The sequence below is a fragment of the Ezakiella coagulans genome, assembly GCF_003096635.1.
Taxonomy (GTDB): domain Bacteria; phylum Bacillota; class Clostridia; order Tissierellales; family Peptoniphilaceae; genus Ezakiella; species Ezakiella coagulans.
Genome location: NZ_QEKV01000008.1, coordinates 1 through 57671 on the forward strand (window position 1 = coordinate 1; position 57671 = coordinate 57671).

General features: G+C 36.0%; 49 protein-coding genes (1 of these 49 running past the window's edge). 8 read left to right on the forward strand and 41 right to left on the reverse strand.

The features are described 5' to 3' along the window. Positions 1-10 precede the first annotated feature (10 nt). Positions 11-91: a hypothetical protein gene (locus C7381_RS08865; RefSeq protein WP_425433148.1), complete on the forward strand. Its 81-nt coding sequence runs from the start codon at positions 11-13 to the stop codon at positions 89-91. 231 nt (positions 92-322) lie between these two features. Here the strand turns inward: C7381_RS08865 and pcp are convergent, their stop codons facing one another. The 6 genes from pcp to tig all read right to left on the reverse strand — a co-directional run bounded on the left by pcp (position 323) and on the right by tig (position 6211). Further along, positions 323-964 (reverse strand): pyroglutamyl-peptidase I, encoded by a 642-nt coding sequence (gene pcp, locus C7381_RS06545; protein ID WP_116480350.1) that lies wholly within the window; start codon positions 962-964, stop codon positions 323-325. Positions 965-993: 29 nt separating this feature from the next. Then, positions 994-1992, reverse strand: a complete 999-nt coding sequence (locus C7381_RS06550) for a DUF979 domain-containing protein (protein ID WP_116480351.1) — start codon at positions 1990-1992, stop codon at positions 994-996. Beyond that, complete coding sequence (locus C7381_RS06555) at positions 1985-2656, reverse strand: DUF969 domain-containing protein (protein ID WP_034545509.1); 672 nt, start codon at positions 2654-2656, stop codon at positions 1985-1987. Before C7381_RS06555 ends, C7381_RS06550 begins: the two co-directional genes overlap by 8 nt. A 128-nt stretch (positions 2657-2784) precedes the next feature. After that, entirely contained in the window at positions 2785-4014 is a 1230-nt protein-coding gene (clpX, locus tag C7381_RS06560) for an ATP-dependent Clp protease ATP-binding subunit ClpX (protein WP_116480352.1), read from the reverse strand. After that, positions 4014-4601 (reverse strand): ATP-dependent Clp endopeptidase proteolytic subunit ClpP, encoded by a 588-nt coding sequence (gene clpP, locus C7381_RS06565; protein ID WP_034545513.1) that lies wholly within the window; start codon positions 4599-4601, stop codon positions 4014-4016. The genes clpX and clpP overlap by 1 nt, the downstream gene beginning before the upstream one ends. A 53-nt stretch (positions 4602-4654) precedes the next feature. Beyond that, positions 4655-6211, reverse strand: a complete 1557-nt coding sequence (gene tig / locus C7381_RS06570) for a trigger factor (RefSeq protein ID WP_116480353.1) — start codon at positions 6209-6211, stop codon at positions 4655-4657. 402 nt (positions 6212-6613) lie between these two features. Here tig and C7381_RS06575 point away from each other — a divergent pair, with 402 nt between their 5' ends. Further along, the gene (locus C7381_RS06575; protein ID WP_185117045.1) at positions 6614-7954 is read left to right on the forward strand and encodes an MATE family efflux transporter; all 1341 of its coding nucleotides are present in this window, start codon (positions 6614-6616) and stop codon (positions 7952-7954) included. A 40-nt stretch (positions 7955-7994) separates the two neighbouring features. Here the strand turns inward: C7381_RS06575 and C7381_RS06580 are convergent, their stop codons facing one another. From C7381_RS06580 to alr, 12 genes are all read right to left on the reverse strand, one after another. Continuing rightward, on the reverse strand, positions 7995-8462 hold the full coding sequence (locus C7381_RS06580) for a GNAT family N-acetyltransferase (RefSeq protein ID WP_245893787.1): 468 nt from the start codon (positions 8460-8462) through the stop codon (positions 7995-7997). Between the two features lie 190 nt (positions 8463-8652). After that, complete coding sequence (locus C7381_RS06585) at positions 8653-8991, reverse strand: LURP-one-related family protein (RefSeq protein ID WP_116480355.1); 339 nt, start codon at positions 8989-8991, stop codon at positions 8653-8655. 18 nt (positions 8992-9009) lie between these two features. After that, positions 9010-10044, reverse strand: coding sequence for a PTS sugar transporter subunit IIC (locus C7381_RS06590; protein WP_116480356.1), 1035 nt, complete (start codon positions 10042-10044; stop codon positions 9010-9012). A 276-nt stretch (positions 10045-10320) separates the two neighbouring features. Further along, complete coding sequence (gene nifJ, locus C7381_RS06595) at positions 10321-13926, reverse strand: pyruvate:ferredoxin (flavodoxin) oxidoreductase (protein ID WP_116480357.1); 3606 nt, start codon at positions 13924-13926, stop codon at positions 10321-10323. 206 nt (positions 13927-14132) lie between these two features. Continuing rightward, the gene (uvrC, locus tag C7381_RS06600) at positions 14133-15953 is read right to left on the reverse strand and encodes an excinuclease ABC subunit UvrC (protein WP_116480358.1); all 1821 of its coding nucleotides are present in this window, start codon (positions 15951-15953) and stop codon (positions 14133-14135) included. Positions 15954-16040: 87 nt separating this feature from the next. Further along, positions 16041-17825: an aminopeptidase P family protein gene (locus C7381_RS06605; RefSeq protein WP_165803622.1), complete on the reverse strand. Its 1785-nt coding sequence runs from the start codon at positions 17823-17825 to the stop codon at positions 16041-16043. 26 nt (positions 17826-17851) lie between these two features. Beyond that, complete coding sequence (gene tkt, locus C7381_RS06610) at positions 17852-19813, reverse strand: transketolase (RefSeq protein WP_116480360.1); 1962 nt, start codon at positions 19811-19813, stop codon at positions 17852-17854. Beyond that, positions 19806-20552, reverse strand: a complete 747-nt coding sequence (locus C7381_RS06615; protein WP_165803623.1) for a WecB/TagA/CpsF family glycosyltransferase — start codon at positions 20550-20552, stop codon at positions 19806-19808. Before C7381_RS06615 ends, tkt begins: the two co-directional genes overlap by 8 nt. Continuing rightward, positions 20545-22737, reverse strand: a complete 2193-nt coding sequence (gene csaB / locus C7381_RS06620; RefSeq protein WP_116480362.1) for a polysaccharide pyruvyl transferase CsaB — start codon at positions 22735-22737, stop codon at positions 20545-20547. Before csaB ends, C7381_RS06615 begins: the two co-directional genes overlap by 8 nt. Then, on the reverse strand, positions 22737-23687 hold the full coding sequence (locus C7381_RS06625; RefSeq protein ID WP_116480363.1) for a hypothetical protein: 951 nt from the start codon (positions 23685-23687) through the stop codon (positions 22737-22739). Before C7381_RS06625 ends, csaB begins: the two co-directional genes overlap by 1 nt. Beyond that, positions 23684-24028, reverse strand: coding sequence for a type II toxin-antitoxin system PemK/MazF family toxin (locus C7381_RS06630; RefSeq protein ID WP_034545695.1), 345 nt, complete (start codon positions 24026-24028; stop codon positions 23684-23686). Before C7381_RS06630 ends, C7381_RS06625 begins: the two co-directional genes overlap by 4 nt. Positions 24029-24225: 197 nt before the next feature. After that, the gene (gene alr / locus C7381_RS06635) at positions 24226-25389 is read right to left on the reverse strand and encodes an alanine racemase (RefSeq protein WP_116480364.1); all 1164 of its coding nucleotides are present in this window, start codon (positions 25387-25389) and stop codon (positions 24226-24228) included. Positions 25390-25490: 101 nt separating this feature from the next. On the opposite strand from alr, the gene C7381_RS06640 reads away from it, so the two are divergent. From C7381_RS06640 to C7381_RS06650, 3 genes are all read left to right on the forward strand, one after another. After that, complete coding sequence (locus C7381_RS06640) at positions 25491-26300, forward strand: GNAT family N-acetyltransferase (RefSeq protein ID WP_165803624.1); 810 nt, start codon at positions 25491-25493, stop codon at positions 26298-26300. Beyond that, complete coding sequence (locus tag C7381_RS06645; protein WP_185117046.1) at positions 26300-26923, forward strand: DUF3841 domain-containing protein; 624 nt, start codon at positions 26300-26302, stop codon at positions 26921-26923. Before C7381_RS06640 ends, C7381_RS06645 begins: the two co-directional genes overlap by 1 nt. A 221-nt stretch (positions 26924-27144) precedes the next feature. Further along, entirely contained in the window at positions 27145-27822 is a 678-nt protein-coding gene (locus tag C7381_RS06650) for a trimeric intracellular cation channel family protein (protein WP_116480366.1), read from the forward strand. Positions 27823-28032: 210 nt separating this feature from the next. On the opposite strand, the gene uvrA is transcribed toward C7381_RS06650, so the two are convergent. Further along, positions 28033-30855, reverse strand: a complete 2823-nt coding sequence (gene uvrA / locus C7381_RS06655) for an excinuclease ABC subunit UvrA (protein WP_116480367.1) — start codon at positions 30853-30855, stop codon at positions 28033-28035. A gap of 10 nt (positions 30856-30865) precedes the next feature. Continuing rightward, complete coding sequence (uvrB, locus tag C7381_RS06660) at positions 30866-32842, reverse strand: excinuclease ABC subunit UvrB (RefSeq protein WP_116480368.1); 1977 nt, start codon at positions 32840-32842, stop codon at positions 30866-30868. A gap of 63 nt (positions 32843-32905) precedes the next feature. On the opposite strand from uvrB, the gene C7381_RS06665 reads away from it, so the two are divergent. Continuing rightward, on the forward strand, positions 32906-34354 hold the full coding sequence (locus C7381_RS06665; protein WP_116480369.1) for a hypothetical protein: 1449 nt from the start codon (positions 32906-32908) through the stop codon (positions 34352-34354). Between the two features lie 25 nt (positions 34355-34379). Here the strand turns inward: C7381_RS06665 and C7381_RS06670 are convergent, their stop codons facing one another. The 10 genes from C7381_RS06670 to C7381_RS06715 all read right to left on the reverse strand — a co-directional run bounded on the left by C7381_RS06670 (position 34380) and on the right by C7381_RS06715 (position 44310). Beyond that, on the reverse strand, positions 34380-35891 hold the full coding sequence (locus tag C7381_RS06670; RefSeq protein WP_116480370.1) for a VanW family protein: 1512 nt from the start codon (positions 35889-35891) through the stop codon (positions 34380-34382). 55 nt (positions 35892-35946) lie between these two features. Then, complete coding sequence (locus C7381_RS06675) at positions 35947-37077, reverse strand: type II secretion system F family protein (RefSeq protein WP_116480371.1); 1131 nt, start codon at positions 37075-37077, stop codon at positions 35947-35949. Continuing rightward, on the reverse strand, positions 37067-38374 hold the full coding sequence (locus C7381_RS06680) for a GspE/PulE family protein (RefSeq protein WP_116480372.1): 1308 nt from the start codon (positions 38372-38374) through the stop codon (positions 37067-37069). The genes C7381_RS06675 and C7381_RS06680 overlap by 11 nt, the downstream gene beginning before the upstream one ends. After that, positions 38371-38994 (reverse strand): uridine kinase, encoded by a 624-nt coding sequence (udk, locus tag C7381_RS06685; RefSeq protein ID WP_116480373.1) that lies wholly within the window; start codon positions 38992-38994, stop codon positions 38371-38373. Before udk ends, C7381_RS06680 begins: the two co-directional genes overlap by 4 nt. Further along, complete coding sequence (locus C7381_RS06690) at positions 38994-40202, reverse strand: peptidase U32 family protein (RefSeq protein ID WP_116480374.1); 1209 nt, start codon at positions 40200-40202, stop codon at positions 38994-38996. The genes udk and C7381_RS06690 overlap by 1 nt, the downstream gene beginning before the upstream one ends. Then, positions 40202-41236, reverse strand: coding sequence for an endolytic transglycosylase MltG (gene mltG / locus C7381_RS06695; RefSeq protein ID WP_116480375.1), 1035 nt, complete (start codon positions 41234-41236; stop codon positions 40202-40204). The genes C7381_RS06690 and mltG overlap by 1 nt, the downstream gene beginning before the upstream one ends. An 8-nt stretch (positions 41237-41244) precedes the next feature. Beyond that, the gene (locus tag C7381_RS06700) at positions 41245-41745 is read right to left on the reverse strand and encodes a QueT transporter family protein (RefSeq protein ID WP_116480376.1); all 501 of its coding nucleotides are present in this window, start codon (positions 41743-41745) and stop codon (positions 41245-41247) included. 136 nt (positions 41746-41881) lie between these two features. Then, positions 41882-43543 (reverse strand): ribonuclease J, encoded by a 1662-nt coding sequence (locus C7381_RS06705; protein WP_116480377.1) that lies wholly within the window; start codon positions 43541-43543, stop codon positions 41882-41884. Positions 43544-43661: 118 nt separating this feature from the next. Further along, a complete protein-coding gene (gene ruvX / locus C7381_RS06710) occupies positions 43662-44081 on the reverse strand; it encodes a Holliday junction resolvase RuvX (RefSeq protein WP_034545564.1) in 420 nt (139 codons plus the stop codon). Continuing rightward, positions 44071-44310, reverse strand: coding sequence for an IreB family regulatory phosphoprotein (locus C7381_RS06715; RefSeq protein ID WP_375712737.1), 240 nt, complete (start codon positions 44308-44310; stop codon positions 44071-44073). Before C7381_RS06715 ends, ruvX begins: the two co-directional genes overlap by 11 nt. 249 nt (positions 44311-44559) lie before the next feature. Here C7381_RS06715 and C7381_RS06720 point away from each other — a divergent pair, with 249 nt between their 5' ends. Next, entirely contained in the window at positions 44560-47559 is a 3000-nt protein-coding gene (locus C7381_RS06720) for a transglycosylase domain-containing protein (RefSeq protein ID WP_116480378.1), read from the forward strand. 91 nt (positions 47560-47650) lie between these two features. Next, positions 47651-48898 carry a D-serine ammonia-lyase gene (locus C7381_RS06725; protein ID WP_116480379.1) on the forward strand — a complete coding sequence of 416 codons (1248 nt, stop codon included), beginning with the start codon at positions 47651-47653 and terminating at the stop codon, positions 48896-48898. Positions 48899-48940: 42 nt separating this feature from the next. On the opposite strand, the gene C7381_RS06730 is transcribed toward C7381_RS06725, so the two are convergent. The 11 genes in view from C7381_RS06730 to murB are tightly spaced (at most 50 nt apart) and all read right to left on the reverse strand, a layout consistent with a single transcriptional unit that may run on beyond the window. Next, a complete protein-coding gene (locus C7381_RS06730; RefSeq protein WP_116480380.1) occupies positions 48941-49984 on the reverse strand; it encodes a M42 family metallopeptidase in 1044 nt (347 codons plus the stop codon). 50 nt (positions 49985-50034) lie between these two features. Beyond that, a complete protein-coding gene (locus C7381_RS06735) occupies positions 50035-50448 on the reverse strand; it encodes a type II 3-dehydroquinate dehydratase (protein WP_034545572.1) in 414 nt (137 codons plus the stop codon). Continuing rightward, complete coding sequence (locus C7381_RS06740; protein ID WP_052085360.1) at positions 50445-50954, reverse strand: shikimate kinase; 510 nt, start codon at positions 50952-50954, stop codon at positions 50445-50447. The genes C7381_RS06735 and C7381_RS06740 overlap by 4 nt, the downstream gene beginning before the upstream one ends. Continuing rightward, on the reverse strand, positions 50951-51889 hold the full coding sequence (locus tag C7381_RS06745; RefSeq protein WP_116480381.1) for a chorismate synthase: 939 nt from the start codon (positions 51887-51889) through the stop codon (positions 50951-50953). The genes C7381_RS06740 and C7381_RS06745 overlap by 4 nt, the downstream gene beginning before the upstream one ends. Then, positions 51886-53049: a hypothetical protein gene (locus C7381_RS06750; RefSeq protein WP_116480382.1), complete on the reverse strand. Its 1164-nt coding sequence runs from the start codon at positions 53047-53049 to the stop codon at positions 51886-51888. Before C7381_RS06750 ends, C7381_RS06745 begins: the two co-directional genes overlap by 4 nt. Continuing rightward, a complete protein-coding gene (locus tag C7381_RS06755; protein WP_116480383.1) occupies positions 53007-53987 on the reverse strand; it encodes a 3-dehydroquinate synthase in 981 nt (326 codons plus the stop codon). Before C7381_RS06755 ends, C7381_RS06750 begins: the two co-directional genes overlap by 43 nt. Then, entirely contained in the window at positions 53975-54682 is a 708-nt protein-coding gene (aroF, locus tag C7381_RS06760) for a 3-deoxy-7-phosphoheptulonate synthase (RefSeq protein WP_165803625.1), read from the reverse strand. The genes C7381_RS06755 and aroF overlap by 13 nt, the downstream gene beginning before the upstream one ends. Further along, positions 54675-55412, reverse strand: coding sequence for a shikimate dehydrogenase family protein (locus C7381_RS06765; RefSeq protein ID WP_116480385.1), 738 nt, complete (start codon positions 55410-55412; stop codon positions 54675-54677). The genes aroF and C7381_RS06765 overlap by 8 nt, the downstream gene beginning before the upstream one ends. Further along, on the reverse strand, positions 55405-56343 hold the full coding sequence (locus C7381_RS06770; RefSeq protein WP_052085364.1) for a gluconeogenesis factor YvcK family protein: 939 nt from the start codon (positions 56341-56343) through the stop codon (positions 55405-55407). The genes C7381_RS06765 and C7381_RS06770 overlap by 8 nt, the downstream gene beginning before the upstream one ends. Next, positions 56336-57187 carry an RNase adapter RapZ gene (gene rapZ, locus C7381_RS06775; RefSeq protein ID WP_116480387.1) on the reverse strand — a complete coding sequence of 284 codons (852 nt, stop codon included), beginning with the start codon at positions 57185-57187 and terminating at the stop codon, positions 56336-56338. The genes C7381_RS06770 and rapZ overlap by 8 nt, the downstream gene beginning before the upstream one ends. Before the next feature lie 4 nt (positions 57188-57191). Continuing rightward, positions 57192-57671: the 3' portion of a UDP-N-acetylmuramate dehydrogenase gene (gene murB / locus C7381_RS06780; protein WP_165803626.1), read on the reverse strand. It continues 366 nt past the right edge of the window; 480 of the gene's 846 nt are visible here — the last part of the coding sequence; its start codon lies off the right edge, out of view; it ends in the stop codon at positions 57192-57194.

The following is a 57671-nucleotide window of genomic DNA, read 5'->3' on the forward strand; positions in this document are numbered from 1 at the left end:
ACATACAAAAATAAAAACATTAAAAAGAATAAGCTACGGCTTTAGAAACTTCGATAGTTTTAGGAATAGAATATTTTTGATGTGTAAATAGAAAAGAATATGTAACAGCGGCGGCGAAAACCCCTAGGGTTTTGTTTGCCATGCAAAAAATCCGAGAAATTGAACAGAGTTATTTTTAGTAGTTATGTTTTACTGATAATGTGTATTTTTAAATGAAAGAGAGACTTGTTTTTATGCAAGCCTCCCCCATTGTTGACAAAGAGCCGTTTTTAATTATTGATAAGAAAATCATATAACTTAAAAGAGGGCTTGCGCCCTCATTTTAATGTGTCTTACCTCCGGTAACCACAATGTCTTCTTTGTTTGTAATAATAGCTTCAATTGCCAGTTCCAATCCTTTTACAATTGTCTCAAGAGCCATTGAAGGCATATTCTTTTTATCTGTAACTTGTTCAGGTAAGAACGGAATGTGAATAAAGCCAGTTCTCATATTCGGATATTCAGTAGCCTTTATATGACAAACTCCATATAGTACATGGTTACAAATGAATGTACCGGCTGTATTTGAAACACTTGCAGGAATCTTTCCTTCCTTTATGTGTTCAACCATAGCTTTTATAGGAACCGTTGCAAAATATGCAGCAGGTCCATCTTCTACAACCTTTTCATCAATAGGCTGATTTCCTTCATTGTCCTTTATCCTGCAGTCATCGCAGTTAATTCCAACTCTTTCAACAGTAATGTCAGGTCTTCCTCCTGCTTGCCCGATTGAAAGAACAACGTCAGGATTAACTTCTTTAATTTTTTCTCTTATTTTATCAACGGATTTTCCAATTACTGTTGGAATCTCAAGTTTTATAATTTCCGCATCCAAAATCTTATCCGGTAATTTTTTTACCGACTCAATTGCAGGATTTATTTTTTCTCCTCCAAACGGGTCAAATCCCGTCACCAATATTTTCAATTAAAATCCTCCTTTAAATTTAATATTCTCTAAAATCCAAATGCCAACATTAAGATGACATGCACCACTACCAATGCCAAAGCAACCGGTGCTTGAGTCTTCATAATTGTGTATTTACTCTTTGTTTCAAGAATTGCAGCCGGAACAATATTAAAGTTTGCAGCCATAGGTGTCATAAGAGTTCCGCAGTAACCGCATGTCATACCTAATGCACCAATTACTGCAGGGTTTCCACCATTTGCAATAACAAACGGAATGCCGACACCGAGCGTGATAACTGTGAATGCTGCAAATGCATTACCCATAATCATTGTAAATACTACCATTCCTAAACAATATGCAATAACACCCAAAACTTTTGCTTCCTGTGGAACAATAGCTGAAACGCCTTGTCCAATAACTTGTCCAACTCCTGCCGATGCAAAAACTGCTCCGAGAGCACCTAGTAATTGCGGAAGAAGTGATGAACTTCCAATTTGCATAAGCATCTTTGAAGTATCTTCTTTTGTTTCTTTATAATTTGCTTTTGTTATAATTAAAGCGATTATAATTGCTATAATTGATGAGAATCCCAGAGTTTGAGCGGATGTGAATCCGAAAAATACCGGAGCTCCGTCTTTTGCTGTGTCGACAACGATTTTAAAGCTCTTGAATTGAGCCATAATCATAGCAATCACACCAATTGAGAGTGCAGGAATAAATATTTTGTTTCCCACTCTCTTTCCGTATTGTTCTCTTTGTTCTTGTTTTTGATTTTCAAATTCTCCGATTTGAACTTGTTTTGTAAGTGTGAGTGCACCAAGCACCATTAAAAGTGCTCCTATAACCGCTCCGCCGTGTTCATAGCTGTTGATAAGAAACTTTCCTCCGGCGAAAAGAATTCCAAGTAATGTCCAGAAAACAAATGTTCCTAAAGGAGCTTTTTTATTTTTCAGTCCTCTAACACCTACTATAATGCAAACCAAACCACAAAGAATGTAAATCAGTTCGTCTATCATGGCAGTGTTTTTATATATAAAACTAAACATTAGCTTGCTCCTTTCTCAGTTTTCTTTCAAACAAATAACATTGAATGAGAGCCAAAATAACCATTGCAACTCCTGCCAAAATCGAGCCTTGAGCAATCTCTGCATTGGTTACATTGTATCCTGCTTCAGAAAGTGTCGATTGAATCAATAATACACCTCCTGCAACAGGGAAAATGTTTTGTCCGAAAAAGTTTCCGTAGTTTTCAGCAGCTCCTGCTAATCCTTTAAGTTCTTCCAATCTCTTTTCTGAAAGATCCACTTTCTTTGTAGCGGCTCCTTCAGCCATAGGAAGAATTAAAGGTCTAACAAATTGAATGTGTCCGCCCAATCTGAGTGAGAAGATTGCTGCAACCCATCTAATAAGGATATACATCCCAACAACTGCTCCTGCGCTTGCAGATTTGATTTTTTGTATCGCTTCTGCAGCTCTGTCCTTTAAACCATATCTTTCCATAATTGCAATTAGTGGTAAACTCAAGAAGAAAAGAGACATGTATCTGTTTGTTACGAATCCCTTACCTATTAAGTCCAACACATCGATTAATGGCATGCCGGAAACGAGACCTGTCACAAGTCCTGAAATCAGAACTACTGCAACTACATCCAATTTGCAGGCAAACCCGACGACTATTAATAAGACGCCGATTAAAACAAAATAGTTCATAAGCACCTCCTATTAACCTTATACCCCTTTTTTGTATTAATAAACTAAATTAAACTGTTCTTATTAAATAATTTTTTTATAAATACATACTGACAAATAAAAAAGGATGCGTAAATCGCATCCTTATTCTAATCATCATTTCTTTTTATCTTAGCTGTAAAAACTTCTTTTCTTTTATCGTAACTTATAGTTATTGCTGTTATGCTTTGGTCGCTTGGAAGTTCGTACATATAATCAAGCATTACGCCCTCAACAATTGACCTCAAACCTCTTGCTCCCGTCTTTCTTTTAATTGCTCTGTTTGCAATTTCAGTAAGTGCGGCTTCTGTAAATTTCAAATCACAATCTTCAAGCTTCATAAGTTCCTGATATTGTTTAATTATCGCATTTTTTGGCTCTGTCAAAATTCTTATAAGGCTGTTTACATCCAAATCATCAAGTGCAACATGAACCGGAATTCTTCCAACAAGTTCAGGAATTAATCCGTACTTGACAAGGTCGTGTGCTTCCATTTTTTGAAATAACTGGCCAACACTCAATTCTTCTTTCTTGATCGGGTCATTTGTAAATCCAAAAGAACTTTTTCCGAGTCTTTTTTCAATAATGCTTTCAAGTCCATCAAAAGCACCACCAACAATAAATAGAATATTTTTCGTGTCAACGGTTAGCATTGTGCCTTGAGGATGTTTTCTTCCGCCTTGAGCCGGAACACTTGCAACAGTACCTTCAATGAGTTTTAAAAGTGCTTGTTGCACACCTTCACCACTCACATCTCTTGTTATTGAAACATTTTCGCTCTTTCTTGCAATCTTATCAATCTCATCGATATATATAATTCCCTTTTCCGCAGCCGCAATATCCATATCCGCTGCTTGTACAAGTTTTAAAATAACATTTTCAACATCTTCTCCAACATAACCCGCTTCAGTTAAAGTTGTAGCATCTGTAATCGCAAAAGGAACATCCAGTATCTTTGCAATCGCTTGTGCAAGAAGTGTCTTACCTGAACCTGTCGGTCCCAAGAGAAGCACATTGCTCTTGTCAATCATAACATCGCTTTCAGGCTCGACATAAACTCTCTTGTAATGGTTATACATTGCTACAGATAAAACTTTTTTTGCTTCATCTTGACCTATAACATATTCATCAAGCTTTTCTTTTATTTCTTTTGGTGTCAAAAGTTCATTAAGATCTTTTGAGAACTTTGTTTCAATTTGGCTCTTTACAATTTCTTCGCAATATTTAACGCAATCATCACAAATATAGGCATCCCCACCGCCACTAATCAATATATTTACATCGTCTTGAGATCTGCCGCAAAATGAGCAACGATTCTTATCATCCGGTGTTCTTGGCACTATTTTGACCTCGATTCTAAGACTTTGTCGATAAGGCCATATTCTACAGCTTTTTCAGCACTCATAAAGAAATCCCTATCTGTATCTTTTTCAATTTTTTCAAGCGGTTGTCCCGTTCTTTCAGCTAATATTTTATTGAGTCTTTCTCTTGTTTCCAAAATCTTTTCAGCTTGAATTCTAATATCTTCAGCCTGACCTTGAGAACCACCGAGCGGTTGATGAATCATAATATCAGCATTTGGCAGTGCAAATCTCTTTCCTTTTTTACCGGCTGTAAGAAGAATTGCTCCCATACTTGCTGCAAGTCCAACACAAATAGTCGAAACATCAGGTTTAATATGATTCATAGTATCAAAAATTGCAAATCCACTTGTAACATTACCTCCCGGACTATTTATATACATTTGTATATCTTTTTCAGGATCTTCAGCTTCCAAAAATAGAAGTTGTGCTACAACTAAATCTGCCATAGTATCGTTTACTTCCCCTGAAACAAAAATAATTCTTTCTTTTAAAAGTCTCGAAAAAATATCGTAGCTTCTCTCTCCTCTGCCGGTTTGTTCTATAACCATTGGCACTAATGCCATAAAATCACTCCTTTTTAAATAATAAACAAGGCCCTTTTGGGCCTTATTTCATTTTATTTTTCTTCTATATCTTCTTTTTCTTCTTTGACCTTTTTATCTATCTTTTTCTTGGTCGTCTTTTTTTCTTTCTTGCCTTCAACATCAAAGTCTGCTTCTTCGACTAACTTTTCTGTCTTTTTCTTTGAAGCTTTTTTAGGAGTCTTCTTTTCTTTTTCTTCAGTTGCTTCCTTTACTTCTTCAGCTTCTTTGTCTGCTTTCTTTGTAGTCTTTTTTGTGGTTTTCTTTGCAGGCTTCTTTTCTTCCTTAGGCTCTTCTTCTTTTACTTCAACTCTCTTAACCGTTTTCATGAGCTCTTCAACAACTTTTTTATTTAAAATTCCTGTGTCCATGAAAGTGATGTCTTGATTTTTTGCCATTTCAAAGAATTTATCAGGATCCATTCCGTATCCTGTCGCTGCAGATTTAATAGCTTCTTCTCTATCTGCATCAGTTACTTCTATTCCTAATTCTTTTGCAGCTGTATCAAGAACAATATTTGCTCTTGTTTTCTTTTCTGCTATAGGTCTGAGTTCGTTTTTAATTCCTTCTTCGTTTTGACCTGTGTACTTAATGAAATCTTCATATTCCATGCCTTGTTGTCTAAGTCTGAATTTAAAATCTTCAAACTCTTGATTTGTTTGCGATTCAATAAGAGCTTTCGGCACTTCGAAATCAGTTTTTGCTACAAGAGCATCTACTGTATTATTTTCATCTCTAATTGCAATCGATTCTTGAAGTCTTTCTTCAAGCTTTTTTCTAATGTCTGCTTCAAGTTCTTTAATAGTTTCAAATTCACTTACTTCTGACGCAAAATCATCATCTAATTCAGGCAATTCATATTTTGATATAGAATTCAATTTTGTTTTAAAAACCGCTTCTTTTCCTGCATATTCTTTTGCATGATAGTCTTCAGGGAATGTAACGGTTATATCAAATTCATCATTAATATTTTTGCCGATAATTTGGTCTTCAAATCCAGGAATAAATTTGCCTGCACCGATTTCCAAAGTAGTTCCCTCAGCTTTTCCACCTTCAAATGCAACACCATCAATAAAACCTTCAAAATCAATGTCTACTGTGTCACCTTTTTCTGCAGCTCTGTCATCTATAATAATTTCTCTTTGATTATTTCTTCTTTGATTTTCAAGTTCAGCTTGAACAGCCTCGTCAGTTATTTCTTCTTCGATTTTAGGAATTTCAAGATTCTTCATATCCTTAATTACAATTTCAGGAACAACTTCTGTAGTAAATTCCATAACTACATCTTTGCCACTTTCGAGTTCTTTAACGTCAACACTTGGCATTCCTACAGCTGTTTTCGGTAATTCTTCAGCTAACTTTTCATAATTTTCATCGATAGCAATATTTAGAGCGTCTTCATAAAATACACCCTTGCCATAGAAATTTTCAATAATATGCCTCGGTGCTTTGCCTTTTCTGAAACCATCAATTCTAAAGTGACCTCTCGTCCTCTTATATGCGGTTTCTATATACTTTTCAAATTCATTCCAAGGCAATGTCCAATCAAATTTTAATTCATTGTCCTTTGATTCAACTACTTTAACGTTCATAAATATCTCCTTTCAATATTCTCAGATTATTATAGCACAAACTAATTATAAAATCAATAACTATTCGTCTTATTATACCCTAAAATAGGACACTTAAACAAAACTAATTCATATTTAAATTTCAAGCATTAATTCATAGTTGAATAATTCCCTTGACATTTTGTCACCTATCTGTTATAATTATCGTGTCGCTTAAGCGAGACTTAAATTGACTATTTTATTCATTTTTTAGTCAGTTTTTCGAGTTTATGAATCTCGCAACTTAGACTCGATGTACAATGGAACAAATTTTGTTTCAGTTCATTTAAAGTAGTGCGGTCTACCTCCTATGACAATACTACTTTAAAAGGACACTAAAGACCCAATCAAGGGTCTTTTTTATATTAATTATGGAGGTTTTTTATGATTGATAATGACAAATTAGGTACTATGCCTGTAAAAAAACTTTTATTTGAACTCTCAGTACCAGCTATTTTTGCACAAATAGTGAATGTTTTATATAATCTTATTGATAGAATATACATTGGACATATAGACAAAATCGGAAGCCTTGCTTTGACAGGTGTAGGTGTTGCAATGCCTTTAATAATGATAATTTCTGCATTTGCTGCACTTGCTGCAATGGGCGGTGCACCTCGTGCGTCAATATACTTAGGAAAAGATGACTTAAAAACTGCCGAAAAGATTTTAGGTAATTCCTTTTCACTCTTACTTATCATTTCATTAATACTTAGCATATCTATTTATGCCTTACTAGATAAAATATTAATACTTTTCGGAGCAAGCGAAAATACTCTAGCCTATGCTATGGATTATATGAAAATATACGTTCTCGGAACAGTATTTGTTCAACTTTCAATCGGTTTAAATTCATTCATAACCGCACAAGGCTTTGCAAAAACAAGTATGTATACAGTTTGTATAGGTGCGGTACTTAATATTGTGCTTGATCCTATATTTATTTTTGCATTTAAAATGGGCGTAAAAGGTGCTGCACTTGCTACTATAATATCTCAAGCTGTATCGGCAATTTGGGTTTTAATGTTTTTAAGAGGCGAAAGTACAATTTTAAAAATTAAAAAGAAAAATATGAAACTTGACAAAGATATAATTCTCCCTTCAATCGCTCTAGGCGCATCCCCTTTCATAATGCAAATGACAGAGGGACTGATTGGAATCACTTTCAACCGTTCTGCCCTTAAATATGGCGGAGATATTGCTGTAGGAACAATGACAATACTTCTCTCTATAATGAACTTTTCGATGCTACCGTTAATCGGACTCACACAAGGTGCACAACCAATAATAAGTTATAGCTACGGTAAAAATGATATAAATCGTTTAAAAACAACATTTTTATATTTATTGAAATCATCTCTGATTTATTCTTTTACGCTGTGGATTCTGCTAATGTTTATTCCAAATATTTTCGCATCTCTATTTACAAGCGACACATCTCTCATAGACTACTCGACCCCTGCAATAAGAATGTTTTTCTTTGTAAATGTTTTGCTTGGCATTCAAATCGCATGTCAAAATACATTTATAGCTATCGGAAATGCAAAAACTAGCTTGTTTCTTGCAATACTTCGAAAAATAATTCTTCTTATTCCACTTATCATCATACTACCAAACTTTATAGAACCTAAAATAACCGGTGTGTTTATAGCTGAACCGATTTCAGATTTTATTGCAGTCTTAACTACAGTAATTATGTTCAGAAAAGCTTATAAAAAGCTATAAAAAACTCTCATACTAGCACTATGCTAATATGAGAGTTTTTTTATAGATATATCCAAAATCTTTTCATGAAAATGTCTCCATCTTCTACTATATTTTCCAAAATGCCTCCTGCGGATTCAATTGTTTTTTGAGATGCAATATTATTTTTGTTGCAAGTTATGAGAACTTTTTCATAGCCTTCGTCTTTATAAAACTCGAGTGCACAAGAAAGCATCGCTTTTGCATACCCCTTTCTCCTTTCATCCGGACTGACCGAATAACCGATATGGCCTCCAAATTTTAAAAGCATATCATTAAGCTCAAATCTCATATTTATCATTCCATAGACTTTTGTTTCATCGTCATCTACATAAATCATTTCATATGCGGGAACAATTCCTTCAGGACATGTTTCTTTTTTTGACACCGCTAAAAGATATTTAAGCCATTCGCCATAGTCCATTCTCTCAAGGCCGCTAACTCCGCAGAACGTTTCATTTGCATCTATAATCTTTTGTTTAAAATCCATAACGATTTTTTCGTGTTTTGCTTCTGGCTGTATTAATTTCATATTATCCATGATTCCTTTCAATGTCTTTCTGACTGTCTATTGCAATAACAATTCCCAAAACCTCTGATGCGTATTTTTCATCGTATATGTCAATTTCGTAGGTGTCGCCCCAACTTAACCATTTCTTAGAAATAGTTGCTATTACCTCTTATTCTTTAAGAACATCAAAGTCTAAATCCCAATAATTACCTCTAACAAATAAATTTCCAAAAGTGGTTTCTACATCAATCTTTCTTTGAAGCAAAGAAAATCTGAAATTCAAAATAATTTGCTCTCCATCTTCAAAAGTTAAAATGTATTTCGGAAGAAATCTAAAAACTTCTTTGTCTATTTCAAAACTGCTAAATCCTTCCTTAGCAATAACATCCGCATGAAAACCTAAAAATCTAAATTTTTGATTTACAGTAAAAATTACATTCTGTTCTTCATCATAGACATCATAGTGGTCTAAAAATTTGAACACTTTTTGTTTTAAATATAGTTTCACTCCTATTCCTCCTTATTTCTATAAGTTAAGTTTCAAATCTCCGTCTTTTATCCAACCTATTTTCTTTAAAACAATATAAAATAAATATGATAAAACCGCCGGCAACAAAATATGAACAAGTAAAATACTTGTGTAAATCACGGCCATTCCTCTTCCATCGGCACTCATCGATGTTATTGTTCCAATTTGTCCGACAAGTCCACTTGTTCCCATACCTGAGCCGATTGGAATATTTGTCATCTTAAATACTACAGTTGAAATTGGTCCGGTTATTGCGGATGCAAGTGTTGCTGGAATCCAAATTTTCCAATTTTTTACAATATTTGGAATTTGAAGCATCGACGTTCCAATTCCTTGACTTACAAGTCCGCCGAGCCCATTTTCTTTATAGCTTATAACTGCAAAACCTACCATTTGTGCCGAACATCCTGCCGTTGCTGCACCGCCTGCGAGCCCTGAAAGACCAATCATCATACAAAGTGCAGCGGATGATATTGGAAGAGTTAAAACCATTCCCACAACTACAGACACTACAATTCCCATAAAGAAAGGTCTCAGCTCCGTTGCCTTTATAACAAATTCTCCGATTGAATTCATTCCACTCGAAAGCACAGGACCTAAAACAGTAGCAATTAATGAACCCACAATAATTGTGGTTGCAGGGGTTACAATTATGTCAAGCTTAGTTTCTTTTGAAACAATTTTCCCAAGCTCGACGCTCACGCAAGTCGCTAAAAGAGAGCCTACGGGCCCACCCGCAATATTTCCTATATATCCCACGACAACAGCAGAATAAAGAACTAGTGCCGGAGCATTTAGACTGTGTGCAATTGCAACACCGATAGCAGCACCCGTCATATCTCTTGCTGCAGGCCATATTGTCTCAGTTAAATAAGTAATTCCTAATTTTGTTCCAATAGTATTTAAAATAGTCCCTACAAGTAATGTTGCAAAGAGTCCAAGTGCCATTGAACCCAGTACATCGATTCCATATTTTCTCAAAGAAATTTCTACACCTTTTCTCTTTAAAAATTTGTTAACATTATTTTTCATAATAACCTCCTAAATAATAAAAACAATAAATTAAAATTTATTGTTTTTTTGTTATTCATTATTTAATAATCTTTTAAGGTAATCGTATTCCTCTACTAAGTCAATTTTCATCCCCTGCGGAGCGGAAGACATTTTTTTTAGGACATCATTAAGCATTTCATAAACTCGGTCCTTAGAAAAATAGTGTTCATTTACTAGTTTGTAGTACATAATTTATCCTTTCTAATTATTAAAAAATATATGTATAAGGGTCGCTTAAGCGACCCTTAGTTATATTTATATTGTTTTCTTTTCGTGATTTTCGTCATCAAGTTCAGGTACATCTTCTCCTGATTGAATTACGATTGGTTTTTGTTCAGCTAGTTGTTTGTATGTCAAATATTTTCTCTTTGCCATTTCTTCAGCTTGATCAAATAAGTCTTGAGCTTGTTCAGGGAATGCTCTCATAAGGGAAGTGTATCTTACTTCGCCCTTAATGAAATCTTGGAATGATTCCTTAGGTTCACGGCTATCCAATTGGAACGGATTCTTGCCTTGATCTTCAAGACGTGGATCGTATCTGTATAGGTGCCAATAACCTGCTTCAACAGCACGTTTTTCTTGGTGAATTGTTCTTCCCATACCTTCTCTGATTCCGTGGTTAATACATGGAGCATAAGCAATGATGAGTGATGGTCCTGGATAGCTTTCAGCTTCCTTGATAGCTTTTATAGCTTGGTTCATGTTTGCACCAAGTGCGATTTGAGCAACATATACATAACCGTAGCTTGTCATCATTAGACCGAGATCCTTCTTTCTGATTCTCTTACCTGATGCAGCGAATTTTGCAATTGCAGCAAGCGGTGTAGCCTTTGATGATTGTCCACCTGTATTTGAGTAAACTTCAGTATCGAATACAAATACGTTGATGTCTTCACCGGAAGCAAGTACGTGGTCAAGTCCACCGAATCCGATGTCGTATGCCCATCCGTCTCCACCGAATACCCAAACGCTCTTCTTTACAAGGAAGTCTTTCTTTTCAAGAATTTCTTCAAGAATTTCTTTTGTGCGACCGCTAGCTTTTTCAGCATATCCTTCAGTTGTAAGTCTTCCGTAAACGTCTCTTGTTTTTTCAGGATCATCTATGTTTTCTTTGAATTCTGTGAAGATTTCTGACACTGTTTTATCTGCATCATCAAGAGCCATATATTCATCCATTAAATCTTGGATTTTTTCTCTGATGTGACGGATTGCAAGTGCCATACCGTAACCATATTCAGCATTGTCTTCGAACAATGAGTTAGCCCATGCCGGACCTCTTCCGCATGAATCCTTGCAGTAAACTGTTGAAGGAGCTGAACCTCCCCAAATTGATGAACATCCTGTTGCGTTAGCAATAAGCATTCTATCTCCGTAAAGTTGTGTTACGAGTTTTGCATAAGGAGTTTCTCCGCAGCCTGCGCATGCTCCTGAGAATTCAAGATATGGTTTGTTATATTGTGAACCCTTAACTGAGTATTTGTCCATAACATTGTTCTTTTCAGAAAGTGTTGTTGCAAATTCCCAATTTTCTTTTTGTGGGTGGAATTCTTCTTCAAATGGAACCATTGTAAGAGCTTTAACTTTTGCAGGACATGTGTCAGCACAGTTGCCGCATCCTGTACAGTCAAGAACTGAAACTTGGATTCTGTATTGATAAATATCTAAACCCTTACCATTTGCTTTGATTGTTTCAAATGTTTCAGGCATGTTCTTTTGTTCTTCTTCGCTAACGAGCATCGGTCTGATACATGCGTGCGGACATACATATGAACATTGGTTACATTGGATACAGTTTTCTTTGTTCCAGTGTGGAACATTAACTGCGATTGCACGTTTTTCATATGCTGAAGTTCCGTTTTCGAAAGTACCGTCTGCATATTTTCCTGTGAAAGCTGAAACAGGGAGTGTATCACCTTTCATCTTGTTCATAACGTCAGCTATCTTTCTTACGAATTCAGGACGTGATTCATCAACCTTTTCTTCTTCAACTTTGAGGCTCTTCCAGCTTTCAGGTATTTCAATCTTATGAAGTGCGTTAACACCTTGGTCAACAGCTTCATAGTTCATGTTAACAACCTTTTCACCTTTTCTGCCATAGTTCTTTACGATTTGATCTTTCAAGTCTTTGATAGCTTCATCGAGTGGTAGAACTTGTGACAATTTGAAGAATGCAGCTTGCATAATCATATTTGTTCTTCCGCCCAATCCGATTTCTGCAGCAATCTTTGTTGCATTGATTGTATAGAAGTCAATGTTGTGATCAGCGATATATTTCTTCAAGCTGTTTGGTAGGTTTTCTTCCAATTCATCGTCATCCCATAGACAGTTGAGAAGGAATGTGCCGCCGTCTTTTAATCCTTCGAGCAAGTCATAGTTGTGAACATATGCTTGTTTTGAACATGATACAAAGTCAGGGTGTGTAATCAAGTAAGTTGATTTGATAGGTTTTTTACCAAATCTCAAGTGTGATGTTGTTACACCACCTGATTTCTTTGAGTCGTATGCGAAATAACCTTGTGCATATAAACCACTATCATCTCCGATAATCTTGATAGCTGATTTGTTAGCACCGACTGTACCGTCTGAGCCGAATCCCCAGAATTTACATCTGATTGTTCCTTCAGGTTCTGTGTTGATTATTTCACCCAATTCAAGTGAGTGATGTGTAACGTCGTCAACAATACCTACTGTGAACATGTCTTTCGGCTCATCTTGTTTCAAGTTGTCGAATACAGCCTTAATCATTGTAGGAGTTGTATCTTTTGATGATAATCCGTAACGTCCGCCAACGATAATAGGTTGATGTTCATTTCTATAGAAAACTTGTAGAACGTCTAAGTGTAAAGGTTCTGCAGTTGCGCCCTTTTCCTTTGTTCTGTCGAGAACAGCAATTTTCTTAACAGTCTTTGGAAGAACGTTAAAGAAATATTCTTTTGAGAACGGTCTGTAAAGTCTAACTTTGATAACACCGACTTTTTCACCCTTATCTCTCAAGTAGTCAACTGTTTCTTCGATTGTATCTGTAACTGATCCCATTGCAACGATAATTCTTTCTGCTTCAGGATCTCCATAGTAATCGAATGGTTTATATTCACGACCGGTGATTCTTGAAATTTCTTTCATGTAATCTGCAACGATTCCAACGATATCTTCATAGTATTTATTTGAAGCTTCTGCAGCTTGGAAGTAGATATCTCCGTTTTCTGCAGTACCGCGTGTTACAGGTCTTTCAGGATTTAATGATCTCATTCTGAATTCATTTAATGCTTTGTAGTCAATGAGAGATCTTAATTCTTCATAATCCATAACTTCGACTCTTTGAATTTCGTGTGAAGTTCTGAATCCGTCGAAGAAATGTACAAATGGTACACGGCCCTTGATTGTTGCTAAGTGAGCAACACTTGCCAAGTCCATAACTTCTTGAACTGAACCACTTGCTAGCATTGCAAATCCTGTGTTTCTAGCAGCCATAACATCTGAATGGTCGCCGAAGATTGATAATGCGTGGCTTGCTAAAGATCTAGCTGATACGTGGAATACAGCCGGTAGAAGTTCACCTGCGATTTTGTACATATTTGGAATCATGAGCAATAAACCCTGACTAGCCGTATATGTAGTAGTAAGAGCGCCAGCTTGAAGTGAACCGTGAACTGCACCTGAAGCACCGCCTTCAGATTGAAGTTCTTTAACTAATACTTTTTGACCGAATAAATTCAGTCTTCCTTCTGAAGCCCATTGGTCTACAGCTTCAGCCATGTTTGAAGATGGAGTAATAGGATAAATTGCAGCAACTTCTGTAAATGCATAACTTACGTGAGCTGCGGCGGTATTACCGTCCATCGTCTTAAATACTTTTGACATAATTACCTCCTAAAAAGTTGTCATCATGTGGTTAAAATTATTTTCCACATACTATTATATAACAACTAAAAACTAATGTCAAAGTTTTTAGCTATTATTGGCTAAGAATCTTTAATAGATTTTTTTAATACCAAACCCCGTGCCTATAGAATTTATCTATAAACAAAAACAAGATTCGGTATTACATAAAAATATTTTAAAATATGTTAATCTATTTCGTACTTTGTCAATTCTTCTTTCACGGACTCTGCAGATTTTCGAGTCATCCCCGGAACTTTCACAAGATCATCTATCGAAGCCTGCTTTATCTTTTCAATCGAACCGTATTCTTTCATAAGTGCTTCTTTTCTTTTCGGTCCGATTCCCTTTATGCCGTCAAGTCTGCTTTTTATCATAGTCTTTCCTCTAAGACTCTTATGATAACTTATAGCAAATCTGTGAACTTCGTTTTGAACATTGCTTATGAATGTGAAAAGTTCCCTACTCTCTTTGAGTGCATAAAATTCATTGTTGTATAAAAGTTTGTTTGTTGTATGAGAATCGTCTTTAACCATTCCCATCACAGGAATATCAATCCCCAAATCTTCTAAAACTTTTATAGCAATGCCAACTTGAGTCTTGCCTCCATCCATCAAAATCAAATTCGGTGCTTTAGAAAAACCCTTTGAACCATCAAGCATTCTCTTATATCTTCTGGTCAAAACTTCCTTCATACATTCCAAATCATTTCTTGTGTCCGCTTCTTTTATTTTAAACCTTCTATAATCATTTCTGTTATGATTCCCATCACTAAATACTACCATTCCTCCAACAGCATCCGTCCCTTGAATATGTGAAATATCAAAAGATTCAATCCTTTCAGGGTATTCTCCGGTACCAATAATCTGTGCAAGTTCTGTAAGCGCAATAACATTTGTCTTTGTCTTTTGAAGAATCCTTGCCCTGTGTTTTGCCAAATCTTCGAGTGCATTTTTCTTAACCATCATAATCGTGTCACGCTTTTCGCCACGTTTTGGCACATTTATAGTTGTGTTTAAAATTCCTTTTTGTCGTATCGCTTTTTGTAAACTTTCAAGATTTGTCGGTTCAACCTCAAGTACAAGCTCCGAAGGTGGATTTGATATTCCAAGATAATACTGCTTAATAAACTCTTCCATCATCTCGTGTTCATCTTCATCATCATTTGAAAGCACAAAGCTGTCTCTACCGATTGTTTTTCCATCGCGTTTAAAAAACACTTCAACAAGAAAAATATCCTCGCTCTTTGCATATGCGACATAATCGATCGAATCGCCGAGCGGCTTTGTAATCTTTTGATCCTCTTTTAGAGAATTTAAATCCTCAATCAGGCTTTTCATTGCAGCAGCTTTTTCGTACTCCATATTTTCAGCATAAAAAAGCATCTTATCACGAACTCTTTCAACTGTAAGCTCATTTTTCCCCTTCAAGAAATCTATCGGCTCAACGAGTTTTTTCATATAATCTTCTTCACTCATATTTCCCATGCAAGGTGCATCGCATTTGTCGATATAAAAGTTTAGACACGGCTTATAAACTCTGTCCAAATATCTCTTTGTAGTCCTAAGTCGATACTCGTCTTCCCAAAAAGTAAGAACATTATTAACAGCCAAAACATTCGGAAAAGGTCCGAAATAACTTCCGCCGTCTTTCTTTAACTCCCTCGATTTTATAAGTCTTGGAAACGGTTCGTTCGTAAGTTTTATATATGGATATTGCTTGTCATCTCTAAGTAAAATGTTGTACTTCGGGGCGTAGCTCTTTATTAAATTACTTTCAAGTACCAAACTTTCTACTTCATTGTCGACGATAATATATTCAAAGCTCTTTATATGACTTACCATCGCAGAAACTTTCGGTGACTTTTGAGTTTTATTGAAATATGATCGGACACGATTTTTTAAAATCTTTGCCTTTCCAACATAGATAACATTGTCTTTATCATCTTTCATTATGTAAACTCCCGGTTTTGCTGGTAGTTTTTGTAGCTCTTCTCTTATATTAAACACTCTAACACCTCTAATACATTATACCACATATTGTGTTTTGATTCCATAAATGTACTCATATACAAAAAAAGAGAGCTTACGCTCCCTTTATCTTTTAATTTCAGCAGTTGCTTTTTTAAGCCATGCTTTTTCTTCTTCAGTTTTCATATGACTTTGTGTGTTTTCAAAAACTTTTTTGTGATATTCATTTATATATTCAAGCTCTTCATCGCTCAAAAGTGAAACATCAATCAGTTCTCTTTCATACGGACAAAGTGTAAGATTCATAAATCCGAAGAATTGACCGAATTGTGTGGTCTTATATTCTGTAACCGTTACAAGATTTTCAATTCTAATTCCGTGTTTTCCTTCTTTATAAATTCCAGGTTCATTTGAAATAACCATTCCAGGTTGAAGTGGAACATTTATAATAGCTTTCGAAATCGACATCGGTCCTTCGTGAACGCCAAGACAATAACCTACGCCATGACCCGTGCCATGTTTAAAATCGATTCCTTCTTTCCACATTGCACTTCTTGCCATTACATCAAGATGACATCCGCAAGTTCCATTCAAGAACTTTGTCAAAAATAAATTAATATGTCCTTTTAATGTCAAAGTATAATCTCTGATTTCTTCCGCGGTTGGGTTTCCAAGCGTCACAGTTCTTGTGATATCGGTTGTACCTTCATAATATTGTCCACCTGAGTCTACAAGATAAAGTCCTTCCGCCTTTATTTCAGAGTTGTTTTCATTTGATGCACTATAGTGTGCCATAGCTGCATTTGACTTGTATGCGGAAATAGTCTTAAATGATTCACTTATAAAACTTTCGTGTTCTGCTCTTATTTCGTGGAGTTTTTCTTCCGCTTCAAATTCATTCAATTCTATCTTTCCCGCATTTGCCTTTATCCAACAAAGATAACGGCTGACAGCAGCTCCATCAATGATATGTGCAAGTCTTTCATTTTCAACTTCAGTATCGTTTTTGATAGCCTTCATCATTGTTGTAGGAAGCATTTCATCAATTACTTTCGTATTTTCAGATATAAGCTTGTATTGAAGTGCATTAATTTTGTCACCAGAAATATAACATGCATCATTTTTATCAAGAGCAACAAGTTCGTCATTAACACTTTCGTACGGTGCGATTTTTACACCATTCTTTTGAAGATATCCCTTAACGCTCACGTCAATTTTATTTTCATCCACAAAAAGTGTGACATTGTGAGAATCAATCAAAAGATAGCTTACAACAATCGGAGTATAAAGGTCATCTCTACCTCTTATATTAAGAGTGTACGCGATATCATCAAGAGTTGCCAAGAATAAATGAGTTGCACCCTTTTCTTCCATTTTTTCACGAATAATCCCGAGTCTTTTTGTTGGATTTTCACCGGTATATTCTTCATCCAAAATAAATGCTTTACCTGATGGAAGTGGCGGTCTATCTTCCCAAAACTCACCTATCAAATCTTTCTCAAATTTAAAATTTGTTTTATCTCCCAACTTTTTAACAAGTTTTTGATACATTGAATATGGTGTTATTTCACCATTAAAGCCAACTGTCTCTCCCGGCTTTACATTCTTTTTCAACCATTCGTCATAGAAATCAACACCTTCAAGTCCCCATTTCATAAGTTTGAAATCAGAACCTTCTATTTGTTTTTCCGCTTGAACATGATATCTTCCATCCGCCCAAAGTAGTGCCTCATTCTGAGTAACAACAACAAATCCTGCACTTCCTGTAAAACCCGTCATATATACTCTGGACTTATATCTGTCCAAAACATATTCGCTCATATGCGGATCTGACGTAGGTATTACAAAATAATCAATACCTTCTCTCTCCATAAGACTTCTTAACTTTTCAAGTCGTTCTCTTCTATTCATTTTAACCTCCATAATCCCTTATTAAATTAATTTTCTTTTATGAATGACTCCAATTTGTCTGCAATTTTTTCAGGAGTAAATCCGAAATGCTCAAAAAGTTCTGAGCCCGGTGCACTTGCTCCAAATCTGTCGAGGCCTATCTTGAGTCCACCTTTTGTATATTTGTCCCATCCGAATGTTGAAAGAGCTTCAACTGAAGCTGTCTTTACGCCACACGGTAAAACACTTTCTCTATATTCTTCGTCCTGTTCATCAAACAAATCCCATGAAGGCATTGATACAACACGAACTCCATATCCTTTGTCTTCAAGAATCTTAGAAGCTTCCATTGTAACTCCAACTTCCGAGCCGGTTGCGACTACAACAAGATCAAGTTTATCTTTTTCTGTTTTAGCAATATATGCACCATATTTTAAGTTTTCGCTTTCTATTTTTAAAGTTTCCAACTTTTGTCTCGATAAAATAAGAGCTGTCGGCTTTGTTGCCTTTTGTGCAACTTCCCATGCATATACAGTTTCATTAAAATCCGCAGGCCTTATAACCGAAAAATTCGGCAAACTTCTAAGCATTGCCAAGTGTTCTATCGGTTCATGTGTAGGACCGTCTTCTCCAACCCCTATTGAGTCGTGTGTCAAAATATATGTGACCGGAAGGTTCATCAGTGCTGCAAGCCTCATTGCCGGCTTCATATAATCGCTGAAAACAAAGAACGTTGCACAGAACGGTTTAAGGCCTCCATGAAGAGCAATTCCGTTTGAGATTGCAGCCATCGCAAACTCTCTTACGCCGAAGTGTATATTTCTTTCATTGTAATCGCTGGAACTTATAAATCCGCTATCTTTTATTTGACTGTTGTTCGACGGACCCAAGTCTGCCGAACCTCCTATCATATTTGGAATAGCTTTTGCAACCTCTTGTAAAGCTGCACCGCTCGCACTTCTTGTTGCATCTTTTTCCTTAGAATCTAGTAGTTTTGACAAATCCGCTTCATGTTTGAAGTGAATCCAATCAATATATTCTCTATATTTGTCAGGATTTTTACTTTCATATTCTTGAAGCTTTTTCTTATATTCATCGTAGACTTTTTTCTTTTCTTCTACGATTTTTGCTGCATTCTCTTTGACGTCTTCCGGAACTGTAAACTCTTCTGTTTCATTCCATTTAATTTTTTCAACCAACGCTTTTCTATTATCTTCGCCTATTGGTGCTCCATGAGACTTTTCAGAGCCTTCCACGCTTCCTGCACCGAATCCGATAACAGTTTTAACTTCAATAATTGATGGACGTTCGTCTTTCTTTGCATTTTCAATCGCTTCTTTTATTTTCTCTGTATCATTTCCATCTTCGACTCTTTGAGTGTGCCATCCATAAGCTTCAAATCTCTTCAATGTGTCATCGTGGAATGTGATTTCCGTATTTCCTTCGATTGAAATATTATTTGAATCGTATAAAACTATAAGACGACCTAATTTATGACTACCCGCAAAACTTGCAGCTTCGTGTGAAATGCCCTCCATGAGACATCCGTCTCCTACAAGAGCATAAGTGTAGTGATCCACCGGTGACCAGCCGTCAACAGTGAAATGTGATCTCATGTGTGCCTCAGCGAGTGCCATTCCAACAGCCATTGTAATCCCTTGTCCTAAAGGTCCTGTTGTTGCATCAACCCCATCAGTGTCTCCATACTCAGGATGTCCTGGAGTTTTTGATCCCCATTGTCTGAAATTCTTAATATCGTCAATGCTTACATCAAATCCGAACAAATTTAATAAACTGTAAAGTATAGCACTTCCATGACCTGCACTAAGTACAAATCTGTCTCTGTTAATCCACTTCGGCTTTTCAGGATTAAAATTCAAAAAATCCTTATAAAGTGTGTAGAGCATTGGTGCTGAACCGAGCGGTAAACCCGGGTGCCCCGACTTTGCCTTCTCAATCATATCAACCGATAGCATTCTTAGTGAACTAATAGTTTTGTTATCAATCATTATTTTCCTCCATAAAACAACTATTTTTAGTAAAAACTATTTTCCATAAAAACACAGGTATAACAACTTGTCTTTTAATTCTACCCGGGTCTTTTACCAACCTATAAAACCATTCAAGCCCCACCTTTTGCATCCAACGCGGTGCTCTTTTAACCTCTCCGCTCATGACGTCAAGACTGCCGCCACAAGCAATTGAAACCTTCGGCACTTGAGTTTTTGTAAGGAATATTTCCTGCTTTGGAAAACCCATTGCCGCAATCAATAAATCCGGTTTTGTTTCTTCAATATCTTTTAAGATCTGCCCCTCTTCAGAAAACCCATCTTTAAAATACCCATTATGTTGACCTTTTACAACAATATTCGGAAATTTCTCCTTAATATTGATAATTGCCTTTTGAAGAATCTCATCCTTAGCGCCGACAAAATAAACTGAATAACAATTGTCGTCAGCTATTTTAAGAAGTCTTTCAAGCGTTTCAATTCCAGTTTGTCGCTTTTCTCCATTCACGCCCTTAAGTTTCTCGGCAATTTTTATTCCGATTCCATCTTTCAAAACAAGTGAGGAATTATTTATCATATTCCTCAAACTGTCACTTTTGTTCGCCGCCATTACTATTTCCGGATTTGGTGTCACAATTCTCAGATTCGACTCACTCATAAATGCATTTTCCAGAATATTTAAAAGTTCATCGTCAGATATATTTGAAAACTTTATATTTAAAACATTCACTTTATTCATCAAAATCACCCAAAATTTCCAAAACTTCCTCCGCATTTTGCCTTGCAAGCGACTGTCTCTTTCTCTCGTCTTTGCTTATATTTTCAAGATATTCGTCATCTTTTTCAAATGCATCAATTCTTTCATATAAATCATCTACTGTGAAATTATTTATATCGACAATATACTTCGAACCTATATCTTTCATAAACCCATCAACTTTTGGGTCATAGCTTAATGCAAACGGTTTTGTTTCAACCGCAACCGAATATATAAGTCCATGTAATCTCATCGAAACAACTTCCTTTGCCGCCGAAATAATTCCCATAAGTGTTCTAACACTCATCTCATCGTAGTATGCGTAAAGATTTTCGTGGCTAAGCTTTGACTCGAGTTTCTTTAAAACATCCGTGTCTTTTGAGAGGTGCATTGGGAGAAGTAGAACTTTATGTCCGTCGTCCATAAACCGCTTCATTGCCACCGAAATCTTTTCGATAAATTCATCTTCCTTAGCCCAAGGTCTAAGATTTAAAACCATAAAGTCGCCTTCAAGCCCGATTTTATTTAAAATAACTCTCGCTTCATCCATATCCGGTTTCAATAAAAATACCGGATCAGAACGAAGTTTCATATCTTCTTCTTTTAATCCTATATTCACAAGGTATTTAAACGAATCTTCATCACGAAGCGAAATATAATCCACATTTTTCAATGTCTTCTTCGTCAAATACCTATTGAACTTTTTATTTATCGGCCCCACTCCGTTTGCATAAATAACTGTCTTCTTTTTAAAACGCTTGCTGAGTGCAATCACAAAAAGATAATACCACAAGCTTCTCGAACTTGTTATATCCTGCAAAAGGCTGCCACCTCCGCTCACAAGCATTTCTGAGGATTTCATCGCCTTTATAAGTTTTGGAAGGCTAAATCTGTAGACGCTTAAAAGATCGTAAACCTCACTTGTCTTTATCGGATTATTGCTCAAAACCTTCAGTTTCAAATAAGGATTTATTGATTTTATCTCGGATGTGATAGCTTCCAAAATTGCATCGTCACCTTGATTGTCGAAACCGTAAAAGCCCGAAAATAAAATTGTCTTGTCAAGAATCGCACGTTTATATATTCTTATATGCGTTTTCGCCATACTTATGGCGCTGTATTTTTCTTTTATAAGCTCATTAAGATTTTCCCCCATTTTTATTCGAAGAGCTTCATCTTGTTTGAGCTTGATTAATTTTTTTGCAAAATCTTTATAGTCGCCGCTTTTAAAAGTGTATCCCGAAAAATCATCTTTTATAATGCTCGGAATGCCGCCAACCGCACTTGCAACCATCGGTTTCTTAAGCTTTCCACCCTCCAAAATTACGTATGGAAAGCTTTCCGATAGCGATGTAAGTGTATTTATTTTAATGGCATTTAAAAATGAAAAAGGATCTTTTATTTCGCCCAAGAAATGTACATTCTTTTCAATCCCCAGTTCTTTTGTAAGTACTACAAGTTCCTCTTTATGTCCGCCGTCGCCACCTATAAGAAAATCTGCATTTTCAACTTTTAAAAATTCCGCAGCACCTCTCAAAAAAGTCTTGTGGTCCTTCACTTCGTCAAGACGAGCTAAAATTCCAATTTTAAAACTATTCGAGTCAAGATTGTATCTTTTACAAAATTCTTCATTTGAAACACAATTCTCTTCCTTATTCAAATCGATTCCATTGTAAACAACGTCAATATTCTTGTCTGTAAATCCTCTCTCAAGGAGCATATTCTTAAAATTATCCGATACGGCAATAAAGTTTTTAAATTTTTTCAGTGCTAAATAGTTCAGATTCTTAAAGATAAGTTGTTTATAAAACACACCTTTAAAATCGAGTCTATAGTCCGAATGCACAGTCGTAATAAATGGAACGTCAACTTTTTTTCTCAAAAAAAACGCAATAAAATTAGCCCTTGCTCCATGGCAATGGACTAATTCAATGTTTTGTTCCTTAATAAATTCCGCCAATTTATCGATAACTGATAAATCAAATCTGGATTTTTGTAAAAAAAGTTTGGTAGGAATTCCCAAAGATTTGGCTTCATCCAAAAAAACATCATCAATAAATACACCTAAAGTCACATCGATTTCTTCTTTAAGTGCACTTAAAAGAGCCATAATATGAGTTTTTGCACCACCGGTATCGCCACCGCTGATGAGATGAAACACCTTCATTAATAGATTTCCCCCTCTATAGGTTGTAAGTACCAATTGTTTATATTCTTTATGTCAAAGTCGACATTTCTTTTCTTTGCAACAAACGGTATTGAGCTTCTTGCAAAACTGAATCCCAATCTTTTTAGAGATGTACTATATACCGAGTTTTGCCAAATGCCTACAAGCGAAACTTCTCTTTCCCTGCCAATTTCGACGAGTTTTGAAATTAACGCCTCAAATGAAACTTCGTCTTTTGCAAAAATATCCATTGTCATATAATATTTTATATCGTTTCGTTCAATGAATCTATATATTAAATATCCGGAAAACTCGCCACTCGTTTTTGCGACCAAAATTTCACAATCGCCCCAATGTTTGAGTCTTTTTGAAAGAAAATCTGTCGTCCTTTTTGTATAAATTTTTCCGCTAGAGATTGTTTCGTCTCCTAAATTTTCTATGTCCCCTAAATTTTTTGTCTCAGATACTTCCACTCCTGATATGTCAAGTGTCTTCGAACGTTTATCACGAATTTTATTAATAAAAGAAACAATTGTGCCAAGTATGGAATGCCCCTGCATTATGTCGGAAGAATTTAAAATCTTTGCAAACACTTGTACTTCGCCTACGATTGAGTAATCTTGTTTATCGACCAAATTCAAAAGTTCATATTGAAGCGGAAAGCCGTAGAACAAATCAATGTCCCCGTTTTCCTTTTCAAACTCCTTATAAAGTGCCGTAAAAATTCCTTGCTTTCTTTTTTCTTCGGCAACTGCATTGTCGAGCATAAAACCGCCATTAATTTCACCCACCGGTGACAGAAGAACTCTCTTGTCGCATCCAAGATGAGCAATCGCCTTTCCATCCTCTTCTACATATTTATGAACCGGATTTGTATATCTCGACTCAAATTCATCCACGCTTTCAAACTTCAACGTTTCTTTAATTAAGTCAATTGCGTTTTCGTTCATTTTGCCTCCAAACTCAAACTTATTCTTAGAGCTTCGTCAATCTTTTTCAATAAATCGTCCGGAAGTCGCCCTATTTTATCCTTAAGCCTCTTTTTATCTATAGTTCTTACCTGCTCCAACAGAATCACCGATTCTTTCGGCAATCCGCAATTCTTGTCTCCGACTTTCACATGTGTCGGTAGATTCGTCTTGTTTTTTACAGACGTTATCGCTGCAACAATTGTAGTCGGCGAAAACTTGTTTCCAACGTCATTTTGAACGATAAGAACAGGTCTAACTCCACCCTGTTCGCTTCCTATTACCGGAGATAAATCCGCATAAAGAAGATCGCCTCTTGAAATAGACTTATCATCCTTTTGATTTTCCTTTTTGGAAAACGGACTCTTGTTATCACTCTGACCGTCGGTGTTTTTCTTAAACTTTATAGACGGATTCGAGTGCATACCGACTGAAGAATTAGAATTTTTATTTGTATTCTCCGCACGGTTGACATCTTCAAAAGATTCTTTTTTATTTGCTAAATCATTGTTTTTATTCATTATAAATAGTTGATTATTTGAGAGATTTCGCCGTCTTTGATATATACTCGAGGTATTCTGCGAGAAATCGAGCACATAACTTCGTAGTGAATTGTTCCCATCATCTTTGCCATGTCAGTTAAATCGGTGTCATTTTTACCGTGACCGAAAATAACAACTTCATCACCAATCTTTACATCGTCGATATCCGTAACATCAACCATAAATTGATCCATACAAATCGAACCTATCGATGGTGCTTTTATATCGTTCACCGTAACCATGAGTTTATTCGACAAAAGCCTTGAAATGCCATCTGCATATCCGAGTGGAATTGTTGCAACCTTTGTAATTCTTCTCGTCACATAAGAATGACCATAACTTATGCCACTTCCTTCAGGAAGAACTTTCAAGTTACTTATTAGAGCTTTCAAAGTCATAAGCGGTCTCAAATCCATCTTGTGCGGAATGTCCGGGTCAGGCAAATAGCCGTACATAATGATGCCAGGTCTCACATAATCCAAATCATATTCCGGATAGTCGATAATAGCTCCCGAATTTGAAATGTGCCTTTTTAACTTTTTACCGCTTGCAGATTCAATGCTATTTACAAATGAATCAAAAATTTCGTACTGCTTTCTCGTGTTTCCTTGGTCATTTGGAACGTCTGCAGTTGCAAAATGGCTGAAAATACCTTCGCAAATGATGTTCTTCATTTCAAGAATTTTTAAAATTCTTTCAAATGCAACCGTTCCCGGTAAAAAACCGATTCTGCTCATTCCTGTATCAACTTTAATGTGAATTTTCGCTTTTTTATTTAATTCTGCCGCACATTCATCTATAAGCTTTGCCTGTTCATAATCATATACAGTCATGTCCAAATTGTTTTCAATAGCACCTTTAATTTCCGAATCCCTGATATAATTTAAAAGAAGTATTGGATCTGTGATTCCGGCTTTCCTTAGCTCAAGTCCTTCTGATAAAATTGAAACACAAAATCTATGAACTCCAAGTGTATTTAATTCTCGAGCAACTGTGACTGCATCGTGGTTATAAGCATTTGCCTTAATAACCGCCATAATTTCGCTACCCGGTTTTACACTTTCCTTAATAGTATGTATGTTGTGTTTAAGATTATCCAAATTTATCTCAAGCCAACATGGGCGTATCTCATCAAAATTCATCTTGCTCCTCCTTTCTTAATCACTAACTTGAATTATACCACATTTTGTAATTTAATACAATTATGGGTATAAAATAAATATCGAATAAATTGGAGGTAAATATGAGCACTTTAAACGAAAAAATTAACTTCACTGTATTGATAGATAAAATGAAACAAATTGACAGGCGAACGAAAATAATCGGTGTCGACAGACGTGAAACCGATGCGGAACATTCTTTCTCAATCGCTCTAATGGCGTATATATTCAGAGATTATGCAAAAAATATAAACTTGGAAAAGACAATGCTCATGCTCCTTGTCCACGACCTTGTTGAAATTTATGCGGGCGACACTTTTGCATATGACGTCGAAGGAAACAAGACAAAGAAAGATCGCGAAGAACAAGCTTCCATAAAAGTTTTCTCCGAACTTGGCGAAGACGGCGAATATCTAAGAGAGCTTTGGCACGAGTTTGATGCAATCGAAACTCCGGAAGCAAAATTTGCAAATGCAATGGATCGCTCGCAACCAATTATAAATAATATTTTTAACAACGGCGGTACTTGGAATGAATTCCATGTAAAATGGTCGCAGCTCATGAAAAGAATGAGCCCTATAAAAGAGTTTAGCCCAGAAATATTTGATTACTTAGTCGAAAATGCAAAACCTTATTTCAGCAGAAACGGAATGCTCATCGACGACAACGACGAAATGTTTTTTATTGGCGACGAAAAAAATCCAATTGCAAAACTCGTTTTTAAAGAAGACGCCGACAGTTTTTCGATTTTGGAAGTTTTTGTCGAAGAGTCGCACAGAAATCGTGGCATCGCAAAAGAGCTTGTGGTTGAAGCAAAGTCTTACGCAGATTTTCATAAAAAGAAAATAATACCTGTTTGTCCATATGCGAAAAAAGTATTGGATAAAGAATAATGACCGAATATGTAAACTTGTACACAAGGCAACACGAAAACAGTCTGTACGAGCTTGAGCGCGAAGGCATAGTAAGAAATAAAAAGCTTTATGTTGAACTTCACATGCGAGATATTTCGGATTTCTTTTTGGAAAAATACGATTTATTTGTTGAAATGGCCGAGAAAAAAGTGCCCCGCCCTTCCGGAATAAACTATCCAATTTGGTGCAGCGTTTCAAAAAACAACTGCCTAAAACCGATTGACAAAGAAATTGTTTACGCTCTAACAGTGCCAAAAGATCAAGTCATCTATTTTGACGGTACGAAATGGGACTATGTATTAAATAATCTCTACATTCCGACTGACGAAGATGATGATAAACGATTTAAAAAATTACTCGAAGAAAATAAAATCGAGCACACTTTCGACCTCTTCAGCAACAAATACATCGGTGCATTCGACGATATAAAAAAAGAAATCATTTACAGTTGGAAAAGAATTTTTGAAATTACCGACCGTTCCGAATTTGTTGTACAGGCAAATCTTTGGCAAATAAAAAAAGAATGGGTTAGACACATCATACGTCCGGGCGAAAACTTCTTTAAAATCGTGTCAGATATGGAAGAAACATGGAAAGAATAAATATTTTAATTGGGTTTAAATTTTTAAATTTAAACCCAATTTTTAATACAAAGATTACCGCATAAACTTTAAACTTTTACATTAGAAGTAAAAATTTGCATATTTTTGCCATAAATATATTCAGAATCATTGACATTTTGCAAATACATAATATAATATATAATTAAACGAAATCGCATACGAACTATAAACTGCCTATTTTACCAATAAAGGAGGGCACAATGAACTTCGAAAAATTTTATTATATTCTCGAACTTATCGGAACTGTGGCTTTCGCATCATCCGGTGCGATGATTGCAATAAGAAAAGGCATGGACGTTTTTGGAATCATAGTTCTTTCAATTATAACCGCTGTCGGCGGCGGGATTTTCAGAGACTTAGTTCTTGGAATAAATCCACCGATAGCATTTCTTCAAACAATTTACACAACCGTTTCAGTCGTGTCTGCTACTGCAGTCATAATCATATACAAACTAATTGACAAAAAGAAATTTCTTAATATGAATTTTCTTCTAACTTATGTAAAAATAATCTCCGTGCTTGACGCAATTGGACTAGGCATATTTACGATGAGTGGTGTAAACCTCGCATGGAAAATGGCATACGGCAGCAACAGATATCTTCTGATATTCGTCGGAATGGTAACGGGATGCGGAGGAGGAGTTGTGAGAGACCTATGTGCAGGTGCAATTCCGATTATATTTACGAAAAATACAATCTACGCAATGGCATCTCTTCTCGGTGCAGTCGCATTCATACTTTCCAGACAATATTTTAGGCACTATGCATATCTCATGGGTGTCATAGTCGTAATTGTTGTTCGTCTGCTCTCAATGAAATATAGATGGAGTCTTCCTGATGTCCGAAGCGACCTTATAGAAGACGGTCCTAACCAATAAAAAACAGCTATTGATTTTCAAATAGCTGTTTTTGTTTTAAATTGCAATTTTTTACATTTTTTATTTCTCATCATCTTTTTCATTTTTTATTCCTCATTATCTTTTTCTTTTTTTATAAGTCCCAAAATTGTCAGAAAGAGGACTATTTCGCCTGTAATCCACAATATCAACGAGCCTTTGTATTTATCGCTTTTTTTGTCCATTTTATCCCTACTTTTTCTTTAAGATTTTCTTTAAAAATTGTCCTGTATAACTCTTTTTCACTTTCGCAACTTCTTCAGGAGTTCCGGTTGCGACGACTTCACCGCCGCCGTCTCCTCCGTCGGGACCGAGGTCTACAATGTAGTCGCAAGATTTTATGACATCTAGATTATGCTCGATTACGACGACTGTGTTTCCACCTTCGCAGAGCCTTTGAAGCACTTGAATCAATTTTCTGACATCTTCACTATGAAGCCCTGTTGTCGGTTCATCGAGTATATAAATCGTTTTTCCGGTTGCACGCTTCGAAAGTTCGGTTGCAAGTTTTACACGTTGCGCCTCTCCGCCCGAAAGCTGTGTACTCGATTGACCGAGTTTTATATATCCGAGTCCAACATCATTCAGTGTTTCAAGTTTTCGTGAAATTGTCTGATGGTTTTCAAAAAATTCGCACGCTTCACTCACGTTCATATCTAATACATCGGAAATGTTTTTCCCTTTGTATGTGATTGCAAGCGTTTCACGATTGTACCTTTCGCCCTTACAAACTTCGCACGGCACATAAACGTCAGGAAGAAAGTGCATTTCAACTTTTATTATTCCGTCACCCTTACATGCTTCGCATCTTCCGCCTTTGACGTTGAAACTGAATCTTCCCTTTTGGTAACCCTTAGCTTTTGCAGCCGGAGTCATCGCGAAAATATCTCTTATCCCGTCAAACACGCCCGTGTATGTTGCAGGATTTGAGCGCGGTGTTCGTCCGATTGGACTTTGGTCGATGACAACAACTTTATCGAGCGGACTGTCGTATGTCACGCCACCCGATTTACCCGGTTTTATTTTCGAGCGATTGATTTCTTTTGCAAGATTTTTATATAGAATTTCATTCACAAGCGTTGACTTTCCTGAACCGGAAACACCGGTAACCGCCGTCATAACTCCAATCGGAATGTCGACATTTATATTTTTCAGATTATTCTCCGCCGCTTTTTTTATGTGTATGAATCCTCTTTCTTCCTTTCGCCTTTCCTTCGGCACATCGATTTTCATTCTGCCCGAAAGATAGTTGCCTGTTATTGAATTTTTGTTTTTCGAAACTTCCTCCGGCGTTCCGAACGCAACCACTTCTCCTCCGTGAATTCCGGCTCCCGGACCGATATCAAGGAGATAGTCGCTCGCTCTCATTGTGTCTTCGTCATGTTCAACAACAATAACAGTGTTTCCTACGTCGGTCAGCTCTCGTAAAGTTGCAATCAACTTTTCGTTGTCCTTTTGATGAAGCCCGATTGACGGTTCGTCGAGAACATAAGTAACACCTACAAGCTTTGAGCCGATTTGCGTTGCTAGCCTTATTCTTTGGCTCTCTCCTCCCGAAAGTGTTCCCGCCATTCTCGAAAGAGTTAAATACGAAAGTCCGACCGCATTAAGAAAGCTGAGTCTCTCTTTTATTTCTTTTAGAATTTCTTCCGCAATCACATTTTCTGTTTCCGTTAACTCGAGCTTTTCAAAAAATTCGATTTCTTTTCCAACGTCTAAATCCGTAAGCTCCGCAATATTAAGTCCGCCAACTGTAACAGAGAGTGCATTTTCATTTAACCTTGCGCCGTGGCATTTCGGACACGGAATATTTTCTATATATTCTCCGATGCTTTCTTGCACATAGTCGCTTGTGGAGTTGTCAAATCTGTATTGCAGATTTTCTATAACGCCTTCCCATGGGCGATTGTAAGTTTTCACTCTACCCTTGCTGAATCCGGACTTCGCCGAAAATTTTATATTGTAATCCGTTCCATAAAGAAGATCGTCCATAAACTCCTTCGGCGCATCCTTTATCGGCTTTTCAATCGAGAAACCATGTTTTTCTGCGATTGCTCTAAACATCGACAGATAATATCCGTTTGTGTCTGTACTGTAAACACCGATAGCACCCTCTTTTATCGAAAGCTCTTTGTTCGGAATGACAAGACCTTCGTCAATTTGACGGAAAAAGCCAAGTCCATTACATTTATCACACATACCCATCGGGTTGTTGAAAGAGAATAGACGTGTCGAAATTTCTTCAATTGCAATTCCACAATCTATACATGCAAAATTTTCCGAAAAAGGAATGTCCTCATCGTCGGTTCTTACAATGACATATCCGTTTGTGAGTTTAAGCGCTGCTTCCATCGAGTCCACAAGACGTTTTTCAATATTGTCTCTTACAACAAGTCTGTCCACAACAACTTCGATTGTGTGCTTCTTTGTCTTTTGAAGCTTCGGCACTTCCTCAATCATATACATTTCTCCGTCGACATAAAGTCTCACATATCCGTCGCGTTTTATGTCTTCAAGAACCGTTTTAAATTCGCCTTTCTTATCCTTTACAATCGGTGCTAAAATTCGAATCCTTGTGCCTTCTTCGAGTTGCATGATTCGATCAATCATTTGGTCAATCGATTGTTTTTCAATGAGTTTTCCACACTTAGGGCAATGTGCCTTTCCGATTCTTGCGTAAAGAAGTCTCAAATAATCGTAAATTTCCGTGACAGTGCCAACTGTTGAACGTGGATTGTTCGAGGTCGTCTTTTGGTCAATCGAAATTGCCGGACTGAGTCCTCCGATAAATTCCACCGCCGGTTTTGTCATGTTTCCAAGAAATTGCCTTGCGTATGAAGACAAACTTTCGACATATCGTCTTTGCCCTTCGGCATAAATCGTATCGAAAGCTAGACTGCTCTTTCCTGAGCCAGAAAGCCCGGTAATAACAGTCATCTTGTTTCTTGGAATATTTATATTTATATTTTTCAGATTATTTTCGTGTGCCCCTCTTATTTCAATATAATCTTCCATATTACCTCTCTTATCTCTTCTTTTTATCCAATTGATTTTGGAATTTCTTCATTTCGTCTCTGAAATTTGCTGCCGCTTCGAAATCCAAACGTTCAGCAGCTTCGAGCATTCTTGCTTTAAGTTCTCGTACAATGTTTTCAAGCTCTTCCGCTGAAAGTTCTGAATCCTTTTTCTTTGGTGTCTTTTTATCATCTTTCAAAATTCCGATGACTTCTCTTATATCTTTAACAATTGATTTCGGAGTGATGTTGTGTTCTTTATTGTATTCTTCTTGAATCTTTCTTCTCTTTTCCGTAATTTCAATTGTGTTTTTCATTGAATCCGTTATTCTATCGGCATACATAACAACTTCGCCATTTGCATTTCTTGCCGCTCTTCCTACTGTTTGGATGAGCGAAGTTTCGGACCTTAGGAATCCTTCTTTGTCCGCATCAAGAATTGCAACAAGTGAAACTTCCGGCAAGTCGAGTCCTTCACGTAGAAGGTTAATCCCGACTAGCACATCGATGTCTCCGGTTCTTAAATCCTTTATAATCTTCATTCTGTCGATTGTCTCTGTGTCGGAGTGCATATAGCTGACCTTAATTCCGAGCTCTTCCAAATAGTCCGTCAAGTCTTCTGCCATTTTTTTCGTGAGTGTCGTTATTAAAACTCTTTCTTTTTTCTCAATTCTGTCCCGAATTCTTTCAAGCAAATCGTCGATTTGATTTTTGATAGGTCGAACTATAATCTTCGGATCCAACAGTCCCGTAGGTCTTAGAATTTGCTCTGCTATAACTTCGGACTTTTCCTGTTCATACGGTCCCGGTGTTGCCGAGACAAACAAGATATGTTTTATGAGTGATTGGAACTCGTCAAAATTTAACGGTCTGTTGTCGAGTGCCGAAGGCAGTCTGAAGCCGTAGTCAACAAGCGTCTGCTTTCTCGAGCGGTCGCCCGCATACATTCCTCTGACTTGCGGAATCGTGACATGTGATTCATCGGCAATTATTAGAAAATCTTCCGGAAAGTAGTCAATCAACGTGTATGGTCTTGAGCCCGGACGTCTTCCCGACATGTGCCTCGAGTAGTTTTCAATACCCGAGCAAAATCCGATTTCTCTAAGCATTTCGAGATCATATCTCGTTCTTTGTTCAAGTCTTTCGGCGTAAAGAAGATGGTCCTGATCTCGAAGCTCTTTGAGTCTGCTTTCAAGTTCCTCTTCTATTGTAACGATTGCACGTTTAACTTTTCTGTCGGTCGTAGCAAAGTGAGATGCCGGGAAAATCGAAGCGTGCCTCATCTCTCCTAAAATTTCTCCGGTCATACTGTTTATCTCTGTAATTCTTTCAATTTCGTCTCCGAAAAATTCAACCCGAATCGAGTTTTCGCTCTCGCTAGCCGGGAAAATATCCAAAACATCTCCACGCACTCTAAAAGTACCGCGAATAAAATTAATATCATTTCTAATATATTGAATTGCAATAAGTTCCTCAATGACCTTGTCGCGATCTTTTCGCATGCCCGGTCTCAAAGAAACCATAAGGCTGATGTAGTCCTCCGGGTCTCCTAAACCGTAAATACAAGAAACAGATGCGACAATTATTACGTCTTTTCTTTCAAAAAGTGCCGCCGTCGCCGAGTGGCGAAGCTTATCTATCTCGTCGTTTATTGCGGAGTCCTTTGCAATATATGTGTCAGTTGACGGAACATACGCCTCCGGTTGATAATAATCATAATAACTTACAAAATATTCTACACTGTTTTCCGGGAAAAAATCTCTGAGCTCCATGCACAGTTGATACGCAAGTGTTTTATTGTGAGCAATTACGAGCGTCGGCAGCTGAGTCTTTTCGATTATATTTGCCATCGTGAAAGTTTTTCCGGAACCCGTAACTCCTTTTAGCGTTTGAAATTTATTGCCGGATTTTATCGAATTTACTAATTTTTCAACAGCTTCTGGCTGGTCTCCAGTCATTTTGAATTTTGAATGTAATTTAAAGTCCATATTTTTCCTTTCTAACCTTGTATATCTTAAACATATATTATAAAATATGAATGAGGTGTTTAAATGAATAAATTTAAATATTTTTTAATTTTTATAACCATAATTTTTCTATCCGGATGCAAATTTTTAATAAAAGACGAACCAAAAACCGGTATAAATTATGTACCGCTTGATTATAAAGTCGATTCTATAAATTATCTTACAAACGTCGATTCAAATGAGCTCACGACAAAACTTAATCATATCGACGACTCGAACTACAAACTTAGTATTTTGGCGCCGCTCACAAATTGCGATGAAATTGTTGTTGAAAATGTTAATGTGAACAATTTTGAAATAGACATCACTATCGATGCGAAAAAAAATACAAATAACGAGGTGAAAAAACCTCTTATAACACTATCGCTAACAGGTCTAAACCCTTACAATAATAGCGAATATAAAGTCCACGTCAACATTAAATACGATCGTATAAATCTTTGGCTTACACGTGACGAAGCTTTTAAAATTTTAAAATCTGAAAAGTTTGTTGTGCCATGTTCACCGATCTACACAGATATTTTAAAAAATGGCAGTTCTATTCTTTGGAAACTCGGATTTTATGAAATTAATAGTGAATCAAAAAATCCAATCAGATACACCGAAGCAGTTATAAATGATAAAACCAGAGAACTTTTAAATGTAAATTCTTTCGATGTAGCTCGACCAATTTTAGACGGCTCACTTATTTCTAACCTCGATTATAATAATTTTTTATATGAAGTCAATAATAAACTTCTTATCTATAATATACCCCATAAAACAAGTAAAACACTTGACATTAGTATTACAGATAATTGCGTATTCTCAAGGGATTTTTCTAGTGGCAAAATTGCTATTCTATATCCCGAAAACAAAATTACACTTATCGACAGATTCCAAAATACTAGAAATTTAACTTTCGATTTGAATATAAAAGTTAAACTGTTCGAAATTTATGACGGTAAATGCTATATTGTTAGTACCGACAACGAAATTTATAAACTTGAAGGCGACACTCTAGAAAAAATTTACTCGTTCAAAGAAGAAATTACCGCTTTTTCTGTTGGCAGTGAAATTGCTTTAAGCTCTATTGACAAATTCGGAGAAGAAAATATATTCCTGCTCGACAAAAGTGGAAAAAGATTTATTTCTAAAGGCCGTTCGCCAAAGGTATGTGGCGATAAAATTCTTTTTGAGATTCCTAGGGGCGGAAAAAATATCGACCTTTACAGCTACAATCTTTCAACAGGTCTTCTTTTGAAAATTTATAGTGGCACCGAAATTAGCTACAATAGAAGTGGAACCGGCGATTTTAAAATTTTCGATAAAATCAATTCATATTACAGTGCATATAAACTTTCTGGCGACAATCTCACGTATATTTGTCCGCTCGAAGAAGCAAATATTTGGAATCTTGGAAATAAAAACTACTATTTTACAAATGCTAAAAATAGAATTTATATGTTTAATTTGAAAAATCAATCCAAATAGTAAAAGCACCTGTATAGGTGCTTTTTTATTGCAACAAATCAATTGTTTCAACGGGTTCTTCCGAAGGTATATCTTCCATATCAGTCGGCTTTGAATCCGGTGTTTTTGTCTTTGTGCCAACAAGGACAACTTGGTCGCTCTTAGGATAGTAACTCTTCATATAAGGAACTTCCTTTATAAGTTTTCCGCCATTTTTATACACTTTATAGGATTGATATCTATATCCCGGTCTACCTTTTTTAACGACTTTTGTTTCGCCCACAAAAAGCTCATCGCTCTTTTTTTCCTGTGTTTCAAAAGGAATCTCTTCAATACATTTAGAATACATCTCAACCGTATAATTCTTTTTATTTGTGTCTCCGTAAATTGTAAATGTTATAATATTTTTCGCAAGATTTACGCTACTCGTAATTGCAATCGGAAAATCGAAGTTGTTTGTAAACTTTAAATCTTTTGCTCCTACCCAAACAGCTCCATCCTCTCCATAAGGAACATATGGTGCCGGAATCGAGTGCGGATGTCTTTCGGTTATTGTGACGTCACTTCGAACAAGAGCATTGTATAAAGTTGTAGATGTTTGGCAAAGTCCACCGCCAAGTGCATCTGTATAGACTCCGCCTTGAATTGTACTTGCCGGCTTATATCCGTTTGCCGCTGTTATAGGTCCCATTTTTTGATTGAAGCTGACAGTTTCGCCCGGCATAACGACAATATTTGAAATTCTCTTTGCCGAAAGAACAATGTTTGCATTTCTTCCCGCAGTGCCTCTTCCGAGATTTGATGTAAATGTTCCGATTACACCGTTCACTCGAGCTATTGCATCTTTGTTTACAGACGGTTCAATAGTCTTTGTTTTCGTCTCAAATGAAACATCTTTGTTTTCATTAATAGCTTTTTTTATATTTGTATTTAGAAGTGTAAGAAGCTCTTCCTTATCCACTTCTTTTCCGCTCTTGCTTTCACCGACCTGAAGTTTCCCATCGACAAAAGTAACGTCAGAATTCGTAGAAACAACATTCATATTTGCACTTATTGTGTTGACAAAATCCTTGACTTTTTCCTCATCAACATTCAAACTTAAATCAATATTTTCTTTATTTTCCTTTAAAGAATTTATCTGATTAAATCTTTCTTCTTCAGTTCCATCTCTGCCAATTTGGTATGCTTTGTTTATTGCAGCGTCGAAGTTTGGATTTAAACCAAGTTCTGCAAGTGTTTTTGTTGCACTGCTGTCATCGATATAAACCACAATTTTTCTTTCACCCAGACCTGAAAATTTATCTCTAAGCTTCGATTCAGCATCACTTTTTGAAAGTCCTGAAACATCAACACCGCCAATTGAAATACCGTCATAAATGACTTCTTTAGACAATGTTTCACGAACAAGATTTTCATGTTCTTCTTGCTTTAGTCTTTGAGCTTCTTCCTCCTGTTTAATTTTTTGCTTATCTGTGTAATCTTTATAAACATAAAAACCTCCCCCAACAAGCAAAATTATAATAATACCTATAATAAAACCCTTTATAAATCTTTTCAATTAATAATTCCTCCGTATAATAACCATAGTTATATTTTACCCCAAATTCTGTTTATTATTCAACATATCCCATGCTGAAAATCGGCATCATTATTCCAAGAGCAATGATTGCAACAAGTATTCCTATAAAACTTATCATAATTGGTCCAATAAGCTTTAAAAGTACATCTAGGCGATTTTTGTAACTCTTTTCATAAAATTTCATTAATTTATATGTCGTTTCACTGACCACATCTTCCCTGTTTAAACTTATGAGCATAGATCGAGAAAGAGGTGAAAATATCATATTAAACTCATCAATTTCTGCAATTGTTTCTCCGAATCTTATTTGTGCAATAATATCTCCAATTGTCTTTTTTATAAATATGTCAGTTTCTTCGTTGTAAATAAACTTCAATGAGTCTTCGAAATTTCCCTGATATTTATATATGATACTGAATTTTTTAAAGAATAAATATTGAAACTTATCTCTATAAAGACCTTTAAACAAACCTCTGTTGTAAATAAATTTTCTCAAATTGTAGTCAAAGACAGGTCTTTTTATTATCAAAAGTTTAAACGAAAGATAAATTGCAAAGAGCACGAGTAAAATCTGATGTCCGTATGACGCCAAAATATTCGAAAGCCCAAATGCAATGTTGGAAATAAAAGGAAGCGCTGTTCCAAAATCACTCAAAACATTTAAAAATACAGGTGCAACGAATTTTGATATGAATATAAGAAGTGCAAGTCCCATGACTAAAAGAAAGGTTGGATAGTAAAGAGCTTTCTTTATTTTCATTGAGATATCCTCTTCATATTCTATATAATCCGAAACATTTTGAAGTATTTCTGAAATGTCGCCGCTGTCTTCGCCGATTTTTAAAAATGAAATGATAAACGAGTCCACATTGTAGTGATTTGCAACTGATTCCGAAAAAGGAACTCCATTCTTGAGCTCGTTTAACATCTCATTAGATTTTTTTCTGTCAACATTAAAATTGTCGCTTTCAGAAACCAAATCAAACGCATCCACTAGATTCATTCCTTCGTTCGTCAAGAGTTGAAGCAATTTGAACAAATTAAGCGGAGAATCCTTTGTTTTAAAAATCGGCTTTTTTATATAATGTTTCGCTTGCCCGTTTTTATCAGCTGATATCCCGCCTCTAAATTTTTCGTTCACTCTGTCAACATATTTATAAATCATTTTCAACCTCAAAAGTTTTCAAATCTATTTTACCGTTCTTTAGATGTTCAACCAGCGAATCTTCAAAATTCATTATAGTTTGAACTTCCCCATCGTCTATGACATTGACTTCATAAACACCGACTCTTCCTTTGTATCCATTGTCACATCTACCACAGCCGACAGCTTCATAGACATAGTTTATTCCTTTTTCTTTTAACCATTTCGGTGCCTCGACTTTCTTTCTGCAATCCGCGCACAAAGTTTTTACTAGCCTTTGATTTATAACAGTTTTAAGCGCTTCATTCATAAGATTTTCATTTATATTTAAATCCAAAATTCTGTCAAAAGTTGAATTTATATCCTTGGTATGAAGTGTCGAAAAAACAACATGCCCTGTGATTGCAGATCTAAAAGCAACTTCCGCCGTTTCTTCATCTCTTATTTCACCGATATATAAAATATCCGGGTCCTGCCTTAAAATCGCTCTCAATAGTTTGTGGAAAGTCCTATCTCGTTTGTTATTTACTTCTAGCTGTGTTATATTTTCATTTTTATATTCAATCGGATCCTCGATTGAAATAATATTCTTTTTATCCGAATTTATCTTTTTAATAATTCCATGAAGCGTTGTGTTTTTTCCTGAACCTGTCGGACCGCATATAAGATGAATTCCCGCTTTTTGTGCTCTGTTTAAAATAAATTCCGAAATTTCTTTTCTTAACCCCAAAGTTTCTAAATCCAAACCCTCAACACTTCTTTGAAGCAGACGATAAACAATCTTTTCTCCATTAAGTGCCGGAACGGAACTCACTCTTATCATGAAGCCCTTATATTCAAAAGAACTCTCTTGAATTTCCTTGTTCATTGTGTCAAGTCCAGACTTTACTTTGATTTTATTTATTATATTTTCGCAATTTTGATTGGATTGATAAATTGTAACAAGGTCGCCGTCGATTCTAAATCTAATCAGCATAAAACCTGACTTAGGTTCAACGTGAATGTCTGTTGCTTTAAGCCTTATCGCTTCATCGAGTATCTTTTCAAATTCCGGGATTCTTCCGATGTTATAGTTTTCATCGACAAGATAAACAAACTCTCCCTCAATTTCCTTTAAAATCTCGAGGTCTCCTTCTTTCGGTTTATATGTTAAAATTAAGAACTTTTTTCCTTCTATAATTTTTTCAACATAAACTTTGAAGTTTAAGCTTTTTATATTTCCATCGCCCGTATTTAATTCTTTTAAATAAAAAGAGCCTTTTGAAACAGCCCCAGATAATTCAAGTGAATTTATAAATTCATCAATTCTTTTTATCATAAGTGTTTAAAAGTCTCCTTTATTTTTGCATTCAAAATATTTATTGCCACTTCATTTTCTCCACCTTCGGGAATAATGATGTCGGCAAATCTTTTAGTTGGTTCAACAAAATTTATATTGGTCGGTTTAACCACAGAAATATATTCGAGAATAATTTTTTCAAGCGGCATAGATTTTTCCTTTGTATCTCTGATAATCCTTCTTATTAGGCGAATATCAGAGTCAGTGTCAATAAAAACTTTTATGTCAAATAAGTCTCTTAACTTCTTTTCATAAAGAATGAGACTGCCTTCAACAATTATTATGTCCTTTGGAGAAAAATTTTGAAAATTATCGGTTCTCTCAAGCGATACAAAATCGAAAGCGGAAATTGAAACAGTGTTTCCAAGTGCCAAATCTTTTAAAATTCTAATCAAATAATCAAAGTCAAAACTGTCAGGATGTTCCAAATTAAGCTTCTTTCTTTCGTCAAAACTCATAGATGAAAAATCTTTTATAAATGAATTTTGATCAATTATCTGTACTTTGTTTTCACCATTAATAGATTTTAGCTTTTCTGAAATCGTACTTTTTCCCGAACCGGCACCGCCGGCGATACCAATAATCAACGGCTTTATCATTACTCCTCCACCTGTCTTATATAAAAACCTTCAGACGCATCTTTGTCATATAAAAAACTGTAAACAGTTTGCGGCACATTTGCCCTTTCGACATGTTTGTTCTCGTCATTTCTTAGGTCTTTAACTTCTACAATCACATCACCTTCAGGTCCCATAATTGAAACCGTTTCGCCTTCGTTTAATCCGTTCTTTAAAGTAAAATAGATTCTGCCGTCCTTTGCTTCGTGAACTTCGCCTTTAAAAGTGCTCTTTGGAATTGCGACCTGATTGTTGTTATATTGTCCGTCTTCCATAGGATTACCAAAATAAAATCCTGATGTGAAAGGTCTGTGGGAACTCGAAATAACTTCTTTGTCTAGTGATTCGTCAAATTTATAATTTTCAGGATCCTTCAAATATGAATCAATCGCACGTCTATACGCTCTTACAACTGTTGCGATATAATACGCACTCTTAACACGCCCTTCAATCTTTAATGACGTAATACCGGCTTCAATCAACTTTTCAACAAAAGATATTGTTTTCATATCCTTTGAATTCATTATATATGTTCCGCCTTCGGTTTCCTCGATTGGAAAATACTCGCCCGGTCTCTTTTCTTCCATCAAATAGTATTTATACCTACACGGATGTGCACAGTCGCCCTTGTTCGGATCTCTGCCGGTCATATATGAACTCATGAGACATCTCCCCGAATAACTCATACACATTGCGCCATGACAAAAAGCTTCGAGTTCCATTTCAGGTGCGATATTTTTTCTGATTGTAGCAATTTCTTCTAGAGATAATTCCCTTGCAAGCACTACGCGGCTCGCTCCCATTTTGTGCCAAAAATTTATAGTATTTGAATTTGTCACAGAACCTTGCGTAGAAATATGAATTTGAAGATTGCTATTTTCTTTTACCAGCGAAAAAACTCCCGGGTCCGAAACTATAACCGCATGAACCCCGATTTCGTCCAAGAACTTTATATAATCAACCATACCATCGAAGTCACCTTCGTGCGGAATTATATTTAATGTGACATATATTTTTTTATTATTTTTATTTGCAAATTCTACAGCTTCTTTTAAATCGTCCCTTGTAAAATTTGTAGCAGCTTTTCTTAATCCGAATTCTATTCCGCCTATGTAACAGGCGTCCGCCCCATACATGAAAGCTGTTTTCATACGGGACAGATCGCCTGCCGGTGCTAATAATTCTATCATTACTTCATATTCTCCTTAGCCTTTAAATGATCTTCGTAAGTCGATGTGAAAGTATGTGAACCGTCATCACCTGTCAAAACAAAGAACAAATAATCAGTTTGAGCAGGATTTATCGCAGCCTCAATTGACTTCATACCAGGTGAAGCAATCGGTGCCGGTGGCAATCCTTCGTTTATATATGTGTTGTATGGCGAATCTATTTGCGTTTCTTCATTTGTGAGTTTCGCTTTTCTTTCGCCCAAAATAAATTGTACCGTAGCGCACGATTGAAGACGCATACCTTGAGCGATTCTGTTGTAGAATACGCTTGCTGCAAGCGGTCTTTCGTCATCCACTTTGATTTCTCTTTCAATAATTGATGCAAGTGTAATCATTTGTGTGAAAGAAAGTCCGTTGAAGTCTTCTCTATCAAGATATTCACCCATTCTGTCCTGGAATGCTTTAAGCATTTGCTTTGTAATGTCAACTTCAGTCGCACCTGCAGGAATATCATAAGTTGCAGGGAATAAATATCCTTCAAGGCTTTCGCCTTCGTTCAACTTTTGAAGCCATGGAAATTCAGCTACATAGTCTGCTGCGGATGCGGTTGCATTTAAAAATGCTTCCTTTGAACCCAAACCTTTTTCTTCAATTCTTTCAGCTATAAGTTTTCTTTCAAAGCCTTCCGGTATGACAAGTTTTGTTGTTTCAACAACATCTTCACTTTTTTCGGATGTTATAACTCCAATAATCTCATCCGCCGACATTGACCTTGATAGGGTAAATTCTCCCGTTTTTATTTCGGTTTCCTTGCCGAGTTTTTGAACTCTTGACTTAAAGAACGTTCCGTTTTTAATCAAATTATTATCGTAAAGTATTGACGCGACCTTGCCCAATGAGCTGCCGCTCGGTATCTCAATTTGAACCTCTGACGTGTCATTTATATCAACAGGTTCGTACATTCCTCCAAAAAATGATCTGTAGAGATAATATCCTCCACCGACAATCAGTAATAACACCAACAAACTGATTATAGTTTTTGCTTTATTGTTCATCAAACCACCTAAAATCTCTTATAAAATTTAGAATGCTCGTAGACATAATTGATAACTGAACCAAAAATGACTACACTTATAGCTTCTCCTCCCATAAGCGTCAAAACAGTAGTCCAATAAGGAATATTTGTGAAGTAGCTTACCCAAATACTTACGATGAATCCATTTAAAAGTATAGGTGGAAAAAAAGCCAATATTCTATTTTTGCTCTTTTTAGTTAGATATGCGGCCAAAAGAGTCACTAAAGAACCACATACTACGTCGATAATCCCAAATCCGGATTGAAATACAAGGATGATATTACTTATCAAACATCCTATAAAGAGACCCGGAACTGCAGCGGCTTCTAGAAATGGTAAAACTGTAAGCCCTTCAGCAAGTCTCAATTGTACCGGACCGTATGTGAGTGCAGCTGCGGGAACCATCTGAATTACCACAAGCACCACATACATAGCAGCTATTAGAGCTGCTTTTGTTAAATACTTCGTGTCAGTAAATTTGTTTGCCATTTTTTACCCTCCAAATTTCGGTGTGACACGGTAGATTTGACTGAATATTTTTTCATCGAACTAATTTTATTTTAATTCGACAATGCTATTAAATTTAATTTAAATCGCTACATTCTCATACAAATTACCGTGCAAATTACACCTCTGTAAATATTGTGAGAATCATAGGATTTCTCTTTATTCTATCATAGATAAACTTTCTAAGTTCATCTCTAATAGTGGTTTTCATGGAATTCCAATCTTGAATTCCGTCACGGTCAAGCTTTGCTACAATCTGTCTTACCTTTTGTAGAGAACTTTCCATAATGTCTTCATTCTCCTTAACGTATACAAATCCCCTGCTTATAATATCAGGTCCTGCAATAACCTTTCCTGTTTCTTCTGAGAGTGTTAGAACTACACAAATAAGTCCGTCTTCAGAAAGATGTTTTCTATCTCTTAAAACGACATTTCCAACATCTCCAACTCCAAGTCCGTCAACCATAATTGAGCCATTTGGAACTGATCCTGTACATTTAAATGATCTCTTTGTTAGTTCCATAACATCTCCGTTCTTTTGTATAAATATATTCTTCTTGTCCATTCCCATGCTGAGTGCAAGATCTGCATGAGTTTTTTGATGCCTAATTTCGCCATGAACCGGCATAAAGTATTTCGGCTTCAAAATGCTGTGAATAAGTTTTAATTCCTCTTGACATGCGTGACCGGAAACGTGAATATTTGCAAGTTTTTCATAAATAACTGTAGCGTCTTTTTCCATCAACTTATTTATTACTCCACCAATATCGAGCTCATTTCCCGGAATCGGGTTTGCACTTATGATAACGGTATCTTTATTTGTAAGCTTGATTTTCTTGTGCATATCGTAAGCTATTCTTGTAAGCGCACTCATCGGCTCGCCTTGAGATCCCGTCATTATTAGACATACCTTGTTCGGGGGATATTGATGAACTTGATTTATATCCACTAAAGTTTTTTCCTTAACCTTTAGATACCCAAGCTCTCTCGCAGTGTTTACAACATTAAGCATACTTCTTCCTGAAAGTGCAACGAATCTTTCGTACTTTTCAGCAGCCGTAATAATTTGCTGAACACGATGAACATTTGACGCAAAAGTTGCAACCAAAATTCTTCCGGAAGCTTTTGCGAAAAGATCATTAAAAGTTTCGCCGATAGTGCTTTCGGAAAGTGTGTATCCTTGCCTTTCAACATTTGTAGAATCGCATAGAAGAAGTGAAACACCCTTGTTTCCAAGTTCAGCCAATTTATTCAAATCCGTTCTGACTCCGTCAATCGGAGTGTAGTCGATTTTAAAGTCGCCTGTTTGAACAACAGTTCCCACCGGAGTGTGAATTGCAAGCATAGCCGAATCCGGAATGGAGTGGCTACATGCTATAAATTCAACTTTAAACGGACCGACACCAATTGTATCGCCGTATTCAACGTCTTGAAGCTTTACCGGTATATTGAATTCCTTAACTTTATTTTTTATCAAAGCATTTGTGAGTTTTGTGCCATAAATAGGAGCGTTAAACTTGTCCACAACATATGGAATCGCTCCAATATGGTCTTCGTGACCATGAGTAATAAAAAATCCTTTTACCTTTTCTTTGTTTTTCTCCAGATAACTAACGTCAGGTATTACAATATCAATACCTGGCATCTCATCGCCCGGAAAAGTCATTCCACAATCTACTACTATAATATTATCTTTATATTCGTATGCAGTTATGTTTTTGCCTATTTCACCAAGGCCTCCGAGAGGTATTATCTTGAGAGAATTTGTATTTTTTGTCATATTTATAACCTCTTTCTTATAATTTTATTAAAATAAATCGGTGTTAACTAACCGTTTAATTTCATAATTTTAATTTTTAAAGTTTTTTGCACACAAAAACTAAAGCTTATTTAAAAGCTTAAGAATTGTGTTTTTTTAAATATATTTCCAGAATATATGACGCAGCAAGTGCATCTTCCGCACCTTTTTGCTTGCCGCGTTTAACATTTAAAAATTTCAAAGTATCGTTTGCCATCTTTGTGGTGTATCTTTCATCCACAAATTCTGTTTTGATGCCCGTTTCTTTATACAAAAATTTGACAAAAGTCATTACAATGGAAGCTTGTTTGGACCTGTTACCTTCCATGTCGAGCGGCATACCCGCTACCAATGTGTCCACGTTTCTTTCTTCCATAATTTTCTTTATTTTATCGGAATCCTCTTTTTTGGATCCCCTTTTAATCGTGCCGATTGGTATCGCAAATGTTCCTGTTGGATCGCTAACAGCGAGACCAACAGAACTTTCTCCGATATCCATGCTCAAAATTCTATTTGTCATCAAGTTTCAAATACTCTTTTAACATTGCTTCTAATAACTCGTCTCTTTCCATTTTTATAACAATACTTCTTGCATTGTTATGACTTGTTATATATGTCGGGTCGCCTGAAAGAATATATCCGATTATTTGATTCACAGGATCATAACCTTTTTCAGAAAGTGCATTATAAACATATTCAATGATTTCACGAGGCTTCATATCATTGTCCTTATTAAGATTAAATTGCATTGTCTTATCAAAATCGTTATTATTCATTCTTTGACCCTCCTTGTGGATATTTACATTCTTTTTTTATTATAACATTTAATTCGTTATATGTCCACCTTTTGTAGATAAAAATAATCGTTTTAGATTAATATATAATATTTATAAACATAAAACAAATGTTATAATTTACGTTTGTATTACAATTTATCAAATGTTTTCGTTTTTTTAGAAAATATGATATAATATTATAGATTATGAAAGGAGAACTGTATGCGACATCGAAATAAAGTTTTTACCATTTCAAAGCTTGTTCGATATTTTATATATATAAGTTTAATCGTTATAATTGTTTTCGGAACACTATTCGCTCTTTCCGGAATAAGAATTATGTCTCAGGTTGAGGACATCGACCCGAGAATAGTTAACATGGACTTGAATGAAACTTCCACAATATACGATCAAGATGGAAACTTAATTGAAAAAATAGCGACAGCTGAATATCGTACAATGATAGGTGTTCAAGATATACCTAAAAATTTAAAAAACGCTTTCATAGCTATTGAAGACGAAAGATTTTTAAATCACGTCGGAATTGACCCGAAAGGGATTTTAGCCTCATTATATGAAGCATATAAATCAGGTGACTCTGCTAGAGGTGCAAGTACAATCACCCAACAACTTGTTAAAAATACATTTTTAACACCTGCCAGAACGCTTGAAAGAAAGCTTAAAGAAATCGAAATTTCTATTAAGCTCGAAAAAATGCTTACTAAAGATCAAATTATTGAAGCATATTTAAACAGAGTAAGTATGGGACAAAATGCTTACGGTGTTGAAGAAGCCGCTCAAACATATTTCAACAAACACGCCAAAGATTTGGATCTTGTTGAATGTGCAATGCTCGCTTCAGTTGTTAAAAACCCGAACATTTATCCACCTTTCTACAGGGTTGCACCTAGCAATTTCGATTCCACGAAAATGGAAAAAGTAGGAACTATAGATCTTTTAGGTCAAACTTATATACTTGTTTACAATCCGACAAATGAAAACCGTGCAAATGCTGTTTTAAGAAAGATGCATGAACTTGGATTAATCACAAACGAAGAGTATGATGAAGCAAAAAAAGTTGACAAAAAATCTCTTCTTAAACCTGCTGAAAAAAAAGAAAATCAAATTACAAATTACTTTGCGGACTATGTAAAAGAAAGAGTTGTTGAAGATCTTCAGGACAAATTCGGTTGGACAAAATCAAGAGCTCAAGATGAACTTTTCTATGGCGGACTCAAGATTTATTCGACAATTGATATGAAACTACAACAAGAAGTGGAAAACGACTATAAGAAATTTAATGAAATACTTGTTGGTGATACCACTCACCTTAAAGCACCGCTCTTACTTGATATGACTGTTGACCAATACGGTAACATCATTGATAGTAAAAATAGATTGGTATTTTTAAATAGAAACAATGTATTAAACAATGACGGATTAATTTATCTTGCGGAAAACGAATACAAGTTTGCCGACAACGGCGATTTGATGATTAAATCCGTAAAGATGGTTCCTTATCCTTCAAATGTTGACGTTTTAGACTTCTATACTATCGATGAAAAGAAAAATCTTTTGACACATACAATCGGAAGCCTTCCAATAAAAAAAGATGATTTCAATATGGAAAATGGATGGATTCGAATTAACAAAAAAGCTCTCGACGAAAACCCTGAACTCTATGAAATCAAAGATGGCCTATTGGTATTTAAAGAAGGACAAATTTTTATAAACAAAAACGGAATTGTTCAACCACAAAGCTCAACAATTATTATCGACTATAAAAAAGGTCACATAATTGCAATGGCAGGCGGACGTGATGTTGATGGACGAAGAATCTTCAACAGAGCTACAAATTCGGAAAGACAACCGGGATCATCTATAAAACCTGTCGGCGTATATCTCGAAGCACTTGACAACGGATACACTGCAGGCAGTGCGATAGACGATGTTCCATTTAACTTAAACGGCAATCCTTGGCCGAACAACTGGTACTCCGGTTATAAGGGAATCACATCGCTTAGATATGCGGTTGAGCAATCTATAAACACAAGTGCAGTACACACACTGAATAGTCTCGGCGTTAAAAAAGTTATTCCTTATCTTGAAAAGATGGGCATAATAAATAAAGAACATCCTGAAAGAGACACGTTCGTTACTGAAGAAGAAAATGCAAAGTATAATGATGAAAACTCATCAGCTCTTGCTCTAGGTGGTATGACTAAAGGTTTGAGTCCTCTCACGTTGGCAAGTGCTTATACAGCAATTGCGAATGGGGGAGTTTATGTTAAACCTAGCCCGTACACAAAAGTTATAAATAAAGACGGTGCAACAATTTTGGAATATAAGCCGCAAGGCGTTCGAGTTGTAAGCGAACAAACTGCCTATGTTATGAAGGATATTTTAAGAACCGTTGTTTCAAATGGACTTGGTAAAGCTGCAAAGGTTCCAAATCAAGTAACTGCCGGAAAGACCGGTACAACTCAATACACTGCTGACTTATGGTTCGTCGGATTTACAGATTATTATCTCGGTGCAACTTGGATTGGAAGCGATACCCCTCGTATTACAATGAATAAAAACTCAATGATAGCAGCTCAAATGTGGGAAAATATAATGGAAAAAGCCCATGAAGGTCTTGCTCCGGTAAATGAGTTTAAAATGCCTGACGGCATTGTTAAAGCTCAAATTTGTACCCAATCCGGAAAAGCTCCTACTCAACTTTGTACTGCTGATCCTCGCGGAGTTGTTAAAACTGAAATATTTGTTAAAGGTACTGAACCGAAAAATCCTTGCGATATTCACGTTGAAGCAAAAATTTGTGAAGAATCAGGTCTTCTTGCAAATCCATACTGCCCGATTGATCATGTTAAGACAACTGTTTGTATAAATAGGAAGCCACAATACGTACCAAGTGCTCATAACGGCATTGTTCCATCGGACTGGGGTTATTCCTATCCTCAAGGTTATTGTGACCTTCACAATGAAAATACCCAAAATGAGGACGGAGAAACTTCAGATCTGTTTGATCCGGATATTGAAACGGGAGACAGCGAGGATTCGAATAAAGATAACAGAACAAACAAAGATAATAAAGACAAAAACAACACTACAACAAAACCTAAGGAAAATAAAAAACCGCGTGATGTTGTAGTTCCAAAGGAAGATCAAAAACCAGGTGCTAATGAAAATAGCGGTGGAACAATTGATTTATTTAACTAAAAGAAAAGAAGCAAATTAGCTTCTTTTCTTTTTATCACTTTTTATTACATTTAGGAAAATAAACTATTTATTGAAAAAAGGGAGCAAAACTATGGAAAATGAAATAATAAAAAATTTAAAATCTGACAAAGAATTCTTATGGTTAAATCCAAGTTTTAATAAAGATTCATTATATGATGCGATTTCAAGTAAACAAATATATGAGGCAAATGATCTACTAATAAGATTTTCACCGTTTTTAAAATCTTCATTCAAAGAACTTGAGCCGACAAACGGCATCATAGAGTCCCCTCTTCTAAAATTAAATAATTTCAGCATAAATAATATCTATTTAAAAGAGGATAATCTTCTTCCGATTGCAGGAAGTGTGAAAGCAAGAGGTGGAATTTTTGAAATTTTAAAATATGCAGAAACTCTTGCGACGAATGCAAATATTATAGACACTAAAATCGATTATTCTCAGTTCAATTCTGATGTTTTTCGAGACTTTTTCAGCAGATACAAGATTCAAGTCGGCTCGACTGGAAATCTCGGCATTTCAATCGGACTAATAAGTGCAAAACTCGGTTTTAATGCTATTGTGCATATGAGTAAGGATGCAAAAGAATGGAAGAAAAAACTTCTTCGAGAAAACGGAGTTAACGTAATTGAATATGATTCTAACTACAGCGAAGCTGTCAAAAATGGAAGAATACTTTCGGACAAAGATGATAAAAGTTATTTTGTCGATGATGAAAAATCTATCAATTTGTTTCTAGGCTATTCAACCGCTGCCCTGAGACTAAAAGAACAGCTTAATGAAAAACAAATTCTGGTTGACGATAATCATCCGCTATTTTTTTATATTCCTTGCGGTGTTGGTGGAGCCCCTTCCGGTATTTTGCACGGCCTAAAAACTATCTTTGGTAAAAATGTTTACGTATTCTATGTAGAGCCTGTAAGAAGTGCATCGGTGCTTCTTGGCATGTCCACAGGTTTAAACAGCAAAATAAGTATTGAAGATATTGGCATGGATGGAAAAACTGAAGCTGACGGACTTGCAGTGGGAAGAGCTAGTGAATTATGCTGCGAATCCTCAAAAAACACTCTCTCCGGCATATTTACTATAAATGAAAATTCTATTTTTGAACTAATGAGAGAACTTTATAAAAACGAAGGCGTTTTTGTGGAGCCCAGCGCCGCAAGTTCTATGATTTTCACAAAATTTTTAAACGCTTCAGAATTTTTGAATTTTATAAATAAAGAAGAAATTTTTCTTGAAAATATAACCCACATTGCTTGGTCGACAGGCGGAATGCTTGTTCCCGAAAAAGAAAGAACAATTCTTCTGGACAAATAAAAAATGGCTAACTATTTTTATAGTAGCCATTTTAATTTGCTTTTATTTTGCCAATACATATGCGAGCGCTAAGTCAGTTGTTGCTTTAATACCATCAATGTGTGTACGTTCAAAGCTGTGACTTGCATCAACACCAGGTCCAATTAGTGCTGCTCTTGCATCAACGCCTGCTCTTTGTGCAGCAGAAGCATCTGATCCATAGAATGGGTAAATATCGAGTTCGTATGGAATGTCATTTTCTTTTGCGAGCTTTATTAGCTTTCTCTTCATATCGATATCGTAAGGTCCGGTTGAGTCCTTAACGCAAATTGTTGTTTTTTGTTCGTCTGAAGTTTGTCCAGGTCCAGGGGCAGCCATATCTACCGAAATAAATTCAGTAACTTCTTTTGGAACTCCAGCACTTGATCCGTGACCTACTTCTTCATAGTTTGAAATGAATAAATATGTTGTTCTTGGTGGAACTATATTGTTTTCTTTCAAATATTTTGCAATACCTAAAAGAGAAATAACGCATGCTTTATCATCGAGGTGACGGCTCTTTAAATAGCCTGAATCACAGAGTCTTGTTCCTGTATTGTAATAAACGAAGTCACCAACTTGAATTCCTAATTTTTCCAAATCTTCTTTGCTCTTTACAACTTCGTCAACACGGATTTCGAGGTTCTTATCATTTCTTTCGATTGATTGTGTGAGTGAACCGTTCACGTGACTTGATGCAGCTGTTGTCATAATTGTGCCTGTATATTCTCTGCCATCTTCCGTTGGAATTCTGACTTCAAGACCTTCAACCGTTGCCCAAGCGTATCCACCGAGCATGCTCATTTTTAAGCGTCCGTTCGGTTTTAGTTCTTTAACCATTGCTCCAAGTGTGTCAACGTGTGCTGACAATAAAAGAGCATCTTCCTTGTTTTCCCCTTCAATTTTGCAAATCAAAGCTCCTTTTCTTGTATATTCACAAGGATAATATTTTTCAAGCTCATCCTTTACAAGTTTAACAGCCTTTTGTGTGTCCCCTGTCGGTGATGGTGTCTTTAAAAGTTCAATACCAAAATTGATAATATAATCTAAATCATATTTAAATGCCATAATATACCTCCTTAATAATACATTTTAATTATAACATTTTTAATGCAAAATTACAAAAAATAGCTCAAAGCCATTTTATATACATAATCTCCAAATCCGGCGATAACTCCGTCAGCACCGCGAGCGGTGACAAGATTTCTTCTCTCTTCTTCACGTCTAAACACATTTGTTATGTGCACTTCAACTTTGGGCACATCTATTGAAAGAAGAGCGTCTAATATAGCAATGCTATAGTGAGAATATGCTCCTGGATTTATTATTAGCCCATCGTAATCTCTGAGCTGAATCCTGTCTATTATTTCTCCTTCTGAATTCGACGTAAAAAATTCTATGTCATTGTCATTTAAATCTGCCATAGACCTCAATTCATTTTCTATATCCGTTAGCGACTTCGTGCCGTATTTTTCCGGTTCTCTGATACCCAAATATCTAAGATTCGGACCGTTTACTACTAATATTCTCATTTTACAATTCCCATCCTTCTAAGTTCATCTTTTATAAAGCTCGCTGTTAAAAATAAGCCGTTATTGACCCTAACTTCCATATCGCAAAAATCTCTATACTTGTCAATTCGCCTCTCATATAATAAATTTAAAACTTTATCCTTATTATTTCTAAGTAGCGGCCTATTTTTGCTGGTCAAAACTTTTCTGATTTCATTAAGATCGCGATTTATAAAAATAACAAATCCGTTTTTCTTTAAAACCTCTTTGTTGCACGCCCTCTCAACGACACCGCCTCCGGTTGCGACTACAGTTCTATCATATTTATTCATTATGTCGACGAGTGCTTTTGTTTCCTCTATTCTAAAAAAATCTTCGCCGATTTCAAAAAGTTCATCAACAGTCATTCCGGATGTTTTTTTTATATACCTATCCGAGTCAATTGCCTTGTAGCCAAGCATTTTTCTAAGTTCGAGCGAAAGAGTTGTCTTTCCGCAACCAGGCATTCCGATTAAAACTATATTCACTTCGACCCTCTCCTTATTAAATCATATAAAACTATCGCAGTCATCGACTCCAAGACAACTTGAACACGTTTTGAAATATTCTTGTCGTGCCTACCTTCGAACTTCGTCTTCACTTCATTATACTCCTTATCAACTGTTTGAATCGAAAAATCGTGTGTTTGAATCGGTTTTAGAAGTATATAAAAATAAATTTCTTCTCCATTTGTTATACCACCGTCAACTCCGCCCCAATAGTTGTGTTTTAGTTTCGGTTCACCGTCTTTAATCTCGTACTCCTCATATATATCTTCAATTTTTTTATTGTACAGATTTTCTATTTCTCCGAAGTTCACGCCCTTTACTGCAGGTATTGAAAACATCGCATGCGCAATTTCAGATTCAAAGCTGTCGAAAAACGGTTCACCTACACCCGCTTTAACTCCGTGAACAGAGACTTTTATTTTGGCTCCGGTGCCCGATTCTCCGAAAATTGTGTTTGATTCAAGCGTGATACCCATTTTTAAAAGTATATCCCTTACAACAGTGCCTGCGACAACTATAGGTGCAGTCATTCTGCCGGAAAATATTCCTCCGCCGGTTTTAAAAGCGTTCCCGTTATATTTTACATACTTAGAATAATCCGCATGTCCCGGTCTAAATATGTTCGATATCTCCTCATAATCTTCCGGTTTTATATCCTCGTTTTTAATCGCAAAAGTAAAAGGTGCTTCCGTCGTGTGTCCGTCCTCCAAACCTGACACAAATAAAAAATCGTCCTTTTCGACTCTCTTTGTCTCGCCTTTTAAACTCGGTCTTCGCCTTTCGAGATTTGATTTTATTTTTTCAAAGTCTATCTTTGTTCCTGCAGGGAGTCCCTCCAAACTTCCTCCAACGCAAATGTCATGGGAAGCTCCGAAAATATTAAATTTTACAACTTTTCCAATAGAAAAACTCATTTCATCCTCCCCAAAAAACTATATAGCTCAAAATGTGATTTTTTTAGGCATTCTTTATTTTTAATAAATACTCTCCCCTTATGAAAACATGAAAGTATGAGCGCCATATGAAAAATCCTGTGTTCTTTCGGATATAAATAAATCGAACGTTCATAATCAAAATCCGAAGTTCTTTCGCAGATAACAATTGCATCTCGCCCAATTGAAACAGCATAGCCGAACAAATTCAAAACTTTTTTTATTTCAAGAGTTCTATTCGATTCCTTAAACGCAAGATTTTTTATACCTATAATTTTATATCTTTTTCCATTCATTGCCGATTTTATTGCAAGTGCCGCAGTAAAAACCGGTGCAAGATCCAAATTGTTGCTTAAATCAAAAATACTTTTGTTTGATTTAAGCCACTCTCCTATTATGTTATCAGTCGATTTTGCAGCCTTCATTTTAGGCATATCGCCGTCAAGCCTATTAAAATATTTTAATACTTCAAAAAAAGCTCTATTGCTCATATCTTCAGGCACATGAACTTCTATTTTTTCAGAACTTTTGTTCATTCTTAGAATTGCGTCTTCAGTTTGGTGGATATATTGAATATTTGGCCCCTCGCCATAATTTACATCAAATTGATTAACGCCCGCCATCATCATGCCTGAGGCAAACTGTGTTGACTTTGATATGTCTACATCAAATTTTTCTCGAGTTAACTTTCCTGAAAATTCAATAGAATTCTTTGATTTTTTAAACTCAATTCCCTCATCTTTAAAAAGTTTTTCGTAGTAATCAAGCGGTCTTTCAAAAAGTCGTTCACTTCCTTCGAGCTTATGTTTCTTCCCGTCCAGAAAAACCGGAATGAGAAATCTTAGACTGCTCCCGCTATCTTTTAAATAATGTGCTTCCTTCTTAGTTTTCCATTTAGGAAGAAGTATAAGTTCTGCGGTTTTCCCAAAGCGACTATTATAATATTTGAATTTATAATTATCATAAAGAGCGAAAAGCGTTATATTTGCATCTTCTGAAAAACTAAAGTTCTTAATTTTTGTCGGTCTATTTAAAACATAACTCAAAAGCAAAAATCTGTGACTGTAGCTTTTTGATGAACATGGTAAATATGGAATTTTTAAATTTTCATCAAAATTTTTTTCAAATTTTCTTCCAGCCACGCTCTTTTTACCCTCACAATCTTCCCTTTTCCAATAGATTCCACAATCGGAACATCTATAGATTCTTTGTCCACAGCTTTTTTGTCCGCACTGAAATCAAAATCTATATCTTTTTTAATCTCCGGTTTTCCATATAAAATCTCATAAAATTCTCTAAAAATTTGAATTGTCTCCTCATCAGAATATCCGAGCATCGCCTCCATGAAGAGCCCCATCGCAACAGCCTTTCCGTGACTTATTTTATAATCAGATTGGCTTTCCAAAAAATGTGCAACCGTGTGCCCTGCATTTAAAAGATTTCTTATTGCCTTATCTCGAAAATCCATCTCGACAATTTTTGCTTTTTTAAAAGGTGCATACTCAGTCATTTTGTTTATGAGTTTCTCTTTTTCTCCGGCTTTTAAAAGTTCAAACATTTTGATTGCAACATCTTTATCAAATAGTGCTGCAAGTTTAAAACCTTCCACAAAACCATCTTTTAAGTCATCCGCTTCAAGAGTATTTGTAAAGTCCGCATCGATATAAACAATGTCCGGCTCTTTAAAAATTCCTACATTGTTCTTTGCATGCATAAAATTTATCGCACACTTTCCTCCAATCGCCGCATCTGTCATCGACAAAAGTGTCGTAGGAAGAATTACATGTCTTATTCCTCGCATATAAATACCAGCGGCAAAAGACGCGACATCGGAAATAGTTCCGCCTCCAACTACATAAAGTGTCGAATTTCTAGTAAGCGACAACTCGTGCATTCGCTCAACTAATGAAAATAAAACTTCTTTTGTTTTCGCACACTCTCCACCCTCAATAAACATAGTGTTATCAGGAAAAATATCCGGATATAAACCTTTTAATTTCCTGTCAGCAACAACCAAGTATTCTTCTGTGTCTATATAGTCTGATTTATTTTTTATGGATTTTAAAATTATTTTTTCCACAAATCCTCCAAAATTTTATCAAATGTTCCAAGCGGAATTGTTTGCTTCGAATCACTTAGAGCAATTTCCGGATTTTCATGCACTTCAACAATTATTCCGTCCGCACCGGCAGCAACTGCAGCTCTGGCTGCACGTCTTACAAAATCACGTTTCCCCATTGAATGACTAGGGTCCGCAATAATTTTATAGTCAGTGTTTTCTTTAATATAAATAATTGCCCCGATGTCCAAAACATTTCTCGTAACATCGTCAAAGCTTCTAATCCCCCTCTCGCAAAGGGTTATCTTATTATTTCCTTCAAGTTTTATATATTCCGCTGCTTTTAAGAATTCGTGAACTGTGTTTGAAAAACCTCGTTTTAAAATTACAGGCTTATCAGTTTTCCCAATCTCTCTTAAAAGCTCAAAGTTTTGCATATTTCTTGCACCGATCTGAAAAATATCGACATGGTCATAAAGTTTCTCAATTTGATTTACACCGATAACCTCTGTAACAGTTTTCATGCCCATCTCTCTGATTTTATCAAGGATCGGTAGTCCTTTCCAACCGATGCCCTGAAAATCTTTAGGATCGGTTCGCGGCTTAAAAAGTGCCGCTCTCATTTCAGTTATTCCACGTTTTTTTAATTCAATCGCAAGAGAGAGAGCTTGCCTCTCGCTTTCAATTGAACATGAACCTGCAATAATTCTAATCATTTTCTTCACCCTTATATAACTTATATGCTTCAACCGCCTGATAATATAGCATATCGTATCCATTTTTTATTTCTACACCCTGTTTTTTCATCTCGCTTAGAAAAAGAGTGCACTCAGGCGTATAAATAATATCCACTGCCGTTTTCTGTGAATTGAATTTCTTTGTAAAAATCGCTTTATCTTCATTAAAACCGACGCTTGTGGCATTAATAATATTTGTAAAATCGCAATTCTCTAAATCATAAATAAAATTAAGGTCCGGCTTTATCTTTAAAAGTATATCATTTTCACTCGAATCTCTTACATATAAAGTCAAATCCAAATCTTTAAACGCATAAACAAGAGCTCTCGCAGCTCCTCCTCTTCCAAGAATCAATGTTTTACCATATCTTAAAAATTCTCTATACGCCGCCTTTGCTCCGTACACGTCAGTGTTATATCCTACAAGTTTTCCATTTTCATTTATGACAGTGTTAGCTGCACCAAGTACTTTGACCGCTTCCGACATTTCATCAAGATATTTTATTATCTCAGATTTATACGGTGCCGTAACATTAAATCCTCTTGCACCGGTTTCCTTTATAAATCTCACAAATTCCGGAATCTCTTCTAGATTCATGTCCGCATTTTCATATAAAAAATCTATCTTGTCTTTTTCCGACAATTCTCGATAAATCTCTCCGGATCGTGAATTCTTAATATTTTTCCCGAGCAAATAGCATTTATACATCAAAAAGCTCCGAAAGTGTATCGGTTATATTTTTGGAATTACTCCTTACATAACCGCTCTTAACTTCAAGAAATTCACCCGTTATTAGCTTAGTATTTAAAATTTCTCGATCCTCATTTGTAACAACTACGGGAATGCTACCCTCAAAACTGTATTTTTCAATGAGTTCTCTCTTCGGAAGCACATCATTTGCAAGTACAAAATCAATTTCACGACCCAGATATCGCTCAACTTCCTCAACGTGATGATAAAGAGTATATCCATTCGTTTCCTCAGGTTGAGTCATAACGTTCGCAATATAAACGATTTTTTTGTCCTTTAACGCCTCTCTTACGCCGTCAACAAGGAGATTACATATAACAGATGTGTATAAACTTCCCGGCCCCAATGTGACGACATCAGCACTTGATATCGCCTCTTTTGCATGTTCAGAAATATTTACGTGATTCATCAATGAAAGCTCTTTAATTCCCGCTTTTCTTTTTAGAGCAAAAATCGCAATCTCAGACTCACCTCTTACCTGTACACCGTCAGTAAGAACTGCACACAAATCCATATTGTCAATTGTCACCGGATAAACCTTGCCCTTTAAATTTAAGACATTAGAAACAACTTGAATTCCATTTTCAAAAGAACCTTCGCTCTTAACCATACCTGCTATAATCAAATTTCCAAGTGACTGTCCCTTTAAAGAACCGTCTTCAAATCTATAACTTAAAAGTTTCCTCAAATCGTCCGGTGCTTCCGAAAGTGCAAGAAGACAGTTTCTTATGTCACCTGGTGGGAGCATGTTTAAATCCTCTCTTAAAATTCCACTTCCCCCGCCATTATCACCAACCGTAACAATAGCAGAAACTTCAAATTTTTTCTTAAGACCGTTTAATAGAACACTAAGTCCTGTTCCGCCGCCTATTGCCGCAAGTTTAATCATTGTGTGCCTCATCTAAATCTCGATTTATAATAGTTATATTTATTCCAGACTCTTTTAGAAGTTCTGCAAGTCTCCTTGCAACACTAACTGAACGTTGTCTTCCACCTGTGCAACCGAAAGCAACTATAAGTTGCTCCTTACCCTCATTTTCATATAGTGGAATCAAAAATTTCAATAAATCATGTACTTTTTCAATAAATTCACCGCTCTCATTTTGAGCTAAAACAAAATTATAACAATCAGGATTATATCCACTCTTTAGTTTTAGTTCCGACACATAATATGGATTTGTGATAAATCGCACATCAAAGACTAAATCAGCGTCAGCAACAATTCCGTTTTTAAATCCGAAAGTTTTAAAAATAACTGAGATTTCATTTTTATCATTTAAAACCAAACTGTGAATAATATTTTTGAGTTCACCTAAAGTCAAATTCGTGGTATCTATCGGAATCGAAAGATCCATCACCCGGTCCATGAGTTCTCTTTCTTTTCGAATGCCTTCGACAATTGTACCTCCGGGACTCATTGGATGAAGTCTTCTCTTCTCCTTGAAACGCTTGATAAGCTCATTGTCCGTTGCATTTAAGAATAAAACCTTTGCTCCGTAGTCATCTTTCAAATCTTTTATAGTTTTATAAAGTTCACGTTTAAATACGCGTCCCCTTTGGTCAAGAGCAAGTGCAATTTTATTTATCTCCGGAGTTTCCTCCATAAGTTCAACCAAATCTCTTATAAGAGGTGTAGGCAAATTGTCTATTGAAAGATAGCCCTCATCTTCCAAAACATTTAAAGCAGCGGTCTTTCCCGCACCGCTAAGTCCTGTGACTATAACAATTTCCATAATATCACCTCAAAATCTTGACTTCAGTTTCCAAACTTATTCCCGTCTTCTCAAGGACAATATCGTGAACCTTTTGAATAAGTGAAACTACATCTTCATAACTTGCATTGTCGACATTTATAATAAAGCCGGCGTGCTTCTTTGAGACTTCCGCCCCGCCGATTCTTAGACCTTTAAGTCCACATTCATCTATAATCTTTGACGCAAAACCGTTTTCAGGTCTCTTAAACACACTTCCACATGAAGGATATTCGAGTGGTTGCTTTTCACGTCTTCTTCCGTTCAAATCATTAATAACAGCCTCGATTTCTTTTTGGTCACCTTCTTCGCCTATAAATGTCGCACCAACAATTATTTCTCCGTTTGTTTGAAATGAACTGTGCCTTTGCGAAAAATCGATTTGTTCTTTTGTATAACTTACAATCTTACCGTCTCTAATTGCTCTAACACTTTCCAAAACGTCGCTTATAACCGGTCCATACGC

Coding starts and splice junctions, on each gene's coding strand:
- nifJ (WP_116480357.1), bottom strand. CDS start 13,926: ATGTCAAAAGTATTTAAGACGATGGACGGTAATACCGCCGCAGCTCAC.
- C7381_RS06675 (WP_116480371.1), bottom strand. CDS start 37,077: ATGATTTATAAATATGTTGACAGAGTGAACGAAAAATTTAGAGGCGGG.
- alr (WP_116480364.1), bottom strand. CDS start 25,389: ATGAATTTTGATGAGATACGCCCATGTTGGCTTGAGATAAATTTGGAT.
- C7381_RS06615 (WP_165803623.1), bottom strand. CDS start 20,552: ATGAATAAAGTGAATGTTTTAAATATAAAGTTTTCAAATATATCTGAC.
- tig (WP_116480353.1), bottom strand. CDS start 6,211: ATGAACGTTAAAGTAGTTGAATCAAAGGACAATGAATTAAAATTTGAT.
- csaB (WP_116480362.1), bottom strand. CDS start 22,737: ATGAAGGTGTTTCATCTCATCAGCGGTGGCGATACCGGTGGTGCAAAA.
- C7381_RS06580 (WP_245893787.1), bottom strand. CDS start 8,462: ATGGATTTTAAACAAAAGATTATAGATGCAAATGAAACGTTCTGCGGA.
- C7381_RS06645 (WP_185117046.1), top strand. CDS start 26,300: ATGACCGAATATGTAAACTTGTACACAAGGCAACACGAAAACAGTCTG.
- ruvX (WP_034545564.1), bottom strand. CDS start 44,081: ATGACAAATAGAATTTTGAGCATGGATATCGGAGAAAGTTCTGTTGGT.
- rapZ (WP_116480387.1), bottom strand. CDS start 57,187: ATGGAAATTGTTATAGTCACAGGACTTAGCGGTGCGGGAAAGACCGCT.
- C7381_RS06765 (WP_116480385.1), bottom strand. CDS start 55,412: ATGTATAAATGCTATTTGCTCGGGAAAAATATTAAGAATTCACGATCC.
- C7381_RS06575 (WP_185117045.1), top strand. CDS start 6,614: ATGATTGATAATGACAAATTAGGTACTATGCCTGTAAAAAAACTTTTA.
- C7381_RS06555 (WP_034545509.1), bottom strand. CDS start 2,656: ATGAACTATTTTGTTTTAATCGGCGTCTTATTAATAGTCGTCGGGTTT.
- clpP (WP_034545513.1), bottom strand. CDS start 4,601: ATGGCATTAGTGCCAATGGTTATAGAACAAACCGGCAGAGGAGAGAGA.
- C7381_RS06745 (WP_116480381.1), bottom strand. CDS start 51,889: ATGAGTTTTTCTATTGGAAAAGTTGTAAAATTTAATATTTTCGGAGCT.
- C7381_RS06700 (WP_116480376.1), bottom strand. CDS start 41,745: ATGGCAAACAAATTTACTGACACGAAGTATTTAACAAAAGCAGCTCTA.
- C7381_RS06625 (WP_116480363.1), bottom strand. CDS start 23,687: ATGAACGAAAACGCAATTGACTTAATTAAAGAAACGTTGAAGTTTGAA.
- aroF (WP_165803625.1), bottom strand. CDS start 54,682: ATGATTAGAATTATTGCAGGTTCATGTTCAATTGAAAGCGAGAGGCAA.
- C7381_RS06735 (WP_034545572.1), bottom strand. CDS start 50,448: ATGAGAATATTAGTAGTAAACGGTCCGAATCTTAGATATTTGGGTATC.
- tkt (WP_116480360.1), bottom strand. CDS start 19,813: ATGATTGATAACAAAACTATTAGTTCACTAAGAATGCTATCGGTTGAT.
- C7381_RS06770 (WP_052085364.1), bottom strand. CDS start 56,343: ATGATTAAACTTGCGGCAATAGGCGGCGGAACAGGACTTAGTGTTCTA.
- C7381_RS06665 (WP_116480369.1), top strand. CDS start 32,906: ATGAATAAATTTAAATATTTTTTAATTTTTATAACCATAATTTTTCTA.
- C7381_RS06590 (WP_116480356.1), bottom strand. CDS start 10,044: ATGAAAAATAATGTTAACAAATTTTTAAAGAGAAAAGGTGTAGAAATT.
- C7381_RS06715 (WP_375712737.1), bottom strand. CDS start 44,310: ATGCAATTTAATCTTAATAAGGACAATGATATGAAGCCTCGTGAAATC.
- uvrA (WP_116480367.1), bottom strand. CDS start 30,855: ATGGAAGATTATATTGAAATAAGAGGGGCACACGAAAATAATCTGAAA.
- C7381_RS06720 (WP_116480378.1), top strand. CDS start 44,560: ATGCGACATCGAAATAAAGTTTTTACCATTTCAAAGCTTGTTCGATAT.
- C7381_RS06640 (WP_165803624.1), top strand. CDS start 25,491: ATGAGCACTTTAAACGAAAAAATTAACTTCACTGTATTGATAGATAAA.
- uvrB (WP_116480368.1), bottom strand. CDS start 32,842: ATGGACTTTAAATTACATTCAAAATTCAAAATGACTGGAGACCAGCCA.
- C7381_RS06705 (WP_116480377.1), bottom strand. CDS start 43,543: ATGACAAAAAATACAAATTCTCTCAAGATAATACCTCTCGGAGGCCTT.
- C7381_RS06725 (WP_116480379.1), top strand. CDS start 47,651: ATGGAAAATGAAATAATAAAAAATTTAAAATCTGACAAAGAATTCTTA.
- C7381_RS06730 (WP_116480380.1), bottom strand. CDS start 49,984: ATGGCATTTAAATATGATTTAGATTATATTATCAATTTTGGTATTGAA.
- C7381_RS06690 (WP_116480374.1), bottom strand. CDS start 40,202: ATGATAGAATTATTAGCACCGGCAGGCGATCTGTCCCGTATGAAAACA.
- mltG (WP_116480375.1), bottom strand. CDS start 41,236: ATGAACAATAAAGCAAAAACTATAATCAGTTTGTTGGTGTTATTACTG.
- C7381_RS06605 (WP_165803622.1), bottom strand. CDS start 17,825: ATGAATAGAAGAGAACGACTTGAAAAGTTAAGAAGTCTTATGGAGAGA.
- C7381_RS06550 (WP_116480351.1), bottom strand. CDS start 1,992: ATGTTTAGTTTTATATATAAAAACACTGCCATGATAGACGAACTGATT.
- C7381_RS06650 (WP_116480366.1), top strand. CDS start 27,145: ATGAACTTCGAAAAATTTTATTATATTCTCGAACTTATCGGAACTGTG.
- udk (WP_116480373.1), bottom strand. CDS start 38,994: ATGATAAAGCCGTTGATTATTGGTATCGCCGGCGGTGCCGGTTCGGGA.
- C7381_RS06680 (WP_116480372.1), bottom strand. CDS start 38,374: ATGATAAAAAGAATTGATGAATTTATAAATTCACTTGAATTATCTGGG.